The 57671-nt window shown below is 46.9% G+C and carries 48 protein-coding genes, 2 tRNA genes and 1 pseudogene (1 of these 51 running past the window's edge); 28 read left to right on the forward strand and 23 right to left on the reverse strand.

Going from position 1 to position 57671, the window contains the following annotated elements:
• The first annotated feature begins 157 nt into the window (after positions 1–157).
• Genes COW20_20000 through COW20_20010 form a run of 3 tightly spaced genes read left to right on the forward strand, consistent with a single transcriptional unit; the run spans position 158 to position 3691 of the window.
• Entirely contained in the window at positions 158–382 is a 225-nt protein-coding gene (locus tag COW20_20000) for a hypothetical protein (GenBank protein PIW45417.1), read from the forward strand.
• A 6-nt stretch (positions 383–388) separates the two neighbouring features.
• Positions 389–2503, forward strand: coding sequence for a hypothetical protein (locus COW20_20005; protein PIW45418.1), 2115 nt, complete (start codon positions 389–391; stop codon positions 2501–2503).
• Positions 2504–2560: 57 nt separating this feature from the next.
• The gene (locus COW20_20010) at positions 2561–3691 is read left to right on the forward strand and encodes a hypothetical protein (protein PIW45419.1); all 1131 of its coding nucleotides are present in this window, start codon (positions 2561–2563) and stop codon (positions 3689–3691) included.
• A gap of 711 nt (positions 3692–4402) precedes the next feature.
• Here the strand turns inward: COW20_20010 and COW20_20015 are convergent.
• Positions 4403–4489, reverse strand: a pseudogene (locus COW20_20015) (oligopeptide transporter substrate-binding protein).
• 391 nt (positions 4490–4880) lie between these two features.
• Positions 4881–5888 (reverse strand): hypothetical protein, encoded by a 1008-nt coding sequence (locus COW20_20020; GenBank protein PIW45420.1) that lies wholly within the window; start codon positions 5886–5888, stop codon positions 4881–4883.
• Between the two features lie 116 nt (positions 5889–6004).
• Here COW20_20020 and COW20_20025 point away from each other — a divergent pair, with 116 nt between their 5' ends.
• Positions 6005–6730: a hypothetical protein gene (locus COW20_20025; GenBank protein ID PIW45421.1), complete on the forward strand. Its 726-nt coding sequence runs from the start codon at positions 6005–6007 to the stop codon at positions 6728–6730.
• Here COW20_20025 and COW20_20030 read toward each other — a convergent pair.
• Positions 6699–7484: a hypothetical protein gene (locus COW20_20030; GenBank protein ID PIW45422.1), complete on the reverse strand. Its 786-nt coding sequence runs from the start codon at positions 7482–7484 to the stop codon at positions 6699–6701. The two genes, COW20_20025 and COW20_20030, sit on opposite strands and share 32 nt — an antisense overlap.
• Positions 7485–7703: 219 nt before the next feature.
• Between COW20_20030 and COW20_20035 the strand changes: the two genes are divergently transcribed.
• From COW20_20035 to COW20_20045, 3 genes are all read left to right on the forward strand, one after another.
• Positions 7704–8873, forward strand: coding sequence for an acyl-CoA dehydrogenase (locus COW20_20035; protein PIW45423.1), 1170 nt, complete (start codon positions 7704–7706; stop codon positions 8871–8873).
• Between the two features lie 503 nt (positions 8874–9376).
• Positions 9377–10114 carry a hypothetical protein gene (locus COW20_20040; GenBank protein ID PIW45424.1) on the forward strand — a complete coding sequence of 246 codons (738 nt, stop codon included), beginning with the start codon at positions 9377–9379 and terminating at the stop codon, positions 10112–10114.
• 113 nt (positions 10115–10227) lie between these two features.
• Complete coding sequence (locus tag COW20_20045; protein ID PIW45425.1) at positions 10228–12015, forward strand: hypothetical protein; 1788 nt, start codon at positions 10228–10230, stop codon at positions 12013–12015.
• Between the two features lie 18 nt (positions 12016–12033).
• On the opposite strand, the gene COW20_20050 is transcribed toward COW20_20045, so the two are convergent.
• The 3 genes from COW20_20050 to COW20_20060 all read right to left on the reverse strand — a co-directional run bounded on the left by COW20_20050 (position 12034) and on the right by COW20_20060 (position 14594).
• Positions 12034–14073, reverse strand: coding sequence for a hypothetical protein (locus COW20_20050; protein PIW45426.1), 2040 nt, complete (start codon positions 14071–14073; stop codon positions 12034–12036).
• Between the two features lie 6 nt (positions 14074–14079).
• Positions 14080–14361, reverse strand: coding sequence for a hypothetical protein (locus COW20_20055; GenBank protein ID PIW45427.1), 282 nt, complete (start codon positions 14359–14361; stop codon positions 14080–14082).
• Between the two features lie 161 nt (positions 14362–14522).
• Positions 14523–14594 (reverse strand) — tRNA-Gln (locus COW20_20060).
• A 263-nt stretch (positions 14595–14857) separates the two neighbouring features.
• Here COW20_20060 and COW20_20065 point away from each other — a divergent pair.
• The 6 genes from COW20_20065 to COW20_20090 all read left to right on the forward strand — a co-directional run bounded on the left by COW20_20065 (position 14858) and on the right by COW20_20090 (position 26810).
• Positions 14858–15418, forward strand: coding sequence for a hypothetical protein (locus COW20_20065; protein ID PIW45428.1), 561 nt, complete (start codon positions 14858–14860; stop codon positions 15416–15418).
• Between the two features lie 118 nt (positions 15419–15536).
• Entirely contained in the window at positions 15537–16886 is a 1350-nt protein-coding gene (locus COW20_20070) for a hypothetical protein (protein PIW45429.1), read from the forward strand.
• Positions 16887–16917: 31 nt separating this feature from the next.
• A complete protein-coding gene (locus tag COW20_20075; protein PIW45430.1) occupies positions 16918–23178 on the forward strand; it encodes a hypothetical protein in 6261 nt (2086 codons plus the stop codon).
• Positions 23179–23286: 108 nt separating this feature from the next.
• Positions 23287–25194: a hypothetical protein gene (locus tag COW20_20080; protein PIW45431.1), complete on the forward strand. Its 1908-nt coding sequence runs from the start codon at positions 23287–23289 to the stop codon at positions 25192–25194.
• Positions 25195–25200: 6 nt separating this feature from the next.
• Entirely contained in the window at positions 25201–25638 is a 438-nt protein-coding gene (locus COW20_20085) for a hypothetical protein (GenBank protein PIW45432.1), read from the forward strand.
• 59 nt (positions 25639–25697) lie between these two features.
• Positions 25698–26810: a carotenoid 1,2-hydratase gene (locus COW20_20090; GenBank protein ID PIW45433.1), complete on the forward strand. Its 1113-nt coding sequence runs from the start codon at positions 25698–25700 to the stop codon at positions 26808–26810.
• Between the two features lies 1 nt (position 26811).
• Here COW20_20090 and COW20_20095 read toward each other — a convergent pair whose 3' ends face one another.
• Complete coding sequence (locus COW20_20095; protein PIW45434.1) at positions 26812–27639, reverse strand: hypothetical protein; 828 nt, start codon at positions 27637–27639, stop codon at positions 26812–26814.
• A 228-nt stretch (positions 27640–27867) separates the two neighbouring features.
• Between COW20_20095 and COW20_20100 the strand changes: the two genes are divergently transcribed.
• A complete protein-coding gene (locus COW20_20100; protein PIW45435.1) occupies positions 27868–28398 on the forward strand; it encodes a hypothetical protein in 531 nt (176 codons plus the stop codon).
• Here the strand turns inward: COW20_20100 and COW20_20105 are convergent.
• The 6 genes from COW20_20105 to COW20_20130 form a co-directional block, all read right to left on the reverse strand.
• Positions 28395–31085, reverse strand: a complete 2691-nt coding sequence (locus tag COW20_20105; GenBank protein ID PIW45436.1) for an ATPase — start codon at positions 31083–31085, stop codon at positions 28395–28397. The genes COW20_20100 and COW20_20105 overlap by 4 nt on opposite strands.
• A gap of 1 nt (position 31086) precedes the next feature.
• Positions 31087–31896: a hypothetical protein gene (locus COW20_20110; protein PIW45437.1), complete on the reverse strand. Its 810-nt coding sequence runs from the start codon at positions 31894–31896 to the stop codon at positions 31087–31089.
• 105 nt (positions 31897–32001) lie between these two features.
• Positions 32002–34437 carry a hypothetical protein gene (locus tag COW20_20115; protein PIW45438.1) on the reverse strand — a complete coding sequence of 812 codons (2436 nt, stop codon included), beginning with the start codon at positions 34435–34437 and terminating at the stop codon, positions 32002–32004.
• Entirely contained in the window at positions 34438–35208 is a 771-nt protein-coding gene (gene gloB, locus COW20_20120) for a hydroxyacylglutathione hydrolase (protein PIW45439.1), read from the reverse strand.
• A gap of 125 nt (positions 35209–35333) precedes the next feature.
• Entirely contained in the window at positions 35334–35816 is a 483-nt protein-coding gene (locus tag COW20_20125) for a hypothetical protein (protein ID PIW45440.1), read from the reverse strand.
• 40 nt (positions 35817–35856) lie between these two features.
• Positions 35857–36570: a peptidase M50 gene (locus tag COW20_20130; GenBank protein ID PIW45441.1), complete on the reverse strand. Its 714-nt coding sequence runs from the start codon at positions 36568–36570 to the stop codon at positions 35857–35859.
• Positions 36571–36825: 255 nt separating this feature from the next.
• Between COW20_20130 and COW20_20135 the strand changes: the two genes are divergently transcribed.
• From COW20_20135 to COW20_20150, 4 genes are all read left to right on the forward strand, one after another.
• A complete protein-coding gene (locus tag COW20_20135) occupies positions 36826–37389 on the forward strand; it encodes a hypothetical protein (protein ID PIW45442.1) in 564 nt (187 codons plus the stop codon).
• Between the two features lie 234 nt (positions 37390–37623).
• Positions 37624–38133, forward strand: coding sequence for a hypothetical protein (locus COW20_20140; GenBank protein PIW45443.1), 510 nt, complete (start codon positions 37624–37626; stop codon positions 38131–38133).
• Positions 38134–38351: 218 nt separating this feature from the next.
• Positions 38352–39422 carry a hypothetical protein gene (locus COW20_20145; protein ID PIW45444.1) on the forward strand — a complete coding sequence of 357 codons (1071 nt, stop codon included), beginning with the start codon at positions 38352–38354 and terminating at the stop codon, positions 39420–39422.
• A complete protein-coding gene (locus COW20_20150; protein PIW45445.1) occupies positions 39415–40167 on the forward strand; it encodes an enoyl-CoA hydratase in 753 nt (250 codons plus the stop codon). Before COW20_20145 ends, COW20_20150 begins: the two co-directional genes overlap by 8 nt.
• 2 nt (positions 40168–40169) lie before the next feature.
• On the opposite strand, the gene COW20_20155 is transcribed toward COW20_20150, so the two are convergent.
• The 7 genes from COW20_20155 to COW20_20185 all read right to left on the reverse strand — a co-directional run bounded on the left by COW20_20155 (position 40170) and on the right by COW20_20185 (position 46741).
• Positions 40170–41123: a 3'(2'),5'-bisphosphate nucleotidase CysQ gene (locus COW20_20155; GenBank protein ID PIW45446.1), complete on the reverse strand. Its 954-nt coding sequence runs from the start codon at positions 41121–41123 to the stop codon at positions 40170–40172.
• Positions 41059–42378, reverse strand: a complete 1320-nt coding sequence (locus tag COW20_20160) for a hypothetical protein (GenBank protein PIW45447.1) — start codon at positions 42376–42378, stop codon at positions 41059–41061. Before COW20_20160 ends, COW20_20155 begins: the two co-directional genes overlap by 65 nt.
• A 77-nt stretch (positions 42379–42455) precedes the next feature.
• Positions 42456–43703 carry a hypothetical protein gene (locus tag COW20_20165; protein PIW45448.1) on the reverse strand — a complete coding sequence of 416 codons (1248 nt, stop codon included), beginning with the start codon at positions 43701–43703 and terminating at the stop codon, positions 42456–42458.
• A 132-nt stretch (positions 43704–43835) separates the two neighbouring features.
• Entirely contained in the window at positions 43836–44396 is a 561-nt protein-coding gene (locus tag COW20_20170) for an NADPH-dependent FMN reductase (GenBank protein PIW45449.1), read from the reverse strand.
• 94 nt (positions 44397–44490) lie between these two features.
• A complete protein-coding gene (locus COW20_20175) occupies positions 44491–45273 on the reverse strand; it encodes a hypothetical protein (GenBank protein ID PIW45450.1) in 783 nt (260 codons plus the stop codon).
• Positions 45270–46622: a hypothetical protein gene (locus tag COW20_20180; protein PIW45451.1), complete on the reverse strand. Its 1353-nt coding sequence runs from the start codon at positions 46620–46622 to the stop codon at positions 45270–45272. Before COW20_20180 ends, COW20_20175 begins: the two co-directional genes overlap by 4 nt.
• 47 nt (positions 46623–46669) lie before the next feature.
• A tRNA-Cys gene (locus tag COW20_20185) sits at positions 46670–46741 on the reverse strand.
• Between the two features lie 135 nt (positions 46742–46876).
• On the opposite strand from COW20_20185, the gene COW20_20190 reads away from it, so the two are divergent.
• From COW20_20190 to COW20_20200, 3 genes are read left to right on the forward strand one after another with little or no spacing between them, the layout of a single operon-like run.
• Positions 46877–47722, forward strand: a complete 846-nt coding sequence (locus COW20_20190) for a diaminopimelate epimerase (protein ID PIW45503.1) — start codon at positions 46877–46879, stop codon at positions 47720–47722.
• Positions 47719–48060 carry a hypothetical protein gene (locus COW20_20195; protein ID PIW45452.1) on the forward strand — a complete coding sequence of 114 codons (342 nt, stop codon included), beginning with the start codon at positions 47719–47721 and terminating at the stop codon, positions 48058–48060. The genes COW20_20190 and COW20_20195 overlap by 4 nt, the downstream gene beginning before the upstream one ends.
• Complete coding sequence (locus tag COW20_20200) at positions 48057–49793, forward strand: hypothetical protein (protein PIW45453.1); 1737 nt, start codon at positions 48057–48059, stop codon at positions 49791–49793. Before COW20_20195 ends, COW20_20200 begins: the two co-directional genes overlap by 4 nt.
• A gap of 16 nt (positions 49794–49809) precedes the next feature.
• Here the strand turns inward: COW20_20200 and COW20_20205 are convergent, their stop codons facing one another.
• Complete coding sequence (locus COW20_20205) at positions 49810–50025, reverse strand: hypothetical protein (protein PIW45454.1); 216 nt, start codon at positions 50023–50025, stop codon at positions 49810–49812.
• Positions 50026–50031: 6 nt separating this feature from the next.
• Entirely contained in the window at positions 50032–50319 is a 288-nt protein-coding gene (locus COW20_20210) for a hypothetical protein (protein PIW45455.1), read from the reverse strand.
• A 361-nt stretch (positions 50320–50680) separates the two neighbouring features.
• On the opposite strand from COW20_20210, the gene COW20_20215 reads away from it, so the two are divergent.
• Complete coding sequence (locus tag COW20_20215; protein ID PIW45456.1) at positions 50681–50956, forward strand: BolA family transcriptional regulator; 276 nt, start codon at positions 50681–50683, stop codon at positions 50954–50956.
• 39 nt (positions 50957–50995) lie between these two features.
• The gene (gene grxD / locus COW20_20220) at positions 50996–51325 is read left to right on the forward strand and encodes a monothiol glutaredoxin, Grx4 family (GenBank protein PIW45457.1); all 330 of its coding nucleotides are present in this window, start codon (positions 50996–50998) and stop codon (positions 51323–51325) included.
• 104 nt (positions 51326–51429) lie between these two features.
• Here grxD and COW20_20225 read toward each other — a convergent pair whose 3' ends face one another.
• Complete coding sequence (locus tag COW20_20225) at positions 51430–52521, reverse strand: hypothetical protein (protein PIW45458.1); 1092 nt, start codon at positions 52519–52521, stop codon at positions 51430–51432.
• A 168-nt stretch (positions 52522–52689) separates the two neighbouring features.
• Here COW20_20225 and COW20_20230 point away from each other — a divergent pair, with 168 nt between their 5' ends.
• The 5 genes in view from COW20_20230 to COW20_20250 are tightly spaced (at most 18 nt apart) and all read left to right on the forward strand, a layout consistent with a single transcriptional unit that may run on beyond the window.
• The gene (locus COW20_20230) at positions 52690–53787 is read left to right on the forward strand and encodes a 3-oxoacyl-ACP synthase (GenBank protein PIW45459.1); all 1098 of its coding nucleotides are present in this window, start codon (positions 52690–52692) and stop codon (positions 53785–53787) included.
• 4 nt (positions 53788–53791) lie between these two features.
• Positions 53792–54973, forward strand: a complete 1182-nt coding sequence (locus COW20_20235) for a hypothetical protein (GenBank protein ID PIW45460.1) — start codon at positions 53792–53794, stop codon at positions 54971–54973.
• Positions 54970–55965, forward strand: a complete 996-nt coding sequence (locus COW20_20240) for a 3-beta hydroxysteroid dehydrogenase (protein PIW45461.1) — start codon at positions 54970–54972, stop codon at positions 55963–55965. The genes COW20_20235 and COW20_20240 overlap by 4 nt, the downstream gene beginning before the upstream one ends.
• Entirely contained in the window at positions 55941–57515 is a 1575-nt protein-coding gene (locus COW20_20245; GenBank protein ID PIW45462.1) for a hypothetical protein, read from the forward strand. The genes COW20_20240 and COW20_20245 overlap by 25 nt, the downstream gene beginning before the upstream one ends.
• A gap of 18 nt (positions 57516–57533) precedes the next feature.
• On the forward strand, positions 57534–57671 hold the start of the coding sequence (locus COW20_20250; GenBank protein ID PIW45463.1) for a hypothetical protein. 366 nt of this gene lie beyond the right edge of the window; 138 of the gene's 504 nt are visible here — the first part of the coding sequence; it begins with the start codon at positions 57534–57536; the stop codon falls past the right edge of the window.

Consider the following 57671-nt stretch of genomic DNA (forward strand, 5'->3'; position numbering starts at 1 on the left):
GACCCTGCTCTATGCCTCTGTTCTTGCTTTTCTCAACTGAACTCAAAAATTCAGTCTTTCATTCTGAAGCACTGATTCTGTGCAGGCGCAAAGCAGAAATCCAGCTCTGAGTGCTATGATTAAATCAGCGAGAGTTTCAGGAAAAGAGGCAATACAAATGGCTCAAGAACAAAATGAATCCCAATTGATAGAGGAAGAAGAAGATTTGGATGAAGCACTGGGAGAGGATTCTGATGTATCTTATACCCTGCTAACAGATGGGCACGAAGAATATGAGAGCGCAGATGAAGAGCTGGATGGGGGTGAAGACGATGATTATTACGACGCCGATGATAGCTACGACGGCGATTTCGATGAGGGAGGGGGAGACTCAGGTTTCTAAACCCAGGTGAGTGTTCCCCAACTCCCCCAGCAGGAGGATGCGCCAAAACGCTATCAACGGGCTTTAAAAGCAGAATCAGAAAATGATAGGCTCTTGGCCCTTGAACTTTATCAAAACCTGCTTCACGACGCGCCAGATTTTCCCAATCTTCACTACAGATTGGGTATTTTATTGCATCAGACAACGCCCTTTGAAGCCATCCCCCATTATCGGGAAGAACTTCGTTACCGGCCTGATTTCTGGGGCTGCCGCAATAATTTAGCTTTGTGCCTCGAACAGACAGGCCAGTATGAAGCAGCCCTGGCCGAGTTCCACAAAGCCCTTCAAGACTGCCCAGCACAGGCTGAGGGTGAGCAAGCACGGATTTTGGAAAATATCGGTGATCTGTTTTTTACGCAAAATAAACTCCGTGAAGGTCTTGGCTATTTTCAACGGGCACTTGCCCTGCAGGCCGTGAACCCCCGACTCCAACTTAAAATTGCACGTTCTCAGCAGCGTCTGGGTCAGATTTTAGAAGCGATACAATCGCTCAAAAAATCCCTTCAACTGTACCCCCAATCCGCAAAAACCTGGTTTTTACTCGGACATCTCCAGGCGGGGCTTTTGCAGTTTGAATCCTCCTATGCAAGTTACCTGATAGGGTTGAAAATGCCCTGTTCAAACTATGAAAAGGCTTTGGCCTGTCTGCACATGGCACATGCCCTGAGCGAAACAGGAAAAATAGAAGAAGCAGATGCGATCTTGTCGCAGGGCTTGAACTATGAAGCTTTAGACGGCTTGCGCCTGGCCAAAGCCTGTCTCTTGCCCCCGATTTATCGAACGCAACAAGACCTCATCCTTTGGCGAAATAGATTTGCAAACGCACTCCAAGCATTCCAAGCAAGTCCTTTTACCCTGCGAGATCCTGTCCGCGAAGTGGGTTCCCTGCCCTTTTACCTCCCCTACCAGGGTGAAAATGATCGCGCTTTGCTCGAAAAGCTTTCTGCCATCTATCAAAGCATTTTGCCCCCCGATGAAGAAAAACCTTCCCGCTCAAAATCCAATCGCCTGCGCCTGGGTATTGTCTCTCATTATTTTCACAAACATTCTTTAATGGAATGCTTTGGAAATCTGATTTTGGCCTTGCCTCAGGATAGATTTGAACTTGGTTTTTTTTCCCTGGATCCCCTGCTAGAAGATCAGGTCACTTTAAAGCTCAAACAGCGTGCAGATTATTGGGATGATCTGCCCCATGAGTTAAAGGCACAGCGCAAAGAAATCCTGAAATGGCATGCCGATATCCTACTTTATACCGATCTCGGTACACATCTTCCCACCTGGCTCTTGGCCCATTCCCGCTTGGCCCCCTTGCAATGGGTATTGCCCGGACACCCCGTCACTTCCGGCTTGAAATCAATCGATGGCTTTGTCAGCAATATTTGGTTAGATACCCCAGAGGCACAGGCACATTATACAGAACCCTTGATTCGGCTTCCGCTGATGCCCGCTTACGTTCCCTTGCCTCAAGCTGTAAAAACCAAGTTCAGTCGTTTAGATCTGGGGCTGCCAGAAAATAAAAGAATCTATCTCTGTCCTGTCAGTTTGTATAAAATTCATCCCCAAATGGATCCCCTGTTTAAAGCGCTTTTGGATCAGGATCGCGAAGGCATTGTCCTGATGCTGAACCGCCCCCAATCGCTCCTTGACCAGCATTTGAAAGAAAGATTTTATCAAAGCATCGGTCCCAATGCTGAAAGAATCTGGTTTGTGCCCTGGTTTACCCCTGAACGCTTTCTTTCGCTCTTAAGCAACTGCGAAGTTTTACTTGAACCCTTTCCCTTTGGCAATGGCACCACACTGTTTACAGCTTTTGGGATGGGCATACCGGTAGTGACCTTACCAGGCAGCTTTGCCAGAGGTCGGTTTGCCCATGCATTTTACGAACAAATGCAATTGGGGCATCTTGTGGCAAACTCAGAAAAAGACTATCTTGAAAAAGCGCTCAGTTGGGCAAAGCAAAAGGAGTTAAGGCAAGCAGTTTCTCAAGCCATCATCCAAGCGCATCCCCGCTTATTTCAAAACCCGGAAGCGCTCAATACTTTTTGTGAGGCCCTCTGCAAGGCACATGAACACGCCAGATGAGACTCAGCATAAAAGGGTTTAGCCCGACAGATACAGCGAAGCAGCAGGAAGTAAATCATGCACCATGAAGTAAAGCAGTTTTGGGGTGAGCCGAAAGCCATTACGGAACCTGAAAATGTTCACTATTTACTTGAACATTACAGTTGCAAACAGGAAGATCTTGAATATTTCAGACGCATGGTAGATACCCTGCTCTACGAGTTATTGCGCAGCCGCAAACTGGAAATTCACAAAATCGAAAGCCGGGTCAAAAGTTTATCCAGTCTTGAAGAGAAAATTAAACGCAAAGGCTATGCATCCCCTACGCAAATTACAGATATTGTCGGCATTCGCCTGATTTGCTATTTGGAAGATGAAACGGTTTCGATAGCAGAGATGATTGAAGAAGAGTTTGAAATTGACCTGCAAAACTCCATCAATCAAACGCAACTCAAACGACATTCAAGAGAATTTGGCTATCAATCAATTCATTATGTGGTCAGGCTCAACGACAAGCGCAAAAAATTACCTGAATGGGCAGCTTATTCTGAAACAGCCTTTGAAATCCAAGTCAGAACGATATTGCAACATGCCTGGGCTTCGATCGAGCATATGTTGCAATATAAATCCCTGAGTGAGGTGCCTGCTCATTTTTCACGGGATTTTTTGATCATTTCAGCCCTGCTTGAAGACGCCGACCACCATTTTCAAAATTTAAAGCATTTGATCGAAAAACAAAAAATTGACGACAGCAATAATTTTGAGCAGGGTTTTTTGGATCGCGCCATCGATCGTTCCTCGGTGGTGGCCTTCTTAGAAACCCCCTTGGTGAAATATTGGACAGAACAGGCCCTTCAGGCAGGATACCGTCCCAGCGGAGAAACCGATATGGCCCGTTCACCCGCAACCACCAGTTTATTGGAATTTTTGGAAAAACTGGAAATAACCAATATCAGCGCCTTAAATACCTATTTAAACAAGCTCAAAGGGGAAGGAGAGGCTTTTTTAAGCCAACTCAGAAAAGAGGTAAAACCCAGCATCGTTTTAAATGCCGTACCCCAATACCTGATACAGCACTTGCTGCGCTATGCCTTTCGAAACGATCCAAAAGTGTTTCGTGTGATCGAACAAAAATCACTCGGCCAGGAAGTACGCCAAAATATGTTAGATATTTTGGGTCTGCAAGCCCCCGAAGCCCACAAAAAATGAAAAAGCCTTGAAAGAATCGCTTTCAAGGCTTTTCAAACCTAGCTGGGGTGCCTAAACTTTAAAAATACTGTCGCTTAAACTGGCAGGAAACGACAGACTGGGCAAAGTGAGTCTGAAAAAGGGTTCTTTGCCATTGGCATCGCTGTACATTTCCCAGAGCATAATGCCATAGGTCGCGGGATCATAGCCAATATATTCAAAGCTGATCCGTGAATCCAAGCTATTGGTACCTGAGGTAGATACTTTGAGGATATTGATCTTGCTGCCGTTCAAAGTGGTCGTCCCCACCAATTCTGCAACATAACCACTTGAGAGACGACGAACCACCCCAAAGAAATCATTATCATCCAAGGGATAGCCATTGTTGGAAGCGACACGTTCGTCGGTCTTGTCGAGATCCGTGGTAATAAAACTGAGGTTTCCACCGGGACGAATCTTTACCTTGGTACCTGAACCTGAAGTGTAAAGCACCTTTGCACCTGAAGCACCAGAGGAAGAATAAGAAACTTCAATTTTCACCTGGTTGGGCTGTTTTGTGTACATTTTCAACTTATTCGTGGTCACTTTGCCTGTTTTAAGGTTTTTCTCAACCTTTTCAACAGAGGCATCAATAAATGGCGCACTTTTGACTTTGTTTAAGAGCTTTTGAAGTTCTTGTTGCCCTTTTTCTTTGGCACTCAGCTTGGGAACCGCAGTGGCAGTGGGTTTGGGAGTCGTCGTGGTCGTCGTAGGTTTAACTGTCGTGGTTCCGGTAGTAGAACTTGTAGTGGTGGTTGAAGGGCGGGTTGGCGTGGTGGTCACTGGAACAGGCAGATTATCATCAGTTGGTCGAATATCGAGTTTATCCAGCTTGGCGCTGATTTCTTCTAGGCCTGCCATAATTTTGGGAATTGCGGCTAAAAGTTCAGCATCTGATCTGCTCGAAGTGGTCAATCCTGTGCCCGTGGTAAGGCTCGTCGATACGCTGTTCAGGTCATCTTTACTGCCACAGCCGGGCAATAAAAGTCCCGCTGATAATAAACTGGCCGATAGAACGCGAAGAATGGCAGGGCGAAAGCTCGTCATGTCGTCTTCTTTACTCCCCAGAGGTTAATTTTTGGTTAATCTGAATTAATTATAGATTAAGAAATTGAAAGCTTGCGCGTGAGGGAACCAAATACATAAGATTATTATACCTGATGATCCCTGACTAAATCTTAAAGGTACTGTCTGGCAAGGAATCCAGATACTCAATGGTGGGCAAAACCAATCTGAAATAGGGTTCTTTACTGCCACTCTTGTCAAAGATTTCCATCATGCGAATGGCATAGGTCTTGGGATCATAGCCGATATGTTCATAGGCGATGCGCGGGTCCAAAGAATTGCTACCTTCAGCGGTTACTTTCAATACATGAATTTTGACACCCGCAACAGTCGTCGCACCAATCAACTCGGCCTTATAGCCTGAAGACAGACGGCGGTAAACCCCAAAGAAATCAGTGCTGTCGAGTAAATATTTATTCACAGAGATCAGGCGGTCGTCTGTTTTGGCTAAATCGGTGGTCACAAATCCCAAGGCCCCTCCAGGACGAACTTTGACCTTGGTGCCTGAATCAGATGTATAGGTTAATTTGGTGCCTGAACTGCCCTTGCTTGATTGAATAACCTCAATTTTAACCACATTTGGTTTTTTAGTAAAAAGTTTGAGCTTATTGGTTGCGGTTTCGCCCGTACTTAGATTTTTTTCTATCTTTTCAACCGTGGCCTGCACAGCTCCGGCATTGTGAAAGGTGTCTAAAACCTTCATCAATTCAGAGTGACCTTTTTCTGCAGCGGTGGGCGCGGCCTTGGCAATTGTTTTGGGGGGAGCAGCAGAGCGCGTAAGCGTTTTGGGCGCAGACGCAGTACGGGAAGTTGTTTTGGATGTTGCCACAGCACTTACTGCTTGGTTTTTTGCTGGTAAAGTTACATCATTGACAGGTGTAACCTCCAGCGCATCCAAACGGGCTTTGATACTGTCAATGCCTGCCATGATTTTAGGCAGGGTCGACAAAAGTTTATCCTGTGCAGCACTGTCTGAAGTACTGCTCGCGGTTTTCGGAATCTGCATCGAAGAGAGAGGAAAAGGAGAATCATCTCCCCCACTTCCACAAGCTGATAAAATCAAACTGAAAGACAGAATCAAACCTGCAGAACGGCTCCAAATAGGATGATACATCTCAAATTCTCCCTACGCACCTGTATATTTCAGGCTTTTGATACATGTATTATCCTGTCATCTCTGAAGAATCTTGCAGGCAAATAGTTAAATAACATTAAAGGTAATGGTAAATAGTGTTTAATTTATGGGTTAAAGTACAAATTCTTTGTATCTTGCTGCTGACTCTGGATTTTTGGCAACTCAATCAGCCAGCTCAAGCTTCTGAACAAATCGGAGCTTGGGTTCGGTCTCTTGTTCAAGAAGCCTATCCTGAATTAAACGCAGAAAGCCTGACCATCAGCACGTTTTCTGAGCCTGACAGTTATTTTCAAAGCAATTTTGAACCCTTGAGTCTTTTGAATGCGCACCCTGTTTACAAAATCCAATACAACCCCCTGATTTGGCAGAAGCAATGTCCCCCAGAAGCGATAAAGGGCATTCTCGCCCATGAATTGGCCCATACCCTCGATTACCATCAGGGTAAAATACCAGGATTGTTTTTGCTGCTCAATCAAATCCGCTTATATCCTGGTTTACGTCGCTACGAACGCCGCACAGATCTTCAAGCCATCTATCGGGGATATGGTCAAGGTTTGAAACGCTACCGAGACTGGATTTATGCCCAGCTCAGTCTGGAAGAACGGATTCGCAAGCAGGAAATTTACTTTACGCCAACAGAAATAACACTGATTGAAAACGCGTTTAAGTTGGCAGAGAAATCAAATCAAAGAGAAGCACTCTTTCAGTATTGGTATGCGCAAACCCCCTTAAATCAGAGCGAAATTCAGGCAGGGCTTCGTCATTTTAAGCTCGAAGCGGATCTGGGCATTAGAGCTGACGCGCACAGCCCTCATAATTAATCCCGCGAAACAGAAGCTGGACTTTAAAATCCAGCGTCTGTCCTCCATCCTGACAGGGTTCCTTGCGAAAAGTGGCCTGGAGGGTTTCAGACTCTGCAGATCGGTATCTGAAGGTATATTTCCACTGATTTCCTTCAATCACAGGGGCCTGCCAATTCATACTTTCAACCACAGGAAACTCACCCTCCAGTGATTTAAAATAAACCTGATTGTGTTTTAAAATCTGAAGCGACCATTCAGGTCGGTGGCCCGTGGCAATGAAATCTGTCGGAAAACAGCGGCCATCAGAAACCCAATTCTGAATCGTAAGCACAGAATCTACGCGCAAAGCCTTGCGATATCCTGAAGCAAAACCATCACCACTCGTTAAAGCCAATTCTCTGGCTTTGAACTCAAGATAGACCGGTTCTAAATCAATTAAGCCTTGAAGCGCAGCATGACGTTTCATTAAGACACCCTCAGGATCTTCAACCCAAAGCTCTTCCTTGCTGCCACAGGCTTTAAAATACTGAAGCCCTTCACCCGAAAGAAAAATGCCACGGTAAGTTTTAACAGCGGGCAGCGATGCCTGTTGGGGTTTCGAAGAGTTTTTGATCAGGGGAAGCCCTGAACTGTCTTGAGGACTGGAAGCGGTTGAAGCCTGTGAGGATGCGTTGGGATCCGTATCCGGCGAATGGGTAGAATCCTGCTGGGGAGGGCATGCCGATAAAAAGAGGAGTGCGAACAGACCGAAAAATATGCCCGGTTTCTTCATATGCCCCAATACTCCTTCAACCTAGCGTAGAAGCATACTAACTCCAATTGGATCTGAAGGCAAACCAGATATCCACTTGAAAGGCGAAATAGTTCCTGTGATTTTTCAGGAATAAAGGCCATATTCTATCTAATTCAGGCATTGCGGAAAGGTGTATCAGAGAGGATGTTCATGTTACAATAAGCTTATATAAAGCATAAGTTAAGGATGCTATTTTCAATGTCTCAATTTAAAGGCGCTGATTTTTATCAGCTGGATGACCTGCTTACTGAAGAAGAAATTATGGTCCGCAATACCGTGCGGGATTTTGTTGAAGAAAAGTTTTTACCTCTGGTCACAGAGCATTACCGCAATGGAACCTTTCCCCATGAAATCGTTCCTCAACTCGGCGAATTGGGCCTCTTGGGCCCTAGCATTGAAGGCTATGGCTGTGCTGGCCTGAATTCTATTGCCTATGGCTTGATTTGCCAGGAACTCGAACGCGGAGACAGCGGTCTTCGCAGTTTTGCCTCGGTGCAAAGCTCGTTGGTAATGTATCCGATTTACGCCTACGGCACTGAAGAACAAAAACAGAAATGGCTGCCCCAATTGGCAAAAGGCACTAAAATTGGATGTTTTGGCCTGACCGAGCCCGATTATGGCTCAAACCCCGGTGGCATGATCACCCGTGCCAGAAAAAAAGGCGATACCTATGTGCTGAACGGCGCTAAAATGTGGATCACCAATGGCTCTGTCGCTGATATTGCTGTGGTTTGGGCCAAAGATGACGAAGATGAAATCAGAGGCTTTCTGGTTGAACGCGGCACACCAGGCTTTAAGGCCATTGATATTGAAGGAAAATTTTCGCTGCGGGCTTCAGTCACCTCAGAACTGGTACTTGAGAATTGTGAAATTCCGGCTGAAAATATGCTTCCCAAAGCCTCTGGACTGAAAGGGCCGCTCGGATGCTTGAGCCAGGCCCGCTATGGGATTGCCTGGGGCGCGCTGGGCGCAGCCATGGCCTGTTATGACACCGCCCTTGACTATTCCAAAAATAGAATCCAGTTTGATAAACCGATTGCGGGCTTTCAATTGGTTCAACAGAAACTGGTGGGAATGATCACCGAAATCACCAAAGGCCAACTCTTGGCCTGGAGACTGGGTCAATTAAAGGATCAAGGAAAAATCCGCCACCCCCAAATTTCAATGGCGAAAATGAACAATGTGAAAATCGCATTGGATATTTCACGGGTCGCACGTGATATTCTCGGAGCGAATGGCATCGCCGATGAATATCCCATTATGCGTCATATGGGCAATTTAGAATCTGTCTATACCTATGAAGGAACCCATGATATTCATTGCCTGACCATTGGTCGGGATATTACAGGCATAGCCGCTTTTAACTGATCAAACTAAGCTTCAATTTTCACAGGTTTAAACCGTGAAACGAATCTGAAATACAGCCAAGAATTTTTGGCTGTATTTTTATTGTAGGAAAATTCTTAATCCACTCATAGAAACCGTCTGATACGCCTTGCTAAGAGAAACTCATAAAATGAAGCCAGTATCACTTTGCAAAGGGCGTATGCATGCAGATCAACTATTCCTTATCAGAAGATATCTATATCCTCGAAGTAGCAGGGAGTTTAACGGGCTACAAAATAGTTATTTCTATTTGGCAGGACTTCAGCATGAACCCCTGCTCATGTTTGAAATTTCACACATGGATCGCTTGTTTAAGACCTTCCAGAATGTCGAAGCCGCCTATGCCTGTCTTCACCAGATCTTAAAAAACAAACAAGCCTTAAAAGGCTGGGAACCCCTAAGTGCCTGAAATTGATTAAAACTGATTGACAGTCAGTACAGGCTAAAGGCATCATACATCCAGCAAGGATTGAGGAGTTTTATTGATGTACAAAGCGCTGAAAACTGGCTTCCTGGCACTTGGCTGTTTTATTGCAGTTCTGAGCTTACAGGCTCAAGCCCCCTACCGTACCCAACCCCAGCAGGAACAAAGCCATGGAGAGATAGATCCTGCACTGCTGATACCTGCCAAAGAGGCCTATGAAATGCAAAAGAAAAATCTGGCAGTATTTGTCGATGTGCGCAGCCGCTTTGAATACAATGCTGAACATATTCAAAATGCAATTTCTTTTCCCTATAAAGATATTTCCATGACCAACCAGTTTCCCTTTCCCAAAGACAAAAGCCTGGTCATGTATTGCGGCTGCCCCCATCACCTCTCGGGAATGAGTGCAGAAATTCTCAAAAAACAAGGCTATAGCCAGGTCAAAGTGATCAATGAAGGCTATTGGGGCTGGAAACAAATGGGATTACCAATTGTTCAAGGCCCCCCTGAAGCTTTAAAGAGAATCTCACAAACCATTGAAGGCCAGTTAACTGACGCACAAAATCATCCCCTTGCCTACCACGATGTCTTTGTTGAGCATTTGCCTACCGGTCAGCTAGAAGCTGCCCGAACCAACTCTCAGGGGCATTTTCAGATGCACTTGCATTTTGCCTCAGTCCTGCCAGAAGAACAACTGGCAATCGGGCTGAAAGATATCCGCCTGACACGCCTGACACTTAAAGAGCTTGAGAAACCCTTGAAATTAAGCCTGCCTTTAAAAACAGCGCAAGCGCAGTAAGAGGTCTTTTGCAGCCTAAAACTGGATATTTTAGCCACAATCGCTTATGATAAAGGCAAGATGGATCTGAGCATTTTTGTGCATAATGCGTCTCACAACAGGAGGTTGTAAGCATGTCTACAATATCTTTTGGCGGTTTGGCTTCGGGTCTGAACACCGATTCAATTATTCAGCAGTTACTGGCAATTGAAAGCCGTCCACTGACCTTGCTCTCTCAACAGCGAAGCAATTATCAAAATCAAATTGACGCCTATAAAGATATCAATACGCGTCTGAGCGCACTTGAAAACAAGGCTTTTGCCTTAACACAAATCAGTTCCTTAATCGGCCGCAAAGCGAGCTCTTCAAATAGTAACTCTCTCCTGGCGACCGCCAACGCCAATGCATTGACGGGTTCTTTTCAAGTTGAAGTCCTGCAATTGGCAAGCAACTCAAAACTGCAAACAGGAAATTTAGCGGGCCAAGGCAATAACCAAGGCGGAATCGCTGATGTCGCCACTGATTTTAGCGGAGAAACACTCACGCAACTCAATTCTGCCAACCGTTTAAGAGAAGCCTTAACTGAGGGCAGTTTCTTTGTCAATGGTCAACAAATTACGATCACCAGTGGCTCTACCCTGAATTCAATTTTCACAGATATTCAGAATGCCACAGGGGCGACAGGTGCTTTGGCATATGACCCAGCCAAAGGCGGCCAGACACTTACATTTTCTAGCCTCAGTGCCATCAATTTAAGTTCGGGCAGCAGCAATTTTTTGTCGGTTTTCAAACTGGATACTGCCGCTTATGCTGCAGGCAGCATAAGCAGCACTGACGCGGTCAATGGGGTGAGAGCCGATCTAAAATTGGATAATTCGGCTGGAGCAACCAATCTCGCACAAACCGTTGCCTCTGGCGTTTTAACGCTCAACGGTGTCGCCATTGCATACAATGGCGCAAATGACAGCCTCAATGATCTGATCCAAAGAATTAATCTTTCTGATGCAGGTGTCAACGCAAATTATTCTTCCCTGGGGGGAGGAAAGCTCGTTATTACACAGAAAACGACGGGTCCGCAGACCACCAGTTTTTCTGATACCGGCAATTTATCCCAAGCCTTGGGATTGAGTGCTCCTGATTCTGTGATCGCAGGCAATGCTGCCCAAATTAAAATTGATGGCGGCAGCACCCAGTATTTTACACGGAACTCTGGCATCCAAGCTGCTGGATTAGAAGGCGTAACGCTTGATTTACGCGAAGCGAATCCTGGCAATCCTTTTACTGTCACTGTCAACGCCGACAGCGAAGCCGCAGTCGGCCAAGTTCAAGGGTTCGTGGATCAATTCAATGCTGTTGTGAGCAGAATTAACGAACTGACAGCTTATAACCCCAGCACCAAAGCTCGCGGCACCCTGCTTTCAGATTTTACGGTCAACAACGTCAAAGACCGTTTGTTTAAGCTCGTATTTGGAACGGTTACGGGCTTAACACAAGGCAATGAGCGAGGCACGCTTTCAGAGCTTGGGATTTCGACGGGGGCCATCGGCAGTGTTGCGGGTACAACCACTTCTTTGCAACTGGATGCCAGTAAACTGACACAAGCCCTACAAGACACCCCCACGCGTGTGGCGCAAATCTTTGGAGCCACAGCGACCAGCAATGGAAGTGCGGGCATTATGAGCCAATTTAAAACCTATTTGGACGGACTCAGCAATGCCACCGGAACCTTTAATCAAAAACAAAAAGTTGTCTCGGGTCAGATTGATTTAATTGACAGCCGAATCGAAAATCTCAACAAACGCTTAACTTCACGTCAAAAAATTTTGGAACAACAATTTAGCAGCATGGAAAAAATTCTTTCCCGCTTGCAAACCCAACAGTCTGCCTTGAGCAATTTAATTACCCAGCTTTCAGCCAAATAATAGGATAGAAACGCTGAGCTAGGGGCAGGTCTTTTTACACGCCGAAGTATTGCCATAGCGACAGGCTGCTTTCCAGTCGGCCTGGGCTGAAGTACATTTTTTTAAAGCCTTGTATACATCGCCACGGTTATTGAGGAACCTAGGAGTTTGAGGCTCCAGTTGGATAGCTAGATCATAGTATTCAAGCGCTTTAGTATACTCTTTTTGTCTTTCATACAAATACCCCAAATTGTTCATTGGGGACGTATATTTGGGGTTGAACTCAAGTGCTTTTTGATAATATTCGATCGCCTTGGGATTGTTTTTCTGATCATCATACACCAAACCCAGATTATACCAGGCCGTTGCATACTTCGGAGACTGACGAATGGCTTCAAGATAGTGGCTGATGGCTAAATCATACTCCTTAAGATGGTAATACGATAAACCGAGTAAATTATGCGCAGAGGCATAATCAGGAGAAGCTGCAATTGCGCCTTTTAAAGCCACAATCGCCTCAGAATAACGCTTAAGTTTGATCAAAAGATCCCCTTTATTGTAAAAGGGCAACGAATATGCTGGAAATCTTTTCATTGCCTCATCATAGGCAGTTAAGGCCTCAGGATAGCGCTTTTGCTGCTCATATACCCAGGCGATATTGTTCCAGGGATATTTATAATGAGAATCAATTTTGATGGTTTCTTGAAAATCAGCCAAAGCCTTGTCGTATTGTTTGTTTTCAATATAGGAAAGCCCCCGGTAATTCAGGGAATCTTTGTGTTTGGGCTTAACTTCTAAGCTTTCAGTAAAAGCACGGATCGCAGAATGATAAAGATTCATCTGATAGTAATTCCAGCCCATATTGTACAAACTCTCAGGATAATCTTCAGGGGCGATAGCATAGGCTTTTTTATAGTCTTCAATTGCCAAGGCGTATTGTTTCAGTCTGCCCCGGCAAATTCCCCGTTTGAAATAAATTTCAGCGTCTTCAGCAAAGGATTCCAGAGCTTTGTCAAAATATTGATTGGCACGAAAACAGCTTGAGGCACCATAATAAATCAGACCCAAACTACGGGCTTCTTTGGCATTGATCGAGCCGATTGGCTTATAACTTGGAACAGAGCTCGGTGCAGTAGCAGACCTGTATTTCACAGAATGAGATTTCACTTCCCAAATGCTGAAAGCACTGATAAGCACCAATGCACCAGCGGCAATGGTATAGCCCACGGATTTATTCTGTTTCTTCGTTTCTGGAGTTTCTGACAGCTTAATTTCCTGACGGCCCAAAAGCTTTTGAAACTCTTTTAATACCTCGCGTGCCGAGCCAAAACGGCGTTGGATATCGGGCTCAATCATACGCTCCAAAACTTTGGCAAACTCCCCTGAAATATTGACATGCGGCCGAAAATTGAGTTTTAAACCCTTTTTTTCAATCTCATGGGGCTCTCGATGGGAGAGTAAATAAATCAGGGTCATGCCCAGAGAATAGAGATCCGAGGCGGGCGCAGCATCGCCATTCATCTGTTCAATCGCCATATAGCCAAAGGTTCCCACGACAGTGGGTGTAGCCCCTTGTTTCTGTCTGAGGGTTTCTTTTACTGCCCCAAAATCAATCAAATAGGGAGTTTGGCTCTTGGAAAGCAGGATATTTCCAGGTTTGATATCACGGTGAATAATCGGAGGAGAAAAGGAATGTAAATAATCCAAGACCTCGAGTAAAAGACTCCCCAGTTTGATCACTTCTTTCTCAGTAAAAAAGCGCCCCCTCTCAATGCTGTCTTTGAGGCTCTGTCCTTCAATAAATTCTTGTACCTGAAAATATTTTTCTTCCTTCTCCGATTTCACAGTCAATGATTCATAAAACCGAGGAATATTGGGATGATTCAGATTGGCAAGAACTTTGGATTCTCTTTCAAAAAGCTCAAGTGATTTCCAATCTTCAAGATTTTGAAGATTCAAGGATTTTAAGGTACACCAACGGCCAGAGTTGCGATCTTTGGCTTTCCAGGTCGTAGCAAATCCGCCTCGACCCAATTCCTGATGGAGTTCAAATCTCTGATTAATGACAATAAGGCTCATGGGCCTCTATTGTATCCAAAAAACCTGCAAAAACCAATTTTTTAATTGCTTACGCAAAAAGATACGCAAAGGATGAAGTTGTCGGATCAGACTGTCGATTTCCCGAGAAACGGTTTCACGTCGGTTCTGAAGGTGGGCTTCAATTTGGGAGGTGGGCAAATCTACTTCCTGGAGGGTTTCGGGCCCTTTTACCCCTTTGATCTGAAAAGACTTGGGCAAAACTTTGGCACGAAAATCAATCTGGCGAACATCATTCAAAACCTTTTCCAATGTGAGCACGGGTTTCATTGACACAATCTCTCCTTACAGGGTGGGGGAAGAACTGTTTTTAGGATAAAAGCGATCCGAGTCACACTTCAGTGATGCAGGTCTCGTTTGAGCAATTTTGCGTGGAATTTGAGAAGAAAACGAAAAAAATAAGCCCGCTGATGCGAGCTTATTTTTATAAACAGGGGTGCAGGGATTCGAACCCCGGTATGTCTGAACCAAAATCAGATGCCTTACCGCTTGGCGACACCCCTGGGCAAATTGCGACGGAGAACCGTACGCCGACAGGTTCAAGAACCTGTGCTTTAAATGCACTTTTCAATTTTACCACAGGTCTTTCAGTGAACAAGGAGATAGCCTCGCGAAGACGAAAAATATTTAGCCCCAGCCTGAGTAATCTTTGCCTTTAAAGGCCCCAAGCCCTACTTGACAAGTCTTAGGAATAAAAATAAACTTAAAAAATCAGATAAATATTTATATTTTTATAAGTTTTCAATTAGATATCGAGGCCTTCCAGATGAAAAAAGCATTTCCCATCTCACTCATATTTATCATTGCGGCCTGTAGCGCACAGACAAATTTAACGCCAACCCTTCCGCAAACAGGGGTTAGCGCCCAAAATAGTCCCAGAATCCTTGAAACTTTTAAAGGCTATTTTTTAAAATCCAGCACAGATAGCCTAAAACACGCAGAAATGGGCATGCAGGTGCGTTCATTATTGGGCAAAACCTATGATAACCGGAACTCTGCGGCCAGGAACTATCTTTTTTATACGAACCAGACCCAAACTTTCGCAACAGCCACAGGCCCAGTCAGATTGGGAAAAGACGGCCTTTTGTATTTTGAAAGCTTGGAAATCTCCCAAGGTTCAACCCATCGGGTCTATTACCGTTTAGGAAAATTCAATCCCCTTCCCCCTGTTCCAAGTGAAGGAACCGCGATAGCTTTCCAATTGGATCCGGGTGTGAGCCTGAAAATGGACTGGCGCGGGATCAACCCCATGAATCATGATGAACTACATTGGTCGATTCCTCCGGCAGTACAAGCTCAAAGCCTGAGCTCCGATTTGTTTTTATAAACACGCCATTTCTCTGAAAAAATAATCCATAAGCATATATTTATCGGGTCTAAATTTGTTACCATAAACAGAGATGCAATTCTGCATCAGTCCAAAGAACAGGGTTAAGGGCACTCATTTGGACCTGAATATCATTATTACAACCAATGGCCCAGGTGAAATAGCTGCCTGGGTTCAACCTGTGGTAGAAAAACTTCGCAATCTTGTTCCACATGCCAGAATTATTATCGCACTGGTACCCTGTCCCCACAGCAGTGGTTATGAGGCCCAGGTCAGCAGCCGTTTTTTAGGTGCCAGTGTACTTCTCCCCTCTGAAACCACCCATTTTCTCTTAACGGGAAAACTCCCCCCCCATGTGGTTTTGGCGCGTGAAGGGGTCATTCTTCACCTCGGAGGCGATCAGCTTTTTTCAGTCAGTCTGGGCTGGAGAACGCGTTTTCCCGTTGTGGTTTATACCGAAAAGCTTGCCCAATGGCCCAGCCAGGTTCAACGCTTTCTTTTACGGGATGAGGGATTGTATACCCAGCATCGCAAACACAAAATTCCTGCCCATAAACTCGTCACCGTCGGTGATCTGATGGTCGACTCAGTGCATCCGACCCTGTCATCTACAGATGCCCGTAACAAGCTCAATCTGAGCCAATCCATGCCAGTGGTTTCACTGCTTCCGGGCAGCAAGCCTTTAAAAGTACTGTATTCAACTTCCTATATGCTTAAAATCGCAGATGAGCTGAGTTATCTCTTACCTGAAACTCAGTTTATTTTGCCCCAATCCCCCTTTACACCTTTGGCGCAATTGCGTGAAGCAGTTCAGGATCCGCGCTATATTTCAGTACTTGGGGGTGTTCCCGGCAAAATTGTACATGATCGCAACAGCACCTTTATCGTGACACCCCAAGGCAATAAAATACAAGTCGTACCCCCCACCTGGAACCACAATGCCCTTCAGGTTTCAGATCTGAGCATTACACTCCCAGGCACCAATACTGCAGAACTAGCAATTTTGGGGATCCCCATGGTCGTCATTCTGCCGCTCAATAAACCAGAAGTATTGCCCGTCGAAGGCCTCGGCGGGCAACTCTGCCGCCTGCCGCTCCTCGGCCCCGCATTGAAACGCCTTCTGATTCATCAGATCCTCAAAAAATTGCGTTTTGTCTCCATTCCCAACCAAAAAGCAGAGCGCCTCTTGGTGCCTGAGATTGTTGGAAACACAGACCCGCTTGAAATTGCCCAAAAGGCCTTTCAATTGTTGATGGATCCGCTGCATCGACGTGAAACCAGTCTCACCCTACGTTCGCTCATGCCCGCACAAAATACAGCCGAAACCTTGGTGCAAAATCTGCTCGAAATTTTTGAGTTGCATTATGCCTGCCATCCCCACCCCATTCCTTATCGGCACCTTGACTCCAGTCATCCGCCTCAACCCACTGACTCTGATTCTACCAGTGGCACCAAACGGTCAGGTTAAATGAGCCGCTTTTGCTCAGGGCACTTGAACAATGGGTGAAATCAATAAAATTGGCTCAAACCCTTTTGATGTAAAAATTACACAACTGGGGCCAGATCAGCGTTTCAAGCGCGAAACAGCCATTACGGATGAAGAACAAAAACGCGATTCATCTCCTCAACAACAGCAGACCTCAACCCCTCAATCTCAGGCTCAAAACCAGGAAAATCCTGGCATGACGGGCATGTTAGAAGCGCTGAGAAAACGTCAGGAAGAACAAAATACCAACGAATATATTGACCGACGCGCCGCGCAACAAAGAGAACGCAACCGACAGGCCTCTGAAGACTATATCCGCAATGTCAATGAAGTCCGTGAAGAATTGGCCGAAAAAGCCGATGAAATGCTTGAGGATACCAAGGGCTACAACAAGGTCTATACCTCACGGCTTCAAGACATCAGCCAAAAACATGTGGAAAAACTACTGAAACACGAATCAAAGCACAAGCTGGTCGAAAAAGCTAAAATTTTGAAACAGGAGGGCCAAAAAGAACAGGACCAGAAACAGCCTGAGCTTTCCTCAGCCAAGGCAAAGATCAGACCTGAACTCTCAAAGCTGCTGAATGAACGCAGCGAAAAACAAAACGAAAAATTGTCAGCAAAAGCACAAGAGACGGACGAAGCGCAAAGCCACCGTAAATTGCTTGACAATGCGGTTAATAAACTGCGCATGAAACTGGGAGGCGCACATATCAACCCCAGCAAAGGTATTCCTGGGGAATTAAACCCGATCTTGCAACAAGCTGGCGCAGACTATCCGCTGGGCCCCAAACGTGAAGCAGGTGTCTTCAGACCCGATCTTGAACAGGTCGAACATTCGATCGCCCATTCCCGCGCGCTGAAGAATGAAGAGGGCAATCGCTATATTCCACTTGAAGAAGCAGATGTCCAAAAATTGATGTATGAAAATAAATTGCCGCTTCACCAGTCCATGGTGCAGTCGTTGTTGTTGGCTTCGCATCGTCTGCGGGACTCAAGCCACCATTTTCAAAAAGCGGCTGTTTTAATTGCAACAGCAGGCCTGATGCCCGAAACCAATTTAATGCAGGTCGTCACTGACGCCCTGCGAACCTACGAAAAATACCTTCGGCCCAGTATTTTGCGCAAACTTCTGCACTATATCATGGGCCAAAAAATCCAACAGATGAATCAGGGACAAAAAAGTCTGAATACCCCCTTGATTGAGACGCCTCTTTCAGAAGATGATCCCCTTTTGCTTCAAACCCAGTTTGTTCCAAACTTTAAAGGCGGAAAAGGTAAATTGGCAACCGGCTTGCCCGCTCAACAAGCGCCTTTGCCCAGCAACCCAGATCGCAGCAAATCCCCCCTCTACAAAGCCATGGCACGCGAAGAAGTCAAAATTCTAACGCCAGAAGAAATTGCAAAAGCCTATGACGAAGCCCCTGATATTCACCCCTTGCACGAAGAAGTCACTCAGCTTTTAAAGAAATTTGGACTGCCAGCCAGTAAACTCATGGTCCAACAATTGGTGCAAAGTGCTCAGGGCAATCCCCTCAAAGCCCAGGCCATGGCCCTGCAATTGGCCCAGGGAAAAGCCTTACAACCTCAAGCCCTGGAGAGTTTGGAACAGGCCTTGATACAGCTAACGCCTGAAGAACGCGCCTTGCCCCCCGAAGCACTCTTTGAACGTTTGGGTCTTGAGATCAATGATAAATTAAGAACCCGACTGACAGATCTTGATTCCCAGGAAAATCAACCAGAGCAGCTCAGTCGGGCTCAAAATCAAAAATGGCTTGAACTTTTAAAAGGTCCCCTGTCAGCATTTCGTCCGCACCTAGAAAAAGCATCGATACCAGCCAAAGAATCGATTCTCCTGCTTCAAAGCCTTGCAGAGAGAACCGAAACACTCAACAGTCTCATGCCCCGTTTACAACAAGCCTTCCGATTGCAGCCCAGCCAAGCGTTGGAAATGGCTGAGAAGATCAGATCAGGTCTTAAAACTGCAGTGGATACACTGCAAATCCCAACGGATCGCAGCCTAAAAGCTGAAAGCAAAATGCAATTGACGCAAGCCTATGCCAAAGTTTTAAAAACAGGATCTGATCTTCAGCTGATGCCTGAGCTGATTCAACGTTTACAATGGCAAAGACCGGTCACCTTAAGCGTAGAAGGGATGCAGCCCGAAGACTGGCAGTTACCTGAAACCCAGCTTACGACTCCGCTCCCCCAAAATCAAGACGTTCAGAAATCTGAAAATACCCTGTTTGACGCTCTTTTGGCCAAACTTCCTGAAAACACAGTCAAAATGCTTGAGAAAATGCCCATGGCCCGCAATGCACTGCAACAGATTTTGACTTTGGCCGAAAAAACAGGCTTAAACGAGCCCATGCTCAAGCAATTGGAAAAACGTTTCAATCAAACAGACGTGCTTCCCCTGCTGCAACGTGCAGAGCACCTCAGTCCTCTCTTAAAACAAAGTCTTTCCCAATGGGCGCCCCCTGCGGGTCAGGTCCTCAGCCAGGAAAGTCAACAGCAGCTCCTGCATGTGATCGGTCAACAACTCGACAAAGGGGGGCAAGCCTATCTCTTGCCACGCGTGATGGCAGATTTGCGTTGGATGGCCCCAGAAAAAATGTCAAAATCACTTCCGAGTTTGCAGGCCACCCCCCTTGCCAATTCAGCGCCACAAACAGCCAAAGCGCAAGCAAGCGAGCCTGTAACACAAAAAACCAACCTGGTGAGTGCTTCAAAAACCAGCAGCCATCCTGCCTTGCCAAAACTTGAGCAACCAAACCAACCCTTCCATCCCACCCTTTGGGTGGATCAATGCCTTGAAAACGTATCCTTGATCAGCCCTCAGCAAAAACAGATCACGCGAGAAAGCCTCTTGTTGCTGGCCCAACTTTCCGAACGCACCGAAACGCTGGAAAAATTATTGCCCAAGGTCAGCCAGCTGATTCAAACCCAACCCCAACTGACGGTGCTTCAACTCGAAAAAATTCAACCGGCTCTGCAAACAGCCTTAGAGCAATACCTGGCAGCCGGGGCACAACCTTTGGCTCAGAACAATCAAAAGGCCTTTGTTGAAGTCATTACAGGCTATTTACAAACCCGTCCGCTGGGCATGGAATCGGTTTCCCAAAATCCGCTTGAAAGTCTCTGGAGTCGTTTTTATTCAGGTGAAATGCCAGGAAAACTGCAAAACGTTCTTGAAGAACCCGAAGCACGACAAGGCTTTATGGATCTGCATCGCCTGATTCAGGATTTTGAGCTCAGCAGCTACAGTCAGCAATCCGCTCTCAAAACCTGGCAAGCATGTCTGCCCGAGCTGGCCCAGAGATTATCCCAGTTGCCGCAAATTCTGCAACCCACCCTTGAACATTTAAACAATTATCCGCAACAGCAATGGCTCGTTTCTGGCACGCTCCAAAATCGCATCACACAGGCCCTGCAACAATTTCTCACAACCGGGCAAGCTGAGGCCTTGCAGACAGTTCTTGTGCGTTTCATGACAGAAAACCCACATCAAAGAGACCCCTTGCCTTTGGTGGCAGAACGTCTGCGTCAATGGGGACTAAATGCAGAACCCGCACTGTCACAGCATCTCTGGCAATTGGCTGGGGGTTCCAAGGATCGCCTGGATGCTTTGGCCCTTTTAAATCAGAACCACTTGCCCTTGGTTCCAGAAAATACGGAATTGGTGCTCAGCTTTCTCAAAGGTATCCCCCCCCAAAACCGCTTTCAAAGTGCAAGTCAAATTCTCAGTTTTCTGAGCCCACGCCTGATCACCTTAATCGACCAGAAACTGCGCGCAGAAAATGCCCAGGCTCCAAGCCCAGAACTCAAAAACGAGAGCGGCAATCGCTTGCCTATACTTTCTCAATTCTTGGCACAACCCTTGCCTGGAAGTTTGAATAAAATTCAAGCCACCCTGCAATCCATGCCCAACCCATTTCTCGTTTTTGATGAACTGGAGCAAGCCATCAGCCAATTGAGCGTTCTTTTTACCCAAACCCCCAAAGCTCAGAACATTCACCAGTGGTTGCTGCTCTTCAAAACACAGATCCAGGAACTGCAAACGCTCTTGAAACAATTCCCCATGCAGATTCCCCTCTTGCCCAGCACGTTGGATCCCATGCGAGATCTTCTGATGAAAATGCAAAGCGCTTTTCTGGAATTGGAAAATACTTTTGATGCAGAGGGCATTTTACTGCCCCGTACAGGTGATTGGCTCGGAAGACTGCCAGCCCAACTCAAGCAAATATTAACCAGTCTGGTTCAAAATCAGGCCTTGCCAAGTGATGCCTCTCTGTTGAGCAGAGCTTTCATTCAAAAAATGAACCCCTTTGCTCTGGAAATGAGTAAGTTTTCTCAAAACCTTGCAGAAACACAGAATAGCTTAGAGATTTATCGTCAGCAACGCGCTCCACAAACGGATCTGGAATCTTTGCACCTCGATTTACAAAATTTTACTCAGAGTTTAGTCCAAGCCCAAGCCAAACCCGGAAAAGAACAGGCCCTTCAAACGATTCGTCAGTTTATTCGACAACTTTCAAGCCCAATCAACCATTCTGACAGTATCATGAAAGCTTTTCTCGAGCTGGAAGCTGAGCTCAAACCGCTCTTACAAGCCCCCCCCGAATTGGGCACCTGGAGTTCACGTTTGCCCGTACAAATCATGAGCCTGCTGTCTCAACTGCTTGCGCCTGAAGAGGTGCCACAATTGCTTGCACAAACACAGCAGGTCTTGCCCCGAATGATGCTGCTCTTGAAACAATTGCCTGAAACACAATCCAATACTCCGATTGCTGAACAAACGCTCTTTCTCCCCCAAGAATTGCCCGAGTCAGCATTGCAAGAAATTAACAAGATTCAAGAAATGCCCCAAGATCTCGTCGCACTTCAAAATTATTTGAAGGCTTTGGGTATTCCAATGCATCAAAACGACAACTTACAGCAAATTTTGGATTTAGCCCAGGGATCACGGGAGCGTCTGGATACTATTGCCATGCTCTTGCGCAGCCAGATGCCTTTATTGCCTGCCCATATTCAAATCATGGCAGAATATGTTCGGCTTTTGCCCCCGCAGGAACGTTTCAAAAGTATCTCTCAAATTCTCTTGTATTTGAGTGATACCTTGATTGAAAAAATGAAAGCCGAGCTGAAACAGAAAGGCAAACCGGCCCATCTCAACAGCCTGGCGCAAGGCCAAGGTTGGGAATTGGACGAAGAAGCAGAGGCGACAGGCTCCAAACTCTTAAAACAATTCCCAGGAGAGGTTTCAAAGGACACCTTGGAAAGCATGCGCTATCTGCTCAAAAGCCCTTTGCCCAAAACCCCGCAAAATCTTGAAAAGCTACAAACCTTGATGCATATGCCTTTTCAACCGCAACGTCTTTTGCAACCTGCTCAAGAACCTTTGGCCCATCTCTTAAGCCTGCTTCAAGTAACCCTGCCCGCTGAAGCAGCCTATACCCTGGCAGCCAAAAATTTTATTCAAGCCGTTCTCAATTATTTCCAAAACCTGCAAACGATTCTTTCACCCGCTCAACAAGCCCAATTGGGCCCGTGGTTAATGTCATTGACACAAGCACTGGAAGAAGAAGAACAGGCCTTTATAAAGCGACTGGAAAAGCTTGAATCCGAACTTCAGGCCGAGGGAGGAGAAAAAACGCATCAAAAAGAAGGTTGGCTGGGCCGCATTCTGCGACAAGTCAACGGAATAGCACAACGAATAGAAAAGCAAGCCCCTGATCAACAGGAAGAAGTCAAACGCATCCTTCAGCGTTTTCAGCAGGAAGCCAGACATCTTCAAGCTCAACTTTCAGGGCTGCAAACCTACCTCAGTGCAGAAGCTGTTCAGAGTCAAATCAGCGGGCCAGCTCAGTCACTTGAACCGCAACCCTTGCTGATGATTCCTGCCTATATTCAGAGCCTGGGGTATCCCGTAGAAATCTGTCTTCAGGAAAACCCCAAAGAGAAAGAAAGTGGCTCAGGAAAGAGTGGTGGCTCACAAATTCAACTCAGCGTAAAAACGCATACCCTGGGAACCCTGATTTTCCAGATTTCGACCCAAGGAAAGGCCTTGCATCTACGTTTGGGCGTCGAGAAAAAATCAACCCAAGCCTGGATTCAACCCTATCTCGAGGCCTTGCCTCAGAAGCTTTCGGATCTGCCCTGGGAGATTCAATCCCTGCAAACCTATCTGATTGCTCCAGAATACCAAGGGCACAACCTGATTGCACGGCAAATGCGCACCAAATACCGACAGGGCGCTATCGACGCCCTTTAATTTGCCAAACCACTCAATCTGACCGAAATCACTCCCCAGCATGTTATATTCTGCTCTTATTTGGGTATAAAATAATAAAATGAGCACGTTTTTAAAAGGGATCTATTTGTGAGCAAGATATACGGCAATCAACAGGGCGTCAATTTTAGCCCACTGCTTCAAAAAAAACTCAATCAGGCTGACAGCAACCAAAATGGGGTATCACTCCAGGAAGTAAAAAAAATCACGGGTGAAGATCTTCAGCTCTCACCTGAAGAAGCAAAAAAACAGGGAATCGATGAAACCAGTCGTCTGGCCCTCAATACAGCCCTCAAAGAAGCCCGCAGTACCTCAATGTCTCCCAATAGCCTTCTCTTCCCTGCCGTCGGTTCAGCTCAAACTTCTGCCCAACCCAAGCCAAAACCGACAGACTTGGATGCTGAAACCCGTCGCAGCTTGATGAAAGATCCAGAAGTTCGCACCCTGGGCAAAGGTTCACGCAATTTTCTCGATGTGCTCAATCCTGTGGATTCACCCGGTGATGCCGTTCAAATCCGCTTGGAGGGTGAAGCTGGAGTTCGACTCTGGGGGCCCTTGGGGGTAGAAGCCAGCGGCAGCGCAGGCATTAAAGTCGCCATGGGAGATGATGGCTTGTATTATCTGAGTTTCGATGCCCAAGCGGATATCGGGGTTGCAGCCAGTACCCAAAATGCCAAAATCAAAGCCGCTGGTGGCGGGGCCATTGCCCAAATTTATCGCTTTGAGAACAAAGAGCAAATCAATCAATTTCTCTTAGAACAATTCAACCAAAAATTGTCCCCCGATTTACGCAGTCAATTTTTACCGCAATTGGAACGCAATACAAAATCCATGGGTGTTCGCCCGATCACCCACACAGCTGTCTATGGAAAGGTCGCTGGACAAGTAAAATTGGGCAAAGTCGAAGTAGATGCCTCTTTCGAACGGCGCTCAACCACAGCCACCTATCGCACCCCTTCAGGAAAGTCTGTGGTCAGCCATGACAGAAGCGATACCACCCAAGTCAATCTCAAACTGGGTGAGCGGGTCAAACTCTCTGGAACCTATACACATTTCCATATTGATAAGGATCCTTGGATCCCTGAAAATACGGGTACCTACAATAAAATTGAAGGCAATATTTCACTCACCTTCACCAAAGAAGAAGTCGCAGCCCTTTCCAAAGGTCAAAAACTGGGCATGACAGCGGGGATTGGCCTGCAACTCAGTCTGATGGCTACAGATATGGGTTTGACGGGGGCTGCAGCAGACAAATTTATTGGGTCGGTGATGGAAAAAGCCGCAAAGAATATTCAAGGCGCAGAGGGCAGCAAGAAATCCTCTTCACTGACCCTGGGTATTGCCCTGCAGGCACAATGGGAATCAGATCAAGATGGGGGCTCAGGAGAACTTCAGTATTTCAGAGTTGGCAGCGTGGTTTCTGTTGAAAAATCAGCCTCAGTGGATCTCGGTGTAGCCTATGGCAGCGTCAAAGGCAGCGCATCGGCCACCGATGTAACCGATGTGGTGGTCGGAAATAAGGACGAGACCTACCTGGCAGGACTCTATTTCAATAACCGCAAACAATACGAAATTGCCAAAGCAAAATTGGGAGGTTCCCAGGCCCTGGTGGGCAAGGGCAATACGCGAAAGTCTCTTGCCGCTTGGGAAAAACAATGGCAAACACAAGAAGGCAGAAACCGAACCGCCCCACTGGTCAGCGAACAGATCAGTGATTTTGGAAAAGCGCAGAAACTCTACGATTTTGTCAGCAAAAACTTTAAAAAACTGGATGGAAATGGGGATGGTTTTATTTCAGAAGATGAGCTTTCTGCAGCAAAACGCAAACCCGAATTTTCGTCTCGGGAAGCTCAAAACCATTTGGCAGAACTCAGCCGCAAAATAGGCGATTTAGAGGAACTCAGCAATGACGAATGGGGCGATGAGAATGATGGTATCACCCTTGCAGATATCAAGGTTTATCTCGAAAACGCCAAGAATATGGTGCCCGGAAACTGATTCAACGTGCAAATTTATGAAGACCTGCTGAGCGAAACTCGCTTTTTAAATGAAGAGTTAACAACACCCCCTGAATTGATCTATTCAGGTCATCACGTAGAACCAAAGCGCCTGCGAATAGCGCTTCAAACCCAGTACGAAGAACTCAAGGAATTGAGTCTGACGTGGATACTTGAGCATTCCTCAGAACTTGAACTGTTTGAAAGCCTGATCCTTGAAGCAGGTTATCAAGTCGATCTGATCAAAGCTTTGATTTTTTCAGGAAATCATCAAATCAGCCTCACCTGGCGTGCCAAACCAGACACCTTGAAAACCTTGTCTCAAAGCCTTTTGCCACTCAACCCAAATTCTGGTCTGGCGAAGGGCGATACTTCTGGTTTCGCACTTGCCAATGACTTAGACCACGACTACCAATTTACGAAACTTGAACAATCTGAACTCTGATTTCAAAATCACGTTTCGGATCGAAGACAAAGGCTTGCATCAAGCGCCATAATAGAAAAATGCAAAAAATTCGAATCTTTCTTGGCTACGTGCTCCTGCTGAGCCTGTTTTTGCAAGCCTGTGAATGGAGTCTGCCCCAAAACCAGGGAAACCCCATAAAAGCGCTCAATACTTTGCCTGAAAATACAGGTTTTAAACGGGCCTTGGCCCCCATCCCCTTCCAGTTTCCAAGGGATTCTGGCCCCCATCCAGATTTTCAGACAGAGTGGTGGTACTATACCGGCAATTTGGCAACAGTTCAGGGAAGAAGATTTGGCTACCAACTCACTTTTTTCAGACGGGGCCTAAAACCAGGAACCCCCCAAAATTCAAATCCCTGGGCCAGCCACCAAATTTATTTTGCACACTTGGCGCTCAGTGATATTCAAGCCCAAAAATTTCATGCCCAAGAAACCTGGAACAGAGGTGCCCAAGCACAGGCTGGAGCAGAGGCCTCCCCCTTTCGGGTCTGGGTCAATGATTGGGAAGTCAAAGCATCTGGCGCGGGTTTTCAGCTGCATGCAAATACCAACGCGTTTGAACTGAATTTTCGACTCGATTCACAAAAACCAATCGTTTTACACGGCAACCAGGGTCTTAGCCAAAAAAGTGCTGAAAAGGGCAATGCTTCCTATTATTATTCTCAAACACGACTCAAAACCCAAGGATTTATCAAGCTGAAGACTCAAAGATTTGAGGTCAAGGGCTTAAGTTGGCTGGATCGGGAATGGAGTACCAGTGTGCTTTCCAAGCAACAGGTGGGTTGGGATTGGTTTTCCTTGCAATTGGATGATCAGCGAGAATTGATGCTCTATCAAATTCGCAACAAATCAGGCAGCCGGGATCCTGTTTCATCGGGCAGTTTGATTGATAAGAACGGAAAAGTGGTGCATCTTGTTGCTCAAGATTTTAAAATCTCGAAACTGGGTGTTTGGAAAAGTCCCCAAACAGGTATTCAGTATCCCTCAGGCTGGAAAGTCGAGGTGCCGGCACATCAACTCTCACTGAGCTTAGAACCCCTTCAAAAAGACCAGGAACTCAGATTGGGTTTTACCTATTGGGAAGGCGCAGTCAAAATAAAGGCCCAAGGCATCACAGGCTTTGGTTATGTTGAATTAACAGGCTATCCCTGAATCAATTGGCTTGCGGAGGCAAAGCCTGAATTTGCTCAAAAACTTCATGGGTCCAGGATTTGGCAATTTTGGAACCCTCGGTACCCCAGTAATGCAAACCATCGCCCCCTTTTTCAGGGTATTCCGTCAAAGGACGGGAATCAATAAATGCCCCATACTGAGAGGCCGCAGCCTTGAGATGGTTGTAGAGATTCGTTTGTTTTGAATTCGGCTTTTTACTTTCACGCCCATCGGGCGGGCCAACCCAAATAATCTGCGCTCCACTCGCTTTGGCAATTTCAGCCAGTTCTTTGACCTGGCTTTCAATCGTGGCAGCATTTGCGCCGATTAAATTGGCCCCCAAAGAAATCATAATCACCGTGGGCTGATGCTTTTTGAGCAAATCTGGAAGTTTGGGTGTGGGGTGAGGCGCGCGCCAATCCTTCGGGGCGTCCACCTTGCCCTGATCATCGCGACTGAAGAAACCAGAATGGGTAGACGTTCCTTTTAACCACCAGGAAGGCGAAGAGCCTGCCGAGCCATAGGTTGACACCTGAGCCCCCGTGGCACGCAGTAGTTTATCCATTTCTTGGCCATAAATACCAACCGTATGCGAATCGCCAATATGCAGAACCTTGGTCCCCGGCCCGATTAAAGGACGCCCGGACGAAAACAAATCCAAACTGGGAGAAGCTTTTGCAGAAGACGCTTCTGGGGTTTGAAAGTGATCCTCAGGGGGCGGCAACTGAATCTGGGGAAATTCAGCTTTAAACAGACTGGAAGGAGGCTTTAAACCCGCAGCCCGTAAGAGGCTCGGCAGTTGACCGTTTTGAGGTGGGATTTGAGGCATCAGTTCTTTCCTTATCTTGTCGCTCTGATCATTATATCGTTCTGGCCCGTGAGAATCTTGTCAGAATTCAGAAGCTGAATGCATCGCGATTGTCATCAAAAGTTTAGAATTTAATATTTGATTTATATTTGTTTAACTTAAGTTTAAGCTCTAGCAGTTTATCTCTGTTTTCAGCGATAAGTTCACTAAGACACATACATTCAAAGATCACGAACTGGAGCAAAACGGATGCAAATTTCGGCCCTTACGCGCCCATCCCCTCTCAGCCTCAAAACACAGACACACCCCAGCTCCCTCACGCCAACCCCCAAAGAAAATCTGCCTTTGGGGCAGGATCAGGTTTTTCTCTCCAGCGCAATCATACAAGTCAATCAACACCCCTTGATCGCCAGCAGTTTGGTAGGAGCTGTCGTAGGCACAGCCACAGGTGCAGGTATCGGCGCATTGCTGCCGCTGAGTTCTGCCAAAGGAATCGGTCTGGGGGCTGCTTTTGGTGGCGGAGCCGGTTTGGTAGCGGGTATAGGCACGGGCCTGGCTGTCGAGCATTGGTTAAAAGGGAAAGTTTCTGCTTCCACAGCCGGGCTGATAGCGGGAACCGTTGCTGGCGCCAGCAGTGGTGCTTTGCTGGGTATCACCCTGGGGGGCAGCAAATTGATGGGTGCAGCGGCAATCGCCATTCCAGGTGCTCTCGCAGGTCTTGCGGGTGGATTGGCAGCTTCGGTCTATCAAAAAAAACAATCCGAAGCCCCCACCCCCTAGCCCCTTTGCAAAATTCTATTCTTTTTGCGCAGCCAGGCTTTGTAGCTTTCGTGCAAAGCAAAGAGCAGAATCGGAAAGGGCAGCAAGAGCCAGAGATCCTGCCAGGGGATATAGGCGGTATTGAATACAAATTGTATCGGCTTCAGGTTCAAGAGCATCCAAATCCAGACAAGATCAAAGCTCAAGGCACCCAAGAGGTAGGGATTGGAAAAGAAGCCAACACTCCAAGCCGAGAACTCATAGGATCGCAAGCTTAATGCATTGAAAATCTGACAGGTAACCGCCCCCAAGAGCGTCATGGTCATGGCCTGTTTATGCAGAATTGAATTGTTGATGCTTAAATCGCCATAGACCCAGCCGTGAAGCATTAAAAAGCCAATAAAGCCAAACATCGAAGCACTGATTTCAACCATGCCGTTCATTAAATAGCCGCGTTTAAAGACCTCCCAATCCAGAATTTTTTCATGGCGATTCACGGGTGGTCTTTTCATAATATTGGCTTCAGGGGGCTCAGACCCCAAGGCAATACCGGGGATCAAATCTGAAGCCAAATCAATCGAAAGAATTTGAATCACAGAAAGCGGAAGCGGTATTTTAAAGAAAAAAGAAAATACATATGGCAAAATTTCAGGAATATTAGAAGTCAAATGATAGGTTACAAACTTTTTGATATTAAAATAAACAGTTCTCCCCTCTTCAATCGCAGCCACGATCGATCTAAAATTATCATCCAGAAGGATCATGTCCGCTGCTTCTTTGGTAACATCGGTTCCGGCCTTGCCCATGGCAATGCCGATATCCGCTTTGCGCAAAGCGGGCGCATCGTTGACTCCATCTCCAGTCATGGCTACAATTTCCCCATTGTTTTGCAGAACAGAGGCAATCAACAATTTTTGACTGCTCTCCATACGCGCAAACAATATGTCCTGAGATTTTAAGATCCGGGCCAATTCCTCTTCGGGTAGCACACGCAATTCGGAACCCGTCATCACCCGATCGACACGCAAGCCAATTTTCCGGGCAACAGCCTCAGCAGTACGGGGATGATCTCCTGTAATCATCAAAATACGTATGCCTGCGGTATAACAATTCTGAATCGCACCCGCCACCTCTGGACGGGGCAAGTCCATAATCGCCACAAGCCCCAAAAGGCAGAGATTTTTTTCTTCTGTGCCCTCAGCCTTAGCCAAAGCCAAAACCCGAAAAGCTTGGCTTTCAAAACGTTCTGCAGCCTGTATCATATTTTCACGATCTGCGGGTTCCAAAGGCAGGCATTGTCCCCCTTCCACCATCTGGTGGCTGCATAGATTGAGAATCACTTCAGGGGCCCCTTTTGAAAGCAGGATCTTTTTGTCTTGAAATTCAACTTCTGTCGACATCATCCTGCGTTCACTCGTAAAGGGAATTTCACCCACCCGCGTGAATCCAGCAAGCGAATGGGGAATTTTTTTACTGGCGGCCACCAAAGCCAGTTCAGTGGGATCTCCCAAGGCTGTTTGGGCTTCAATTCGGGCATGAGAATTTAAGACGGCGGCTCGAATCAAATCTTCAAGGCGCACCAAGGTATCGGCAGTCACAGCCTGGCTGTCCCAGGTTCCCGCTTGAAAATAGCCTTCGCCACTTAAATTGATCAGCTCTCCAGAGGAGAGCCAGATATGACGCACTGTCATTTCGTTGCGGGTTAAGGTTCCCGTTTTGTCTGTGCAAATCACCGTTGCAGAACCCAAGGTTTCAACTGAATCCAAATTTTTGACAAGGGCATTGCGCTTCGCCATGCGCTGACTGGCCATGGAAAGTGAGAGCGTAATCGTGGGTAAAAGCCCTTCGGGAACATTGGCAACAATCAAGGAAAGTGCAAAAATCGCAGCGGTTAGCCAGCCCTTGCCAGAAAGCAAGCCCAAAATCAGGAAGAGAATGCCCATCGCAAAGGCAATACTGGTTAAAATACGCGTAATATCGATAATCTCGCGTTGCATGGGAGAAATGTTTTTTTTGACATCTCGCGTCAGTGTCGCAATTTTGCCAAATTCCGTTGCAGCCCCGGTAGCAAAAACCACAGCACGCCCATTGCCTGAAACGACACTGGTACCCGCAAAAACAATATTGCGGGCTTCCAACTCACGCGCGCACGGATCGGGTTCTGAGACCCGATTCGCGGGCATGGACTCCCCGTTCAGGGTGGACATATTGATGCGTAAATCATGGGCTTCAATCAAAATGGCGTCGGCAGGAATCGCATCTCCTTCTTCTAAAAGCAAAATATCTCCCGGCACGATTAAGCTGGCATCAATCTTTTGCTGCCTTCCCCCCCGAATTACGCGGTTAAAGGCTGGCATGAGCCGCAAGAGTGCCTCCATGGCCCGATCTGCCTTGAACTCCTGCCAAAAAGAAAAACTGGCATTTACAAAGACGGCACCCAAGATGGCCCAAGCCAAAACATCATTGCCCTGACCCGGCTCATAGAAATTGGCGATAAAAGCCAGAACTGAAGCAACTTCCAGGAGCAGGGCAAAGAATTGCAGATATTGACGAAAATAGGCTTGAAGCCAATTTTTACGCGGACGATTGGCAATCTTATTGGGGCCAAACTCTTCAAAACGTCTGTGCGCAGTTGTTTCACTCAAACCATCAGCTTGGGTATCCAAACGTTTCAAGACTTCGGGAGCTGGTAAGCTGTGTAATTTCATCTTATACCTTGGGATAGAGAATCATGCAATTGACCGGGCTTAAATGAAAAAGGTTTTCAACGGGATCGGCCATTAAATGTCGGGTTGGACGCGGCAGTTTTCGCGAAGAAAGAACCAAAAGCGAAATTTTGCGACTGAGAAAAAAAGCAAGAGCATCTTCTCCTCTTGGGATATGGGCAATGGAAGAGGCGATACCTGCTAATTGGCACAATGTCGTCAATGAGCGGTAACCATGGTCGGAACTTCTCAAAATCTCACGCGTTTCCTGAAAATTAAGCCCTTGCAGAGCACGCCGAGAGAGATGCAAAGCATTCCCCAAGAGTATTTCCGCCTGAAAAGAAGACGCCAAGCCAATTCCCAAGGCCATTTGATGTACATCAGGCAAACCCTTGCCTCCAAAAATACCAATGCGATCGCAGTTATACACCGTATTAAAACGATTGATGCGCACCACCACCAATTGTGAAGGCAAGCGCATGCGCACCAAATACTGGGAAACCGAATTCGTGAATAATTCAGGTGGGTGGGCCCGCGTAGAGCAAAAGACCGTATGATAATAGTGACTTTGAATCATTTGCACCAAAGTCGGGCCGGGTTTACCTTTGCCTTTTCGAAAGCTGAGCTGAATGCCCAACTTGCCAGCCTCGACCTCGAGACGGGCAACCCGCTTCAAAACCTCATTCAAATCATCATGTTCATTCTCGACATGCAAAAGCTCTAGATCCATTCCCAAACTGTGGGCATAGCGCAGGGCATAGAGGGCTGCATGTTCAGAAATTAAATGGCTGTTTAACGCAACTGCAATTTTCATTGAATTTTTAATATGCCTGGACACAAGATTATTTTCAAGCGTAACTCAGAGTCATCCCGCTTGCATTGACCCTTATCAAGCAAAAAATGCAAGGCCTGAAACAGATCAATTCGATTCAAGCTGGGTTTGCAAAATGCTTTTCAGATAGCGGATCAAGGCCTGAGAGCCAGCAGAATTATTGAATAAAACATCACGACGTGCAAGAATTTCAGCCTGAAGCTTGTCTCGTTCAGCAGGATCTGTCGCCCAAAGGACAGCCTTTTGAACATACTCTGAAACCTGTTCAGCGGGAACCGTATCCAGCCCCATACGCCGATACAGAGCAGTACTCGAACGACCACGCATATAAGGATTTACGAGGGTCACCAAAGGAGTTCCGGTTGCCAGGGTCAGGTAACTGGTATTGCCTCCGCCAAAGGGAAAACTATCAAGCACCACTTCAGCTTGAGCCATTTGTTGAAGCAAATCCTGCTTCTTGGCCCAAGTCAGGAATCTGATCCGCTCAGCCTCAGGAATAGTCTCGAAAAAGCGCTGCTGAAGCTTTTGCTCCAGCCCAGCATGCAATGAACCTTCGGGAAATTTATAGAGCAAGATTTCGGCCTGCGGATCGGCCTGCAGAATGCCTGCAAAGGCGGCATCCATTGCTGGGTGGATTTTAAAGAGCGTCATCGGGCAAAGATAGGTATGCTTTTGAGGGTCGAGTCCCAAGTCAGCTTTTGATTTCAGTTCTGCTGGCAGCTCAGGAAAGGGAAAATCAGGCAAAAGCTCCTCCAGGCAAACCAGCGACTCAGAATAATGGCTTTCTGCATCAGGGGGTTCAAGCCACTGGCTTGAAATAAAGGCATCGATGGTTGATAATCCTGTGGTGATCGGATGCCCTGCCAGCACCACCTGCCAAGGGGCCAAGCGGGAATTTGCCAGCGCAAAACTCAGGGGGTCCATGCCCAATTCAGGATACATGAGCAGATCCACAGCATGATCCATGATTGCGGTCTGGATCTCACTGATATCTTTTCCCTCTAAACCATGCCATTTCAGGTTTAAATTTTTTAAATGCCTTCGCATCGAATCCTCACCGATTGGCCCCACAGAAAACAAATGCAGCTCAAAATCTGGTTCAGCAGCCAGACTTGAGATCAATCCAGAGAATACCCCCATGACCGCATGGTTATGAAAATAGCGAGACACCAAAGCAATACGCCAGGGGGGATGTGGGCGAAGTTTGCCAGGATTGTTTTGACGAAACTGACTTAAAAATTTGCCCCAGAGCTGCGCTTGAAGTTCCTGTTCCTCACGGCCCTGAAAACCCAGATAAGCCCAATACTGCCCCGGCATTTCAAGCGGGAGTTGGCCCAAGGGCGTTAAATCTTTTGCCAGTAAATCTGATATAGATTGTCTATACGCCTGGGCAATCTGCTCTCCCTCAGCCTCTGAAGTTAGCACAGCAGGTAAAAGACTCTGAGCCAGCCAATTTCCGCCACGACCTGGACAAAGTGCTTCTGCCTTTCGATAATGCTGGGCAGCCTGAACAAGCTCCCCTTTCTGAGCATACATATAGCCTAACCAGGTATGTGCCTCGGCTTGATTTTCTTGTGGCTCATCACAATATTGAATGCTGTTTTTTAAATATTCTCTGGCAAAGTCTGCCTTGCCTGTTCTGGCCAAATAAAGACCTATTTCAAAATCCCCTTGATGTAACTGGGGGTCTATAATCCGCGCTTGGTCAAAATAAAACAGGCTTTCTGGGTAAAATTTCAGTTGATAAAACCCCAAGCCAATATTGTTCATGATGTGTGCATTGCGTGAATCTCTAGCCAGCCCTTGTAAAAAAGCCCGAATCGCAATTGCTGTGTCTTGTGGCGTTTGAGAAGCCATCAACAAGCAAGTGCCTAAATTATTCCAGGTTTCAGCATCATTGCGGTTGAGTTCCAGTGCTTTTTCAAACCCTGCCTGGGCTTTGGCATATTGGCCCAGGTGTAGGTAGAGCAGCCCCAATCTGCGCTGAGTTTCAGGCAAAGCAGGCTGACGGGCCAGAATTTCTTGATAGCATTTTTCAGAAGCCTCAAATTGCCCCAATTCCAGGTTTAAGTTTCCCAAAAGCAACCAGGCATCTAATTGAGAAGCATATAACTTGAGACAGTCTTCCAATTTTGATTTTGCTTCTTCCAGCTTGCCCTGGTTGCCCAAAATAGCAGCATATTCCACCCATAAATCGGGGTATTGCTGATTTTTACTCAGAAAATCAGCAAGGATCTTTTCTGCCTGTTCTGGCGCATTTCGCAGCGTGAACCATTCCGCTAATAAATGCACATAGTGCGGATGCCCTGGATCGCGTTCATGTGCTTTTTCATAATAAGTTCGGGCGATTTTCCAGGCATGTCGGGCCTGGGCAATTTCCCCCAAAAGTGCCAGTGCAGGCGGAGAATCAGGACGATAAGTCAGCAGTTTTTGCAAATGCTGTTCAGCCTGTTCTAAACGCCCCTCTGCCCAGTTTTTTTGAGCCGCTTGCCAATGCAGATGGGCTGGGCCTTGGGATGGCATCTAAAAACGATCCTTGACGGCGCGTAAGACTCTGAAAATATCTTCAGGGGTATGTGGGCGTCCCGGCTCAACAGACTCAGTAAACGCGATCACAGCAGGCTCCTCGCAACGCAAAAATGGGTTGGTTTTGCGTTCAAGGCGCAACGTGGAAGGAGTTGAAAAGTGTCCCTGCTGACGCGCAGCGCGCGTCGCTTCAAGTCTGGCCTGAATATCTGAATTTAAAGGTTCTACTTCCAGTGCAAATTCAAGATTGTGGGTGGTGTACTCATGTCCAAAATACAATTCAGTTTCTAAAGGACAGGCACCAATGATTTGATTGAGAGAATGATACATTTGAGCAGGCGTTCCTTCAAAAATTCGCCCGCAACCTGCAGCAAAAAGTGTATCCCCCGTAAACAAAGCTTGGCCTACCGCATAGGAAACGGCCCCCAGCGTATGCCCAGGATTAAACAGCACACGAAAATTGAATCCAGCCAGTTGAAAGAGATCTCCCCCTTCCAAAAAATGGGTCTGTCCAGGGATTCGGCCCTGATCCGAAGCATGAGCATAGACTTCAAGCTCAGGAAAAACCTCAAGTAAACCCGCATTGCCCCCCGTATGATCCCAATGGTGATGCGTATTTAAAATAGCAAGGGGACGCGCCTGGTATTGCGCCAAGGCATCAATCAATGGCTGAGACTCAGAAGGATCCACCATCAAAGCTTCTGAATGCTGATTGAGAATCAGATAGGCAAAATTATCTTTTAAACAGGGAACCGGAATGATCTGCATCGGATTTTACCATTTTTTGAGATCATTATAGCGGATTCAAAGCCTTGCAGCATTGCCCAGCATATGCGATCAGAGCAATGCCGAGAACAAGATTTGCGACATGCAAACTAAATTAAAACAAATGTTCAGAGCTGCAGCGCGTAGCTGTCAATCCATTCGAAGCCCTCTTCATACTCTCGCAAATAACGGCGAACAATTTCTTCCTGTTCGAAATAGCGAGGCGTATCAAATTCACGTCGCAAAGTCATTTCTACCAATTGTTGAAAGGCTGTTTGTGCACGTTTTTTCAATCCGGCCTGAAAATCCAGGGGTTGCTTTCGCGCCTCTTCAAGTGCCTGAAGCAAACGCGCCTGCTCTCGGCGCAATTTCTGCATCTGTCGTAAATAGCGTAAATTATCGGCCCCTTGATGGGCTTCTCGATAGGCAGCGATTAAAGCTTGCCCCATGAGGATGCGTTCTTCAGTTTCATGCAGACGGAATTCAAGGTCTTCAGCGCTTGGGTTTTCATGCTCCCAAGGCATGCGCTCGTGCTCAAGCACGCCCGTTTTTGAATGGGGGGCTTCGTCTTCACAGAAATCATCGCGGTAACTGTGTTGAACTGTATGCATAATTGTATTCTACATCACAATTCAAATCCATTTCAAGCCCTCAATTTTTTCCGTAGGCCAGCTTCACACTTCCCAATAAGAGCACAAATGAAAGCACAGCAATCAGACTGCCCCAAAACCAGTAAGGAAGCAAGAAATATTGCGCAATTTGGCCTGTATCTGAATACATGGCCCTGCCGCCCAGATTGATTCTGTTCATAAATAAATAGTCCAATTGTCTGAAAGTGCCGATACAGGCTTGAACTCCCAAAAACTGAACCCCCATCTGCTGTAGGTCTTCTCCCCCTTTGGCAGAGGTCAAGAGGAGAGCTGCCCCCAACAAGGGCAAAATCACCCAGCCAAAAGGCGTGCGCACCCAAATCAGGGTGGATAGCAACAGCGCCAATCCCAATCCACTTAAAACCATGCGCGAAGTTTGTCTTTTACTTCCCGCCAAAATAAAAAATGCGCCTGCAATCGGCGGTCCCAATAAACCACCAGCAGAGACAAAGGGTGTTGCAAAGAGCGGGCCGCCTGAATGGGTGGCGATCCCTGAACCGTTCGGATAAATCAAAAGGCTGTGAAATTTGCCCCCCAAAAGCAGCGCAGTCATGCCATGGCCCATTTCATGAAACCAGGTTGCCAAAATCGTAAAGGGATAAAGCAAATAATTTCCAAAGGGGATCTGCCATAGAAAAACAGTCAATAGAGCAGAAACCAAAAGCCAACGAATGGCAGCCTTGCGTGAATGATCAGCACTTTCATCCAAATTCATGTTATTGACCTTTTTCCGGCAAACCCAAAGTTTTCATGTGATGATTTTAGCACAGGCTGGTTCTTCACAGGTTGAAGTAAACACCGGGTCATTCTGCCTCATTTATTCTCGATTTATTATAATCTTGAAAATTTAGCTTATTTATTAAGAGCTTATTAAATACATTTTTGAGCTTTGTTTTAGAACGCCAGAAAGAGAAAACAAGCGCCTATAGTTAAAATATAGTTAACAAATCGTTTAAAGAGGGAAAATTCTATGCAAATCAAACGTCCTGAAGGAATTTCTGGCCAGGGTATCGCAACAATTGCACGTCCCGCTCAAAAATGCACACAGGAAATCAACTCCCTCGATCAACCCTCTCAGGTCGCTAAATGCATTGATTCGCATATTTCCAGCTCGATTGGCGGAAAAATTGAAGCTCCTTCTTTCGGTTTCTTTCACCAAGATGCCAAAGCCCTGGTCAACGAAACCCTTTCTGAAATGCGCAACAACAACCCCATGGCCTCAAAATTTGCACTGCATGAATTCAGTGCTGAATTAAGAAGCATGACCCCCGGTGAATTGGATGATGTTAAAGACGTGATTGTTGCAAAAATGGCGAGTCCCAAAAGCTCACAATCAGACCGCGACGCCCTTATGAAAATGTACAAGCTTGCCGATGCAGCCTCAGAAAATCGCTTAAGTCCTTCTCGTCCCATGCCCAAACCTTTCCCCATTGATCCTGGCTTTGAATATCCCATGCCACAACCCGCACACCCCAATCGTCGCTTTAAAGACACTGTGATTCCATTTTCTGACCTGGCTCAAGCTGCCAATTAAGAATTCAGACTTTTTCTAATTCTCTCCATTACCTTCCGCCCGGCTTGCCGGGCTTTTTTATTGGGAACTTTTGTCTGAATTTCTCTGTCTTTTGGGAAGAACAAATCATATTAAATAAACGTTAATTGTTTGTTTTATATATGTAATAATGCTTCATTTTGATGAAAATAGCGCTATATTTAAGATATCGGTTAATGTAAGGTTAACCTTAGAGTGTAAAAGAGGAAACGATCCATGAATCTCAAAGTCTATACCCATGCCCATCAGGTCATGCCCTGTGAACCCACTTCGGGCTCTGTTACAGGTTTGGCTGTCCGTCGGTCTGAGTCCGGACCTGAGCGACTCATCTCAGCAGAACCGGATCAGCACCCAATACACCAGCAAATGCAGCTTGAACCCAAAACGAATGAACTCTATCATCCAGTCACAGATGCCCTGGTTGAGGATACACTTGCGGATTTACGCAATAATCATCCCCTGGTATCCAAACTGGCTCTTCAACGTTTTGCAGCCCAATTGCGGCGTTTGCGCAGCACAGAATTAGAAGCCCTCAAAGAAGGTCTTTTAACCCACCGTGGACGCCAAGGTTTAAGCGACCAGGAACAGGATGCGCTCAGCAGAATGTTCACCCTGGTCGAAACTGCCTCAGAAAACAGACGCCTGCGAATTCCCCGTATGACGGCCCCTTTAACAGAGCATTATCCTGTGATCGGCCGTGGTATCGGTGAAGCTGTCAGCGAATAATCTGAAATTTTTCACTTAAAGGCCCGGCAAAAGCCGGGTCTTTTCGTTTTAGGCTTCTTGCTCAGACAGCACCATTTTCGCCAAAAAACATCTCAGACTCCTCCCGCCAATCTGCTCAATCACCGGAATGACTTGGCATGGTTTTGAATCCGTTCCCCTCTATTTTTTGCGCACAGCATAACACAGTCAGCCCCATGCTATGATTTGTTTGAGGGATTATGAACTGGGATAGCTTTCATCATTGGTTGGAAACCCACTCTCTGCTGGAATTGTTTGAAAGTGGGTTTCTTTCCCGTTGCCTAACACAAGAACTGAGTTCAGCAGAAAAAGCTGCTGTATTTTTAAGGGCTGTGGGACAAGCCACAGCCGCACCTATTTTGGCGCGCCTGAAAAGCGCAGAGGTTGAAAAAATTATTCAAGCCTTAAAAACACAGGGAGATTTAGACCCCGCCTTACGCCTGGCTGTTTTGGATGAGCTGGAGCACAGTGTTCACAACCCCCTGATCCAAGGCGGAAAACAGATAGCAAGAGAGATGCTCGATCTCAGCTTTACACCTGGAAAAGCTGAAGATATTTTAAAAAAAATTCAGACCCCTGCTTTGCCTTATTTTCACTGGATGCACAAAATTTCAAACCAGGATTTGCTGGAACTGCTTGAGCCAGAGTCGATTACGCTTCAAGCCGCCGTTCTCGTTTGTCTAAGACCAGAACAAGCAGCCAGTTTTTTATCGCAACAGCTCCCCAAGATTCAAGAAGCTCTGGCCTTGCAAATCGCTCAAAAGCACCCACTCAACCAAGAAATCCTTGAAATCTTAGATCAAACACTCCTTCAAAAATATCAAAAAAGAAGCCAAACCGTTGCCATACAAGGTCGAAAAACACTTGCAAAAAGTTTGGGGCATTTAAATATCAACCGTCGGGAAAGAGTTTTGGAGTCTTTAGGCGATATCGCCCCAGAACTTGAACACCGGATTCGTGAAGAAATGCTGAGTCTTGAAGACCTCAACAGCTTCTCAGGCCCTGCTTTTTCACAGCTCTTGGCAGGAATGGACGATCAATGCCTGGCCTGGAGTTTAAAATTGGCGACCCCCAAATTACAACTTAAACTTCTTTCACATCTTTCCCAACGGCGTGCGGATATGGTACAAGAGTATAAAGCCTCTTTGCCCCCCCGAAAGCGTTCAGAGGCAGAAAAACATATGCGTCGCCTTTTAGAAGCCGTACTTGAATTTCAGCGGCAAGGTCGTTTGCCACATCACACAATGAAAGAAGAACCTTGGATTGACTGAACCCACCTGGATCGACAAAACATCTGGCCCGATCACGACCCTGACTTTGCGCTGCGAACGGGAACTGAATCTCTTACATACCTCCACGATTGACGCCTTGATTGATGAATTAAAAAATTTAAAACAGGATCCTGAACTCAGAGTCTTGGTGCTTACCGGTGGAGAAGCCAAATCTTTCTGCGCTGGGGCAGATATTGGCGAATTGCTTGAACTCACGCATATTCCCTTCTATGTTGAACGGGGCCAGGAATTGATTGAATTGCTGTTTCATTTCCCCACCCCTGTAATTGCAGCCATCAACGGCTATGCTTTAGGAGCAGGTTTTTCACTGGCCATGGCCTGTGAATTGAGAATTATGTCAGAACATGCCCGCATTGGACAATTGGCAGTTCGCAATGGGCTGACTCCGCCCTTTGGCAATATTCAACACCTTTTGCAGGCCATCGGCCCTGTCAGGGCAAAAGAACTGCTGTATACAGGCCGCGTATTTTCTGCAAGTGAAGCAGAAGCCGTGGGCTTGGTGAATAAAGTCGTTGAGCAGGGACAATTGCTGAAAGCGGCCTATGATTTGGCCCAAGAAATCATGGTGGCCCCAGCCCACGCGATTCATTGGGTCAAACGGATTGTCAACCGCACCTTAGAGGAAGGGCATGCCGTAGGGTATTTAACGCAGGAAGAAGCACTCATCCAATGTCTTGAGGATCCACGCACACGCCAGATTCTCGAAAAATTTCTCAAGAAATAAAATTAAGGCGCGAGATCCTCATCGCCCTCTTCGGCATCCACTGAAGCGATTTCTGCTTGATAATGGCCTTCTAAAATGGTTTGAATTTTTTCCAAAAGTTGGGCGTGAACCACACCATTTGAAGCCACCACTCCATCACTGTTTTTAAGTTGGCGAAAGCTATAATCCAAGGGCTCACCCGAAAGATTGGTGACCTGCCCGCCTGCTTCCGTCAGAATGATTTCAGGGGCACAGGTATCCCAACAGGAAGTCATGCCTGAAAGATTTAAATAAATATCACAGGTTTGTCGGGCGATCATCGCCAATTTTAAGCCCACACTTCCCGATCGGATGATTTCCTGAATTCCCAAAGCCTGATAAATTTCTAGAAGTTCATCGGTCAAATGTGAACGACTGGCTGCAATTTTGATTTTTGCAAAATCTGTATTGACAGAGGTTTGCATGCTTTGAATCTGCTGATCACGGCGAGAATAGGAGCCTTGCCCTTTCGCAGCCCAATACATATAACCTGTTACGGGCTGATAAACCACCCCGACCACCGGCCGGCCCTCTTCAATCATGCCAATCATGACCGAAAATTCGCCATTGTGATTGATAAATTCTTTGGTGCCATCCATGGGATCAATAATCCAAATGCGGGAATGGGATTCTAAGCCTGAAGGCAAACTGCTTTCTTCAGAAACGACCAGATCTTTGGGAAAAGCCTTTTCTAAAGCAGAAACGATATATTGACTTGAAGTTTTATCTGCAATCGTGACAGGTTCCTGGCCTGCTTTCATCTGAATGGCATAATCGGTATCATAATGGGTGAGAATGATCTGACCAGCCTCACGGGCAATCTCTCGCGTTAAGTCAAGTTCCCGTTGATAGGCTGTAGTGGTCGGCATAAATTCAAAGACGCCGCGAACGAACAGCCTGAACAAAGGTTTCCCAGTCAGAGGAAACCAAGCCAGCATATTGATCAGACCAAGCAGGTAAAAGCGGCAACCAGGTCTTACTTTCAGCCAGTATGCGAGCGGCTTGGCCGCTTCGGGCATGCGCTCTGGCCCCAATCAAGGCCACACTGTCCAAAAAGTCTTGAAACTCTTTATTCTTGTTCAGTTTTTCGAGATTGACGGTTTCTTTGGGCAGCAATTCTCGGACATAAACACTGAGATTGTGTACTTTGCTGACCCCTAAGAAGGGATCCGCCTCAGGTAAGAAATAGCGAAAAGCCTGAAGAATGCGAGCGGACTGATCTCCCCGAGAAACAGCAAAGGCCTCAGTAGAAGGCGAAGCCGCTTCCTTAAACTCAAGAATAATATCATCTTGGGGACTGGCAGAAGCACCTTCAACCAAAACAATATAGCGGTAACGCCCAAGGCTGCCCTTGCCAGCGACCCGTGCAGCCGCATCTTTCAAACGAAAAAATGCTGCGCCCTCACGGCGTGTTCGCGCATAGAGCGTGAGCGCAGCTGCCACTTCCTGCTGAATCGCTGGAGAAATGGGCAAGATTTTGTCTGAGGGAATAAAACGTCCGGCACGCGTCATTTCACTCAAATATTCAGCGCGGTTGAAATTGGCGGCCTGTTCAACCTGTTTGGCCGGTTTTTCGGTCAAATACCGTTGATCCAAGGGCTGCGCCAAGAGCGCAGGTTGACGCGATAAGGCCTGCAAATGAAACAAATAGCGTTCAAGAAAAAAGCCAACCAAGGCTTCGCGCTCTGAACCTTTAAAGCCATTTTCATCAGCAGCGAGTTGAATACTGACAGCCTGGCGGGCCAATTCCCAGGTATAGGGTGCCTGAGTAGCCTCATCAAAATCATTTAAATCATAGGCAAAGCGGTTACGGGAGGTTTTATAGGTTCCCATATTTTCGAGATGAAAATCACCTTGAATCCAAATCCGGGTTGGACTGGCCAAAGCGGTTTCCCGCGCCATATCATAATCAAATAGAAAAGCGGTTGCTCTGTAAAAGGCAAAGGGTGATTCTGACATGGCCTCATATTTCAAACGAACCCATTCAGGAGCGCGTTTCTGCAATTCCAGATGGTATTTTTGAATAAGCGGCAAGGGATCACGTGTCATGGTACTGCGCAGTTTGGTTTTAGAGGCTGTCTGATAAATGGCTCTAGGGCTCTGCTGAAATCGGGCAGAGAGGTCTGAAAAAGTACTCTGACAAGCATTCAAGGTTGCCAAAGCTGAGAGTACGAATAAACTGCGTAGTTTCATTTTCAAAATTCTCAAACCCCTTTTATATTCTTTAATTATAAGCCAGAAACTGGTTATTTTTCAAAACAGAGCGTGAATTACTGAAATTCACCGCCAGCCTCAATTAAACGCAGGAAAGTAGGACGCAGGCTCACCCAGATCCGCTCCATTTCAGAAAAGCTGGGCCGGAAAGTCTGCCCCACTTCAAGGGTCATTGAAAGCGCGCCATGCTTGCCATAGGCATAATCACGGGTCGTAGCCGTCGTGGGATACAAAATCTGCGTGCTGGTTCCACCTTTAAAGCCCAGGTTTTTAACAGTTTCCTGGTAAAGCTTTTTGAAGATTGGGGTATGGGGAACATCCTCAGCACTGTATCCAAAAGGCCAAAGCATCATTTCACCATAGGCATGAATATCTGCGAAAATAGCAGGTTTTTTACGCGCCATCATGGCCTGAACCACCTGGGTTTCAGGCTCTGAGGCAGGGGCTGCACCACTGTAAATTTCACCATTGGGATCTGACAAACCACGTTTCCAGCTGTCGGGCACATTCAACCCCTGATAATTCCAGTGGTTATCAAAATTACGATTCAGGTCGATCCCGGTTCCATGGGTATTTTTGCGCTGCCAGGAATCCCCTTTTTCAACTTCAACACGTCCATCCACGTTGACCATGGGCAGAATAAACACTTCATGGGTATTCAACAATTCAGTAATTTTGGGGTCTTTGCCGTACTCGGAAGTTAAAAGATCCATGAGTTTCATCAGCAATTCTACGGGGGCCAATTCGCGCGCATGCACGCCCCCTGTAAACATCGTGACGGGTTTGGGGGCCCGGTTTTGACGATTGGTGAGCGTTACTGCCCAAATATCATGATCAGATTTTCCTTGGGTTTTCTCCCAGGTATCTCCTGCATCTTCCAATTGCACCAATTGTGGATATTTTGCAGCCAATTCCTGTAATTGCTGACGCATTTGGGCATAGGTCCGGTAGCCACTGGGAAGCGGTTGACGCCCTTCCCCCATACTGCGCTCCATGCTGGCTTCATAGCGCACCTGACGCTGATTCAATTCAAGCATTTGTGCAGGGGTAATCCGCGCCAAAGCTGTTTTTTGCGCAGTTTCAATGCCAAAGAGATCCAAACCTGCACCTGCGAGTTCAGCCAGTTCAGCGGGGCTACGCCAAAAAAGTCTGACCACACGGGGCTGACTGGATGCTGCCGCTTGAAAACGCGCCGGGGAAGAGCTATTGAGGGCTGAACTGAGATTTAAGGGGGCGCTACATGCGCTCAGAGAAAGGATTGCTGCCAAGGGCAAATGCCAAAGTTTGAGCTTGGAAAGGTGCATGGATAACCTCAAAGGGATTTAAATTAACCAGATTATAACATATTTTTTACTTTTTCGTTCTGCTTTTTTTTGAAATAATCTTGAAAATTTTCAGCCTTGTCAGTGGCTTTTCATGCCCTTGGCAAATTCAATTCAAGCGACTTTTTCGATTGAGGTAGACTCCAAGGCTTGCATAAACTTTTCCAAAGCCTGGCTCAAGCGGGATTCTTCAAGCCCATTCAAGCGCATGTTTTCAGGATCTAAGACCTCAAAATACCGCCCCAAACTGTAAGTTCCCACCAATTGCGCCCCCCACCAAGGCACCAAAGTGGCCATTTGGGTGAGATTGGTTTTGCCCCCATTGGGACCAGGAGAGGTGCTCATCAGCAACAAGGGCTTTTCAGAAAAAAACCGCATCTGAATACGTGAAAGCCAATCGATCAGATTTTTTAAGGCCGCAGGTATTGAGCCATTGTATTCTGGCGAAGCCAAAAGAATACCATCATAGCTTTGAAGTTCTTGAAAAAATGCTTCAATTTCGGGGGGAAACCCCTGGGCTTTCTGTCGATCTGGATTGTAAATGGGTATATTGTCAAAGCGAGAGAGATCTTGAATGGTTACATCGGCGTGGATGTTTTTTGCGGCGATCTCAAGTAATTGACGGTGAATTGAGCTTTGGCTATTGCTGCCTGCTAAGGCGAGAATCTTTTTCATGGGTGCCTCCGATAAACTGAACTGATTTCAGTTTAAACGGAGAACTCCATAAATAATACTGAATAAAAATAATCAAAACAATAAAAATAAGTTATCATCTATCATTGATAAGCATACGCAACTCGTGCTCTGCTGAGACCTTGAGAATTCCCCGTTTAATCAAATAGTTTCCCCAATCCTTTAAAGCGGCAGCTCCCAATTGGGGATCAGAAGTTTCATTTAAGACCTCAGCCACAATTTCTTCCCAGGCACTTTTTCCATTGCATCTTTTCAAACATTCAGCCACGTCTGAGGGCAGGGCTTCCAAACGGGAACCCGCCATATCGCGTATCAAGAGGTAATCCTGCAAGGGCAGTTCCGAACATGCCGGAAGGGGCTGGCCCAAACGCAGCCATTCCAGGATGTCGATAAAAAAGGGCCCCCCAGATATCAAACAGACCCAATCACTGAGGAGGGGCTGAAATTCTGCGGGAAAAAGAGGTGGCAAACGGTAAAACACCCGCTGCAAGAGTGCAATTTCAAAATTCAGAACCTGCGAAAGATGGGGAATGAGAAGCCCTTCCTGCTGAATCTGCTCATTTAATTGCAAGAGCAAAGCCAAGCTGAAGGAAGGCCCCAAACTGTGGGCAATCACTGTTCGCGGCATTTGCAGCAAGAGTTCCTCAAGGTATTCAGGGCCCAATAGGTTTACAATTCTGACAGGGATATGGGATCTCAGTTTCTGCTGAAGCGAGAAACGTGCACTTTGCAACCAGAGCTCACGCTCGGAAGGCACACAGGCCGGTAAATGACTGACGGAAGCGGTGGGCAAGTCTGTCATACGGGTTTCGATAAACCATTCCTCCCAGACCTGTTCCCAAGCACTCAAACCATTCATGAGCGAGACTCCTTCAGCCATCTTCGCGCCTGATCCAAAGGCGTATTCAAACCCTGCTCCAAGGGATCTGCGTCAATGAGCAGTGCTTTTATTTGGGTTTGCGCCAAAATCTGACGTGCCAAGCGCCAGGCTTCAGCATAATGCGGATGCGAAAAACTGCCAGGTAATTTCAATGAAACGACCCGTTCTGCGGTAATCGGTCTGAGCCACTCCCCGGGTGAAAAACCCTGTTGCACTGCCGACTCACACAGCACGCCGAGATCTAAAGACACGCCACAATCACAGCTTTCTGCCAAGCGAGTCATTAATTCACTTTCAGCCAAACCCAAAGAAAAAGAAACCAAACTGTTCTCAAGCACCATGGGCACTGGCAGACAAGAACGCAATTCCAGAATTTTCTGAAGCACATCTTCCCAAACACTTTGACCAGGAGGCAAAGGCAGACTGATACCGGCCTGATAACTCCAAAGCGCCAGAGGAAGCACCCACCAGGGGCTCTGGCAACGCTCCAAAAGTCGCAGCAGATCAGGTATGGCACTCTGCAAAGGTGCACCCAAACCCGAAACACGAATCAGACAGGGGTGCTGGTGGCATATCCGCAGAAGATTTTGGTCTTCAGCGGGCTCCAACCAATATTCAAACTCCAATTCAAAATAATCGGCCTTTTGAATCAGCAAAGAATCTCTGGTTTCTTCCTTCCAGAGCATTCCTGCCCCCAAAACTGGCAAATCCTTTAAATCAAAAGCGGCGGATTTGGAACGTGGCTTGCGCGCAATAATCTGGCTGATATGGTGACGTTCTACCCCTTCTGAAGCATGGGCTTCAGCCACCCAGCCTTCAAAATAAAACAAAATATCCCAACCCTGCATTCTTTCATACAGTTCTCCCAACTGCAAAACCCCTGTGGGGCGCTGGTCGAGACGGTTGATCGAGGTCGCCCATCTTTCTTCAGCAGACGGATCCTGCTCTGTAAACCCAGAAAGAACAAGCAGCCCCCCAGGTTTGATCGCAGCTTTAAAACGCCCAATTAAGCGGGCCCGCTCACCATGCGGAATATAGGGAAAAACATTTAAACAAAAGATCGCTGCCTGACTTTCTCGATTGAGTCGGTGGCTGCGAATGTCTTCATGGAGCCACAGAGCTTGTTCTCCATAGCGTTTGCGTGCAGACTGAATGGCCTCTGCATCCACATCCAAGGCTGTTACTGGCAGTCCCCAGGCAGCCATCGCGGCTCCGAAATGCCCCATACCACAACCAATATCCACAACAGGGCCTGCAGGAATCCAGGGCAAAAGTGCGAGCAGATCTTCGAGATGAAGCTGTCGAGTAGAAAGAGAATTGGCTTTCATAGCCTCATTTTAGCAAAGCAAAGTGGAAATAAGGGGCAAAAAAGAAAAGGCGACGGCCGGAATCGAACCGGCGAGTAGAGCTTTTGCAGAGCTCGGCCTTACCACTTGGCGACGTCGCCTTAAATCTTGACCCACTTTAACATAAGCGACCATGAAAAAACAATATGAAGCAAATTCTCAGCGATACAAGCATTGGGAATGTTAAAATAGCGGAGTATATTTGCTGCAATCAGCAACACGAAATGGACCAATTCATGCAAATCCCCTTTCAAAAATTTCAAGGCTTGGGAAATGACTTTGTCATTCTCGAAGCCAGAGATCTTCCCTTTGATCTGGATTTGAGCCGCTTGGCTCAAAAACTTTGCAACCGACACTTTGGCATTGGCGCTGACGGACTCCTGATTTGTCACCGCGAAAGCCGTGGAGACGCACGGATGCAAGTGATTAACAGTGATGGCAGCGAGCCTGAAATGTGTGGAAATGGCTTGCGTTGCTTTGTACGCTATCTGGCAGGCCATGAAGATCAGAGCTTTCTGATTGAAACAGGTGCTGGATTACTCAAAGCTGAATTTAGCCAGAAAAAACAATCCATTCGTGTCAATATGGGAAAACCTGTTCTCAGTCCTGCTAAAATACCTGCCCTGGGCTGGAATGAAACGCCGGTTGTATCTGCCCCTTTGCAGGTCGAAAACCACTCCTTTGAGATCACACTGGTCTCAATGGGCAATCCCCATTGTGTGATTGAAGTCGATCAAAACTGGTCAAGCGCAGATACGCTGTATTGGGGGCCCTTGCTTGAAATGCACCCCGCTTTTCCCGAACGGATCAATATTGAGTTTACTCAATTTCTGACACCCCACCTGGCCCGTGTAAGCGTCTGGGAGCGTGGAGCGGGCGCAACCCTGGCCTGTGGTACAGGTGCCTGTGCTACGCTGGTAGCTGGCGTACTCCAGAATAAATTAGAAACAGAAGCTGTCATACAATTACCGGGTGGAGATCTCACCCTTTTTTGGGATCAGAACCAGGATCAGGTTTGGATGGACGGCCCGGCGCAAAGAGTCTTTACAGGTTCATATGAAGAAGAAGGAATGATCAGATGAGTGAAGAATTGAGAATTCAGCAGGCACAAAATGAAGCCATACAACGCGAAGCTGATGCTGAAAAAAAATACGAAAAAGCGACCTATAAATTTGAATTGGGCGATCTGGATGAAGCCCTGATGTTGCTGCGCACCTGTATTTCACTTTGCCCAGGCAGTTGGAAATACCATTATAATATTGCCTATCTTTATTGGCGTAAAGATTTAATTGAAGTGGCGATCAACCATTACAAACTCTTTTTAAAATACGCTCCTGAAACAGATAAGGACCGCGAAATCATCGAAGGCCGTATCAAATACCTTGAGGGCGAAGTTAAAAAACGGCGCCAAATCAGATGAAACCCGCGAGTCCCACGAACCTTCCAAGCTGGGACAAATTGACTGAAAAATTAGCAGAACTTGCCATTACACCTGGCGCAAAACGCCTGGCATACTTGCTAAAACCTGTTTTCTCGAAACGAGAACTGGAATCTCTCCAGCGCCAGTTTCATGAGTTCCAGAATTTTTTAGCCGTTTTTCCTGCCCCTTTTAAAGGTTTTGAAGAAAAATCAGTACAAACCCTTTTAAGCCAGCTTGAACGTAACTACTCAAATCTTTTACCGTCTCAAGAGAAAGCGTTCGAATTTTTAGTTGAACGGGCCAAAGCTTTGCGGGGGGCCTTGGAACCCCACCAGAAAAAATGGCCAGCACTCTGGCAGAATTTTCAAACGCTTAAAATCGCTGAAGATCTGCTCAAGCGACTTGAAAAAATACACAGCAGAGATCAAAAAAACCAATTGTTCTCTCAGCGTTGGCGCCAATTTCAGGAAATCAGCAAGTTGCTTTCAGGGCTCGATTTTTTGAATGCCAAGTTTCTACTCGCACAAAGCTATCAGGGAAACTTAGTGGCCTTCAGCAAACACCAGGAAATTCATCTTTCAGACTTTCGCTTCCCCCAGGATCTCTTACAGGACGAACCTTGTTTCTCAGGGGAGCTGCACTGGTCAAACCATGAAAATATCTGGCTATTGACTGGCGCACATGAAAGTGGAAAGACACGACTCTTGGAAAATATCGGCTTGGCAGTGCTTATGCATCAGGCAGGTTTGCCCATTCCCGCCGCATCAGAATCTCATCTCCCTGTTTTCAGTGATCTCCAATTTTTACCTGAAGACACCCCCCTGCGACAAAGTCTGAATGAAATTCAAAGCTTGCTCAGACGCAGTTCGCTGCCCCAATTGCTTTTATGGGACAACCCGCTGACAGGCAGCAACCCAGGAGAAAGCCATGCTTTGCTCAGGGCCCTTTTACAGGAACTGGCTGGCAAACCCGTGAAATTACTGCTGGTGACGCATAACCATCTGCTTACCAAATTGGCAGATGAAAACCCTGCCATGATGCAAGTGGCCTTGGAGCGCAAGGGTCAGAACTTGAAAATTTTACCCCAGCAACGGGCCAGCAGTGAGTTATTCCTTTTGGCCCGTAAAGCAGGCTGGCCAGCAGCCTTGGTGAACCAGGCAGAACAGGCATATGCCAAGCTCAAACCTCCCAAAACCAAAGTACAAGCTGCCCAGCCCGCCAAAGCCCCCAGATTTAAGCTGCCTCAAGCCCCCCCCCAGAACGACGCTCGTCCCCGCTTGACCCCAGGAGTAGAAATTGGCGTCTGGATCTTTGTAGAAAGTCTGCGCTCCTATGGCGAGTTACTCTCGCTGCCAGACAGCAAAGGAGAAGTCAGCGTTCTGCTCGATGGCAAAAAATGGAAAGTTCAGGCCCAAGATGTCTTGCTCAGCAGTCACCGCAAAGAGAAAAAAGGGGATACGACCGGAATTCGCATCATCACCTATTCGATTGCGACCGAAGCCTGTGATCTTCACAATTTGAGAGTGCATGAAGCGGAATGGACGCTGGAAAAATTTTTGGACACTGCGACTCACGGAGGACTGCACCAGGTCAGTATTATCCATGGCAAAGGGGAAGGCGCTTTGCGACGTGCCGTTCATGCTGCATTGGCAACTTCTCCCTATGTCAAAAGTTTTCGCCTCGCTGAATATGGCAAAGGGGACTCAGGCGTAACCGTTGTTGAATTGAACTGAAAACTATTTCATAAAATCAATAGTGGGGTGGTTTTTCATTTGCCGGTTTTTCAGCTTGGTTTTCCAAAGCCAGTTTCACCCGCTCTAAGAGATGTTTATTTTGAATTTCTAAATGATAAAGCTGTTTTTGATGAGCTGCATAAAGCGTTTTCAGCTTCAGCAACTCATCATCCTGAAAAGCCAGACGGGTTTCAAGCGCAACCAGGCGCGCTTCAATATCATCGCTTGGCATTTCGTTTTAACGCTCAGGCATCACAGGGGTCAGAGGCTCTTCGGCTTCGCCGCCAGCCACTTTGCTGATCAAAGCGCTTAAGGTGCGGGCCACTTCCACAGGCAAAATCACCCGTTGGCTGACCATGATCGGCTCTTCTTTTAAAAGCTCAACTTCTGAACTGTCGAGGGGGGGCACATAGCCCAAATCCAGAACCACAAAATCATTTTCAGCACGCACTCTGCCGATATTGGCAAAAAGCGAAGGTGCGTTGAAATCCTTTGCCATAATTTCATCACTGTTCAATTCGGCCATGGGGTGCCTCCAAAATGTTTTCTTTTTCAGGTATCTTCCTGAACTGTGTGATGATAGCATAGTTTCTATGCTGATTAAATACACTCCACCCCTTTGAATTGATCGAAACGCTGCAAAGCATGTTTTTATCCCGCTATGTTTCAATCCAAGAAATTGGCAGTTTTTATAGGCAACTCTGGTTGGACAGCTATGAATATGTTTTCGCAATTGATCTGGGTTTAAAACCCGATGATTTTAGCGTTTTGGGTCTCTGGAAAAGAAAATCAAATTCTCAGCCGCCATAATCCCGACTATCTTGTCTGTTTTATAGCTCCTATGTTACGCTGGGGGCGTAACCATCAATGCATCTGGGAGCTTATACATGATCGCCGAACAGGTCCGCGAAATCGTCGAATCTAATCTGGAAAACGCCAAAGTACACGTAAGAGATTTTACGGGTACCGGCGACCACCTTGAAATCAACGTGATCTGGCCTGGTTTTTCTGGAATGCCGCGCGTACGCCAGCAACAAACCGTTTATGCTCTTTTGAATCATTTGATTGGTGATGGCCGACCGATTCATGCGCTCTCAATGAAGACCTGGGTCACAGAACCTGAAGAACTGAGTCGGCCTGCTGACGCCTATTATGGTGTATAATTCTTGATTTTCAAATATTTTGCTTGAAGGAGCAACCTTATGAGCCGTGATGTGATCAAAGAAATTGAAAATGAAATTAAAGAAAACACGATCATGCTGTATATGAAAGGCACCCCTGATCAACCCATGTGCGGATTTTCCTTTACCGTCGTGGAAATTCTGAATCAAGTGGGCAAACCCTATGCCTCTGTCAATATTTTGGCTGATCAGGAAAAACGCGAAGCGATTAAACAGTTTTCAAACTGGCCCACCATTCCCCAACTGTATATCAAGGGTGAATTTATCGGGGGCTGTGATATTACCCGTGAGATGTTTGAAAATGGCGAACTTCAGCAAATGGTAGATCAGGCTGTAGCTGCCCAGGTTTAATTCCTGGCGCAAAACAAGTCTGAACTTGTTTTCTTATCTCTATTTTTGATTCATAAAAAAAACAGCGTCCCTGATCAGGGGCGCTGTTTTGTATCATTAAACGTTTATTTCATTAAGGCATCATAGACTTGGCGCTTATTATAGTCGGAACTCATGTTCTGACCCACCTGGCGCATCAGGAATTCCTTTTCAGGCATATCCATGCGTTGGCTGCGCACCATACTCTTAAAGCTTTCAACTTGGGTATATTCACTGCTGATGGTGCCGATGCTGATAATCACAGACTGTTGAGCCTGAGGAGAAAGGCGTTGGGCTTGAATCAGATTGCCCAAAACCTGACCTTTGTTATAGTCTGAACTCATTTCACGGGTAGCTTTTGCCAGTTTGATAGCGGCATCATCACGCAGACTGGGGTTTTTAGCCAAAGTTTTGAGCAATTCAGTCTGGGTATAGTCAGAGCTGATGCCTTTGCTGATCGTTTCGACCAACATCATCTGCTCACGGGTAGACATATCAGTTTGTCCCACCAATTTATTTAAAATCTGACCTTTTTCATAATCAGAACTGAGGGTACGCACCATTTCCAGTTTCAAATAGGCACCTGAATCACGCTCAGAGTTTTGGTAAGGATCGTTGAAAGGGCTTGAAGGCTGGGGTTTAAAAGGATCATGATGAGGCGCACTGGGTTGGGGCTTGAAGGGGTCATGTGAAGGCGAATTAAAGGGATTGCTGGGAGCGGGTTGGGTAAAGGGGTTGTGGCTGGTTTGCTTGGAAGTTCCAATCGTCAGGGTGCCAGCAACCAGCGCTTCAGCAAATTCTTTGCGGGAAATGCGATTATCACCATTGCTGTCTACCGCCCGCAAAACTTCTGGGCTGGCTTGAAAATCTTCTTTCGAAATCCAGGCATCTGAAACCCAATCTGCTACAGGACGATCAAAATTCTCATTGCGCTTTGAAAAATAATTGGCAATTTTATCAGCCGTTTCAGGATTCAGGCTGGTAATAAAGACATCCCCCTTTTCGAGAGAGGTTGCAAGTTCACGGGTACCAGCCACACCATTTGCATTGCCAATCTGGCTTTGTGCATTCCAGGAAATATTGGCTTCTGCTTTGTCTACACGGTTATTGCGATTGGCGTCCATGGCGCGGGTAATGGCCATAAAATCTTGGGATTGAAGATTGGTTAAATTCGGCATGGTGATATCCTCTTTTCAATTTTTAACACTTGAGTTTGATACCTATACTATCGAGTGTTTTACAGAATAAATTCTTATCTTAAGGTTAAGAGACAAGTAATAAATGGTTAATTTTGATTCAAATCAATTTACAAATAGTTTAATCTTTTCAGGTTGGAGTGCTTGTTTATGCCCAAAAGAATGTTAAAATTAGCCCTAAAGACTGAAGCTAAAATCAGCCTCCCAAAGTGGAAATCCACAGATATTCTAAGCAACAAAGGCACACATAGAAAGAGCATGAAAAAAATTCAGATCGCGGGCATGGGAAAATATTTACCTCCATTGCGGGTCAGTTCCGCCGAACTTGAAATCAAAATGGGCTTGGAACCTGGTTGGATACTCGAAAAATCAGGCGTTGAATTTCGTCATTATGTAGAAGAAGACAGCAATTCGAGCATGGGCGCAAAAGCTTTAGAAAAAGCACTTACAAATGCTGAGATGGAATACGAGGAATTGGATCTGATCATTTCAGCGGCAGGTTCTTATGACTATCCCATTCCAGACACCTCCTGCCTGATTCAAAAAGCTGCAGGCAAAGGGCTTTCAGGTATTCCCTCCTTTACAGTCGATGCAACCTGTCTCAGCTTTCTTACCGCCCTGGATCTTGCTGCCTGCCTGATCGAAATTGGCCGCTACCGAAACATCGCGATTGTCAGCAGTGAAATTGCTTCAAAATCACTCAACCCCCAGGAATGGGAAAGCTCTACCCTCTTGGGAGATGGAGCCGCTGCAGCCATTTTGCGCCCGACCCCAGAGGAAGAAACTTCAGCAGTCCTCAGTGCTGCCATGGAGACTTATGGAGATGGGGCTTTTTATACTTGGGTCAAAGGGGGGGGCAACGTCTTTCATCCCCGAATTGAAGCCGAAGATCGCGAAGCTTATACTTTTCATATGAACGGCCCCGCCGTCTTGGGAATGGCCTTCAGAAAACTGCGTCCTTTCGTAAAAAAACTCTTTCAGAAGCTCGATTTCAGCCTGCAAGAGATTGAACTTTTTGTGCCACATCAGGCCTCAGGCGTTGCACTTGAAAAGGCGCAAAGCTTTTTTCGCTTGGAGGATCATCAGTTCATGAGCAATATTCGCGATCATGGCAATTGTATTGGCGCCTCAATCCCGATGGCCCTCTGTGATGCGATTTCACAGGGCCGAGTCAAACGCGGGGATCGGGTTTGCCTGCTGGGAACAGGGGCCGGGCTCTCGCTCGGAGGCCTGGTGATGACCTATTAGCCCCATGAGCCGGCATTACGAAAGGGTTTTGTTTACGGGGGGGCGAAGCCCCGCAACACTCGCGCTTTTACGTCTGTTTGCAGCCCGTGGGGCACGGTGTTTTGTGGCAGAAAGTATCACGCCCAATTTAGCGGGAGCTTCTCGATTTTGCCAGAAAAATCTCAGGGTTCCCCCACCCAATCAAGATCCTGAAGCCTATATTGCTGCACTTGAAAAATACATTCAGGCTTACAAAATTGAACTCTTGGTGCCGACCTGCGAAGAGGTTTTTTTTATCTCGCGTTGGAAACACCAACTGGAAAAACAATGCACGGTCTTCACTTCAAGCATCGATATTCTGACCCATCTGCACAGTAAATACCAATTCATTCAATTACTCAAGGCCTTAAAACTTTCTGCCCCAGAAACAGTCAAAGTAGAAACAAAGAGCCAACTTGAAGCTGCTCTGGCTGAATTTCCAAGCTACGTTCTGAAACCAGAATTTTCACGTTTTTCAAATTTTGTAATGATCAATCAAGCTCCAGAGACATGCTTAGCAAAAATCTCACCCACCGCAGAAATCCCCTGGGTCGTGCAGGCCTTTCTTGAAGGCCCCCAATATTGCTCGTACAGTGTAGCCCGAGCAGGCAAACTGCTTGCCCACAGCGTCTATGCCAGCACCTATTGCGCTGGGTTGGGTTCGACGATTTATTTTGAATCGGCAGGCATTCCTGCCATTCTCCGAATCGTCGAGAAAATCGTTGCAGCCCTGGATTATACAGGCCAGATAGCCTTTGATTTTATCCACGCGGAGGGACGTTATTGGCCCATCGAATGCAATCCCCGTGCCACCACCGGCACCCTGCTTTTTACGGTGGATGACGATTTACCCGCCGCCTTTTCTCCCGATTACCCAGGCCCGGTGATCCATCCCAGTGGCGAAAAAAACAGCATGGTGACTTTGGCCATGTATCTATACGCTTTGCCTCAGTTAAAGTCTTTAAGCGAATTCAGAACCTGGTGGGCAAAAATGGGAATGGCAGAAGACGCTATTTTTCATTGGGATGACCTGCAACCCTTTATCAAACAATTTCAGATCATGTGGAAAACCTGGCTGCTGGCAAAAAAACATCAGGTCACACTTTTAGAAGCCTCGACCCTCGATATTGAGTGGAATGGCCATTGGCCAGCAAGGAGCAAACAATGAAAATACTGGTCACAGGCGCCACAGGCTTTTTGGGCTTCCGTCTCATCCAGACACTGAAATTTGAAGGTTATGAAGTGATTGCAACAGGGCGCAATCCAATCATGGCCGAAAAAATAAGCCAATTGGGAATCCCCTTTGCAGCAGGGGCCGTTGAAGACAAGGAATTTCTGATACAGATTTCGCAAGGCGCAGAAGCTGTGATTCATACGGCAGGACTCTCTTCTCCCTGGGGGCACTACGCTGACTTTGAACGCAGCAATGTCTTGGGCACCGAAGCCGTCATTGCTGCCTGTTTAAAAAACAAAATCCGCAGACTGGTGCATGTTTCAACGCCCAGTATTTATGTGATCTACGGTGATCGCGAGCAGGTGAAAGAGTCTGATCCCCTGCCCCCCCAATTTATCAATGCTTACGCAGCCACCAAATTCCTGGCAGAAGAAAAAATCAGAGCCGCTTCAGCTCAAGGGCTTGAAACAATTATGATTCGCCCCCGGGCATTAATCGGCAAAGGGGACACTGTGATCGTGCCCCGTCTGCTCAGAGCCCATCAGGAAGGGCGTTTGCGCATTATTGGCTCAGGTCAGAACCGGGTGGATCTCACTGCTGTTTCAAACGTGGTGGATGCCTTGCTGCTCTGCCTGCATGCGCCCCAGGAGGCACTGAACGAGGCCTATAATATTACCAATGGGCAGCCTGTTCAACTCTGGGAATTTTTGGCTGAAGTCTTTGATCAATTGGGGCTCAGCCTCAACCGTAAAAAAATCCCCTATTCACTGGCTTTTGCTTTGGCGTCGGGCATGGAAGCGCTGGCAAAAATGGATCCTCAGTATAAAGAACCTCCCTTAACGCGCTACAGTGTGACCATGTTGGCAAAAAATCAAACCTTGAATATTGAGAAAGCCCGCCTGAAACTGGGCTATCAACCCCGCCAATCTCTTGAAGAGGCAAGTGAGGAGTTTATCCGCTGGTGGAAGCAAACACACTGGCTTTAGCGTGGCAAGCCTGGCAGGAAGGACGGCTGAGACATGCTCGAAAACTGGCTGAACAAGCCAGCCGCGAAGTAGCCCAGGCCAGCCCGAGGGCTCATACCCTTTTGGCACGAATTTTTTTGGACAGTCAACTCCCCACTCTTGCGCACATGCATTTGAATGCAGGCATTGCAAATCAGACCGATCAACTCTTGCAGGCCCAAATGTGCTGGGAACTGGGCCAATTTGAAGCAGGCCTTCAGGTTTTAAGCACTTTTCCCAATCCAAATCTGTCTGAATTTCGGGTCTTGAAATTTTTACTGAGCGAGGGTCTGAACCCTTCTGAAACCCACTTTCAGGAGCTGCTCTCAAGCCCCGAATCCCCCGAGGAAAGCCGACAGATTTTAAGCTTTTGCCATGGCCAAAGTAAAAATCCCCAAAGCCTTGAAAAATGGATTTTGGGGTTAAACGGCGCTGAAAGTTTTCAGCTTGAAAGCCATTTAATCCTCGCTCAATCCTATTTTGATCAAGGGGATATTCAGGCCTCCCGCGCGTGGTTTCTCTCTGCCCAAAAATTTGCGCCTCAGAATAGCCGCATTTTGCTTGGCCTCGGGCTTTGCGCCCAGCAAAGCGGAAACAAGAACCTGGCGGAGTCCTATTATCAACAGGCACTTCAAATCCAACCGGGACTGATTTCAGCACATTTTAACCTGGGGGTTTTGTATCTCAGCCAGGGCCAATGGCGTGAGGGCTTTCGCAAACTCGAATGGCGCCTGCAGAAACCCAGACTGAAAAAACTGCTGAAACCGCTTTGGCAGGGGCAAAACTTAAAAGAACGCAGACTGCTGGTTCAGGCCGAATATGGGTTGGGGGATCAAATTCAATTCTGGCGCTTTTTAAGCCCCCTTTGCGAGCAAGTTGGAGCGCTTATTCTGGAAGTGCCTGCCCCCCTGTTTCATCTGGCAGAACGACTCAACTTACCGATCACGCTTTTCAAAGAGGGCAGCGCCCCTCCGGCCTATGATTATGCAATTCCCCTGCTAAGCCTGCCTTTTCGCCTCAATTTAGCCAAAGACTCAGACATGCGCAGTTTGCCGCCCTGGAAATTGCCCCAAGTCTCAAAACCGAGTCCGAAAAGGACGCCCAAAATTGGACTGGTTTGGCAAGGGCGTATCGCCCCAGCCCACAAAAGCTACCGCCAGCTCCAAGCCCAGAAAGCCATCCCCCGTCAGCAAATTCAGGCCTGGGTTGAAGATTTCCCTGCGGCTGAATATCTTGCCCTACAACCCGATTTATTACCAGAAGCCATCCCCCCAGGCATTCAAGATGCGGGGGCTCAACTTGAAAACTTTGAGCAGACCCTCAATCTTCTTCAAGACTTAGATGCGCTGCTCAGTATTGATTCAGCCCCCCTCCATCTGGCTGGGTCTTGCCAAGTTCCGGCGAGGCTCCTGCTCAATGAACCACGCCCCTGGCTCTGGCCGGCCACAGGAGCAGAAACCTATTGGTATCCCCAAGTGAAATTGCTCTCCCCCCTGAACCCAGGCTTCAATCCCCTGGCAGGAATAATTTAAACCTGTTTAAATAGGGGGATGAGAGTCATTTCAACACGCAGATTCGCCCAGTTTCTCATCCCTTTCCTGGCCTTCGGTGCAGTCGCCTGTAGCCCAGTAGATGCCCGTGCCCCCCAAACAGCGAGTAAAGCCACAGCTTCCCCCCTGGCCCTGATC

Source organism: bacterium (Candidatus Blackallbacteria) CG13_big_fil_rev_8_21_14_2_50_49_14 (assembly GCA_002783405.1).
In the GTDB taxonomy this organism is placed as follows: domain Bacteria; phylum Cyanobacteriota; class Sericytochromatia; order UBA7694; family UBA7694.

What these genes read in the sequence shown, in the direction of transcription:
- COW20_20170 (PIW45449.1), bottom strand. Translation starts at nt 44,396, where the DNA reads ATGAAAAAGATTCTCGCCTTAGCAGGCAGCAATAGCCAAAGCTCAATT.
- COW20_20050 (PIW45426.1), bottom strand. Translation starts at nt 14,073, where the DNA reads ATGAGCCTTATTGTCATTAATCAGAGATTTGAACTCCATCAGGAATTG.
- COW20_20175 (PIW45450.1), bottom strand. Translation starts at nt 45,273, where the DNA reads ATGAATGGTTTGAGTGCTTGGGAACAGGTCTGGGAGGAATGGTTTATC.
- COW20_20160 (PIW45447.1), bottom strand. Translation starts at nt 42,378, where the DNA reads ATGAAACTACGCAGTTTATTCGTACTCTCAGCTTTGGCAACCTTGAAT.
- COW20_20225 (PIW45458.1), bottom strand. Translation starts at nt 52,521, where the DNA reads ATGCCGAATTTAACCAATCTTCAATCCCAAGATTTTATGGCCATTACC.
- COW20_20240 (PIW45461.1), top strand. Translation starts at nt 54,970, where the DNA reads ATGAAAATACTGGTCACAGGCGCCACAGGCTTTTTGGGCTTCCGTCTC.
- COW20_20200 (PIW45453.1), top strand. Translation starts at nt 48,057, where the DNA reads ATGAAACCCGCGAGTCCCACGAACCTTCCAAGCTGGGACAAATTGACT.
- COW20_20065 (PIW45428.1), top strand. Translation starts at nt 14,858, where the DNA reads ATGAAAAAAGCATTTCCCATCTCACTCATATTTATCATTGCGGCCTGT.
- gloB (PIW45439.1), bottom strand. Translation starts at nt 35,208, where the DNA reads ATGCAGATCATTCCGGTTCCCTGTTTAAAAGATAATTTTGCCTATCTG.
- COW20_20230 (PIW45459.1), top strand. Translation starts at nt 52,690, where the DNA reads ATGCCCAAAAGAATGTTAAAATTAGCCCTAAAGACTGAAGCTAAAATC.
- COW20_20130 (PIW45441.1), bottom strand. Translation starts at nt 36,570, where the DNA reads ATGAATTTGGATGAAAGTGCTGATCATTCACGCAAGGCTGCCATTCGT.
- COW20_20190 (PIW45503.1), top strand. Translation starts at nt 46,877, where the DNA reads ATGCAAATCCCCTTTCAAAAATTTCAAGGCTTGGGAAATGACTTTGTC.
- COW20_20000 (PIW45417.1), top strand. Translation starts at nt 158, where the DNA reads ATGGCTCAAGAACAAAATGAATCCCAATTGATAGAGGAAGAAGAAGAT.
- grxD (PIW45457.1), top strand. Translation starts at nt 50,996, where the DNA reads ATGAGCCGTGATGTGATCAAAGAAATTGAAAATGAAATTAAAGAAAAC.
- COW20_20215 (PIW45456.1), top strand. Translation starts at nt 50,681, where the DNA reads ATGATCGCCGAACAGGTCCGCGAAATCGTCGAATCTAATCTGGAAAAC.
- COW20_20125 (PIW45440.1), bottom strand. Translation starts at nt 35,816, where the DNA reads ATGCATACAGTTCAACACAGTTACCGCGATGATTTCTGTGAAGACGAA.
- COW20_20045 (PIW45425.1), top strand. Translation starts at nt 10,228, where the DNA reads ATGTCTACAATATCTTTTGGCGGTTTGGCTTCGGGTCTGAACACCGAT.
- COW20_20210 (PIW45455.1), bottom strand. Translation starts at nt 50,319, where the DNA reads ATGGCCGAATTGAACAGTGATGAAATTATGGCAAAGGATTTCAACGCA.
- COW20_20205 (PIW45454.1), bottom strand. Translation starts at nt 50,025, where the DNA reads ATGCCAAGCGATGATATTGAAGCGCGCCTGGTTGCGCTTGAAACCCGT.
- COW20_20040 (PIW45424.1), top strand. Translation starts at nt 9,377, where the DNA reads ATGTACAAAGCGCTGAAAACTGGCTTCCTGGCACTTGGCTGTTTTATT.
- COW20_20020 (PIW45420.1), bottom strand. Translation starts at nt 5,888, where the DNA reads ATGTATCATCCTATTTGGAGCCGTTCTGCAGGTTTGATTCTGTCTTTC.
- COW20_20145 (PIW45444.1), top strand. Translation starts at nt 38,352, where the DNA reads ATGAACTGGGATAGCTTTCATCATTGGTTGGAAACCCACTCTCTGCTG.
- COW20_20090 (PIW45433.1), top strand. Translation starts at nt 25,698, where the DNA reads ATGCAAAAAATTCGAATCTTTCTTGGCTACGTGCTCCTGCTGAGCCTG.
- COW20_20195 (PIW45452.1), top strand. Translation starts at nt 47,719, where the DNA reads ATGAGTGAAGAATTGAGAATTCAGCAGGCACAAAATGAAGCCATACAA.
- COW20_20105 (PIW45436.1), bottom strand. Translation starts at nt 31,085, where the DNA reads ATGAAATTACACAGCTTACCAGCTCCCGAAGTCTTGAAACGTTTGGAT.
- COW20_20075 (PIW45430.1), top strand. Translation starts at nt 16,918, where the DNA reads ATGGGTGAAATCAATAAAATTGGCTCAAACCCTTTTGATGTAAAAATT.
- COW20_20095 (PIW45434.1), bottom strand. Translation starts at nt 27,639, where the DNA reads ATGCCTCAAATCCCACCTCAAAACGGTCAACTGCCGAGCCTCTTACGG.
- COW20_20100 (PIW45435.1), top strand. Translation starts at nt 27,868, where the DNA reads ATGCAAATTTCGGCCCTTACGCGCCCATCCCCTCTCAGCCTCAAAACA.
- COW20_20115 (PIW45438.1), bottom strand. Translation starts at nt 34,437, where the DNA reads ATGCCATCCCAAGGCCCAGCCCATCTGCATTGGCAAGCGGCTCAAAAA.
- COW20_20035 (PIW45423.1), top strand. Translation starts at nt 7,704, where the DNA reads ATGTCTCAATTTAAAGGCGCTGATTTTTATCAGCTGGATGACCTGCTT.
- COW20_20180 (PIW45451.1), bottom strand. Translation starts at nt 46,622, where the DNA reads ATGAAAGCCAATTCTCTTTCTACTCGACAGCTTCATCTCGAAGATCTG.
- COW20_20055 (PIW45427.1), bottom strand. Translation starts at nt 14,361, where the DNA reads ATGAAACCCGTGCTCACATTGGAAAAGGTTTTGAATGATGTTCGCCAG.
- COW20_20235 (PIW45460.1), top strand. Translation starts at nt 53,792, where the DNA reads ATGAGCCGGCATTACGAAAGGGTTTTGTTTACGGGGGGGCGAAGCCCC.
- COW20_20140 (PIW45443.1), top strand. Translation starts at nt 37,624, where the DNA reads ATGAATCTCAAAGTCTATACCCATGCCCATCAGGTCATGCCCTGTGAA.
- COW20_20030 (PIW45422.1), bottom strand. Translation starts at nt 7,484, where the DNA reads ATGAAGAAACCGGGCATATTTTTCGGTCTGTTCGCACTCCTCTTTTTA.
- COW20_20135 (PIW45442.1), top strand. Translation starts at nt 36,826, where the DNA reads ATGCAAATCAAACGTCCTGAAGGAATTTCTGGCCAGGGTATCGCAACA.
- COW20_20165 (PIW45448.1), bottom strand. Translation starts at nt 43,703, where the DNA reads ATGCACCTTTCCAAGCTCAAACTTTGGCATTTGCCCTTGGCAGCAATC.
- COW20_20010 (PIW45419.1), top strand. Translation starts at nt 2,561, where the DNA reads ATGCACCATGAAGTAAAGCAGTTTTGGGGTGAGCCGAAAGCCATTACG.
- COW20_20155 (PIW45446.1), bottom strand. Translation starts at nt 41,123, where the DNA reads ATGCTGGCTTGGTTTCCTCTGACTGGGAAACCTTTGTTCAGGCTGTTC.
- COW20_20110 (PIW45437.1), bottom strand. Translation starts at nt 31,896, where the DNA reads ATGAAAATTGCAGTTGCGTTAAACAGCCATTTAATTTCTGAACATGCA.